The organism is Deinococcus metalli, from assembly GCF_014201805.1.
In the GTDB taxonomy this organism is placed as follows: domain Bacteria; phylum Deinococcota; class Deinococci; order Deinococcales; family Deinococcaceae; genus Deinococcus; species Deinococcus metalli.
This window is the reverse complement of sequence record NZ_JACHFK010000005.1, coordinates 277110-331823: the sequence shown is the minus strand read 5'-3', so window position 1 is coordinate 331823 and position 54714 is coordinate 277110. Positions and strand designations below refer to the sequence as shown.

Annotated in this window: 56 protein-coding genes and 1 tRNA gene (1 of these 57 cut by a window edge); 38 read left to right on the top strand and 19 right to left on the bottom strand. The window is 70.7% G+C overall.

Translation table 11 applies throughout. From position 1 onward, the window contains the following. The 3 genes from HNQ07_RS24385 to HNQ07_RS12280 form a co-directional block, all read left to right on the top strand. On the top strand, nucleotides 1-492 hold the 3' portion of the coding sequence (locus HNQ07_RS24385) for a sensor histidine kinase (RefSeq protein WP_184112141.1). 843 nt of this gene lie to the left of the window's left edge; only the last 492 of its 1335 coding nucleotides appear in the window; its start codon lies beyond the left edge, outside the window; its stop codon occupies nucleotides 490-492. Nucleotides 493-601: 109 nt separating this feature from the next. Continuing rightward, nucleotides 602-1075 (top strand): cupredoxin domain-containing protein, encoded by a 474-nt coding sequence (locus HNQ07_RS12285; protein WP_184112140.1) that lies wholly within the window; start codon nucleotides 602-604, stop codon nucleotides 1073-1075. Nucleotides 1076-1241: 166 nt separating this feature from the next. Further along, nucleotides 1242-2231 (top strand): PIG-L deacetylase family protein, encoded by a 990-nt coding sequence (locus HNQ07_RS12280; RefSeq protein WP_184112139.1) that lies wholly within the window; start codon nucleotides 1242-1244, stop codon nucleotides 2229-2231. Here the strand turns inward: HNQ07_RS12280 and HNQ07_RS12275 are convergent. The 4 genes from HNQ07_RS12275 to HNQ07_RS12260 form a co-directional block, all read right to left on the bottom strand. After that, nucleotides 2179-2841, bottom strand: coding sequence for a GNAT family N-acetyltransferase (locus tag HNQ07_RS12275; RefSeq protein WP_184112138.1), 663 nt, complete (start codon nucleotides 2839-2841; stop codon nucleotides 2179-2181). The two genes, HNQ07_RS12280 and HNQ07_RS12275, sit on opposite strands and share 53 nt — an antisense overlap. A 192-nt stretch (nucleotides 2842-3033) precedes the next feature. Further along, nucleotides 3034-3960 (bottom strand): AEC family transporter, encoded by a 927-nt coding sequence (locus tag HNQ07_RS12270; protein WP_184112137.1) that lies wholly within the window; start codon nucleotides 3958-3960, stop codon nucleotides 3034-3036. A 68-nt stretch (nucleotides 3961-4028) separates the two neighbouring features. Beyond that, a complete protein-coding gene (locus tag HNQ07_RS12265) occupies nucleotides 4029-5378 on the bottom strand; it encodes a BCS1 and AAA domain-containing protein (RefSeq protein WP_184112135.1) in 1350 nt (449 codons plus the stop codon). Nucleotides 5379-5564: 186 nt separating this feature from the next. Continuing rightward, nucleotides 5565-6347 (bottom strand): AIM24 family protein, encoded by a 783-nt coding sequence (locus HNQ07_RS12260; protein ID WP_184112133.1) that lies wholly within the window; start codon nucleotides 6345-6347, stop codon nucleotides 5565-5567. Between the two features lie 84 nt (nucleotides 6348-6431). On the opposite strand from HNQ07_RS12260, the gene HNQ07_RS12255 reads away from it, so the two are divergent. Both HNQ07_RS12255 and HNQ07_RS12250 read left to right on the top strand, forming a co-directional pair. Beyond that, nucleotides 6432-6508: transfer RNA gene (locus tag HNQ07_RS12255), tRNA-Pro, on the top strand. Between the two features lie 173 nt (nucleotides 6509-6681). Beyond that, nucleotides 6682-7824, top strand: coding sequence for a sensor histidine kinase (locus HNQ07_RS12250; RefSeq protein ID WP_184112131.1), 1143 nt, complete (start codon nucleotides 6682-6684; stop codon nucleotides 7822-7824). A gap of 6 nt (nucleotides 7825-7830) precedes the next feature. Here HNQ07_RS12250 and HNQ07_RS12245 read toward each other — a convergent pair whose 3' ends face one another. Next, nucleotides 7831-11568 (bottom strand): GAF domain-containing protein, encoded by a 3738-nt coding sequence (locus HNQ07_RS12245; protein WP_184112129.1) that lies wholly within the window; start codon nucleotides 11566-11568, stop codon nucleotides 7831-7833. Nucleotides 11569-11943: 375 nt separating this feature from the next. Here HNQ07_RS12245 and HNQ07_RS12240 point away from each other — a divergent pair, with 375 nt between their 5' ends. Beyond that, nucleotides 11944-13380, top strand: coding sequence for a hypothetical protein (locus HNQ07_RS12240; RefSeq protein ID WP_184112127.1), 1437 nt, complete (start codon nucleotides 11944-11946; stop codon nucleotides 13378-13380). Nucleotides 13381-13475: 95 nt separating this feature from the next. Here HNQ07_RS12240 and HNQ07_RS12235 read toward each other — a convergent pair whose 3' ends face one another. Further along, on the bottom strand, nucleotides 13476-14162 hold the full coding sequence (locus tag HNQ07_RS12235) for a winged helix-turn-helix transcriptional regulator (RefSeq protein ID WP_184112125.1): 687 nt from the start codon (nucleotides 14160-14162) through the stop codon (nucleotides 13476-13478). Nucleotides 14163-14291: 129 nt separating this feature from the next. On the opposite strand from HNQ07_RS12235, the gene HNQ07_RS12230 reads away from it, so the two are divergent. The 19 genes from HNQ07_RS12230 (at nucleotide 14292) to HNQ07_RS12140 (ending at nucleotide 27476) form a co-directional block, all read left to right on the top strand. After that, nucleotides 14292-14867, top strand: coding sequence for a dihydrofolate reductase family protein (locus tag HNQ07_RS12230; RefSeq protein WP_221274960.1), 576 nt, complete (start codon nucleotides 14292-14294; stop codon nucleotides 14865-14867). 1 nt (nucleotide 14868) lies between these two features. Beyond that, the gene (locus tag HNQ07_RS12225) at nucleotides 14869-15411 is read left to right on the top strand and encodes a dihydrofolate reductase family protein (protein ID WP_184112123.1); all 543 of its coding nucleotides are present in this window, start codon (nucleotides 14869-14871) and stop codon (nucleotides 15409-15411) included. A 5-nt stretch (nucleotides 15412-15416) separates the two neighbouring features. Next, nucleotides 15417-15728, top strand: coding sequence for a dihydrofolate reductase family protein (locus tag HNQ07_RS12220; RefSeq protein WP_184112121.1), 312 nt, complete (start codon nucleotides 15417-15419; stop codon nucleotides 15726-15728). Further along, nucleotides 15728-15925, top strand: a complete 198-nt coding sequence (locus HNQ07_RS12215; RefSeq protein WP_184112119.1) for a dihydrofolate reductase family protein — start codon at nucleotides 15728-15730, stop codon at nucleotides 15923-15925. Before HNQ07_RS12220 ends, HNQ07_RS12215 begins: the two co-directional genes overlap by 1 nt. Nucleotides 15926-15929: 4 nt before the next feature. Further along, entirely contained in the window at nucleotides 15930-16478 is a 549-nt protein-coding gene (locus tag HNQ07_RS12210) for a DUF4287 domain-containing protein (protein WP_184112117.1), read from the top strand. Next, nucleotides 16475-17044: a dihydrofolate reductase family protein gene (locus HNQ07_RS12205; protein WP_184112115.1), complete on the top strand. Its 570-nt coding sequence runs from the start codon at nucleotides 16475-16477 to the stop codon at nucleotides 17042-17044. Before HNQ07_RS12210 ends, HNQ07_RS12205 begins: the two co-directional genes overlap by 4 nt. A gap of 18 nt (nucleotides 17045-17062) precedes the next feature. Beyond that, nucleotides 17063-17461 (top strand): VOC family protein, encoded by a 399-nt coding sequence (locus tag HNQ07_RS12200; protein WP_184112114.1) that lies wholly within the window; start codon nucleotides 17063-17065, stop codon nucleotides 17459-17461. Next, nucleotides 17458-18930, top strand: coding sequence for a DHA2 family efflux MFS transporter permease subunit (locus HNQ07_RS12195; RefSeq protein WP_184112113.1), 1473 nt, complete (start codon nucleotides 17458-17460; stop codon nucleotides 18928-18930). The genes HNQ07_RS12200 and HNQ07_RS12195 overlap by 4 nt, the downstream gene beginning before the upstream one ends. A gap of 2 nt (nucleotides 18931-18932) precedes the next feature. Next, nucleotides 18933-19478 (top strand): dihydrofolate reductase family protein, encoded by a 546-nt coding sequence (locus HNQ07_RS12190; RefSeq protein ID WP_184112112.1) that lies wholly within the window; start codon nucleotides 18933-18935, stop codon nucleotides 19476-19478. Then, a complete protein-coding gene (locus HNQ07_RS12185) occupies nucleotides 19475-20308 on the top strand; it encodes an alpha/beta fold hydrolase (RefSeq protein WP_221274958.1) in 834 nt (277 codons plus the stop codon). The genes HNQ07_RS12190 and HNQ07_RS12185 overlap by 4 nt, the downstream gene beginning before the upstream one ends. Further along, nucleotides 20305-21057 (top strand): DUF899 domain-containing protein, encoded by a 753-nt coding sequence (locus HNQ07_RS12180; protein WP_221274955.1) that lies wholly within the window; start codon nucleotides 20305-20307, stop codon nucleotides 21055-21057. Before HNQ07_RS12185 ends, HNQ07_RS12180 begins: the two co-directional genes overlap by 4 nt. 10 nt (nucleotides 21058-21067) lie before the next feature. Then, a complete protein-coding gene (locus tag HNQ07_RS12175) occupies nucleotides 21068-21514 on the top strand; it encodes a YdeI/OmpD-associated family protein (RefSeq protein ID WP_184112111.1) in 447 nt (148 codons plus the stop codon). Beyond that, nucleotides 21511-21912: a VOC family protein gene (locus HNQ07_RS12170; RefSeq protein ID WP_184112110.1), complete on the top strand. Its 402-nt coding sequence runs from the start codon at nucleotides 21511-21513 to the stop codon at nucleotides 21910-21912. The genes HNQ07_RS12175 and HNQ07_RS12170 overlap by 4 nt, the downstream gene beginning before the upstream one ends. A 13-nt stretch (nucleotides 21913-21925) precedes the next feature. After that, nucleotides 21926-22345: a VOC family protein gene (locus tag HNQ07_RS12165; RefSeq protein ID WP_184112109.1), complete on the top strand. Its 420-nt coding sequence runs from the start codon at nucleotides 21926-21928 to the stop codon at nucleotides 22343-22345. Next, nucleotides 22342-22968, top strand: coding sequence for a dihydrofolate reductase family protein (locus HNQ07_RS12160; protein WP_184112108.1), 627 nt, complete (start codon nucleotides 22342-22344; stop codon nucleotides 22966-22968). Before HNQ07_RS12165 ends, HNQ07_RS12160 begins: the two co-directional genes overlap by 4 nt. 123 nt (nucleotides 22969-23091) lie before the next feature. Continuing rightward, the gene (locus HNQ07_RS12155) at nucleotides 23092-24201 is read left to right on the top strand and encodes an oxidoreductase (RefSeq protein WP_184112106.1); all 1110 of its coding nucleotides are present in this window, start codon (nucleotides 23092-23094) and stop codon (nucleotides 24199-24201) included. Between the two features lie 79 nt (nucleotides 24202-24280). Then, the gene (locus HNQ07_RS12150) at nucleotides 24281-26314 is read left to right on the top strand and encodes a molybdopterin oxidoreductase family protein (protein ID WP_184112104.1); all 2034 of its coding nucleotides are present in this window, start codon (nucleotides 24281-24283) and stop codon (nucleotides 26312-26314) included. Beyond that, the gene (locus tag HNQ07_RS12145; RefSeq protein ID WP_184112102.1) at nucleotides 26307-26726 is read left to right on the top strand and encodes a hypothetical protein; all 420 of its coding nucleotides are present in this window, start codon (nucleotides 26307-26309) and stop codon (nucleotides 26724-26726) included. The genes HNQ07_RS12150 and HNQ07_RS12145 overlap by 8 nt, the downstream gene beginning before the upstream one ends. A gap of 3 nt (nucleotides 26727-26729) precedes the next feature. After that, a complete protein-coding gene (locus HNQ07_RS12140; protein ID WP_184112100.1) occupies nucleotides 26730-27476 on the top strand; it encodes an SDR family oxidoreductase in 747 nt (248 codons plus the stop codon). 8 nt (nucleotides 27477-27484) lie between these two features. Here the strand turns inward: HNQ07_RS12140 and HNQ07_RS12135 are convergent, their stop codons facing one another. Then, nucleotides 27485-27895 carry a DUF1801 domain-containing protein gene (locus tag HNQ07_RS12135; RefSeq protein WP_184112098.1) on the bottom strand — a complete coding sequence of 137 codons (411 nt, stop codon included), beginning with the start codon at nucleotides 27893-27895 and terminating at the stop codon, nucleotides 27485-27487. A 114-nt stretch (nucleotides 27896-28009) separates the two neighbouring features. Between HNQ07_RS12135 and HNQ07_RS12130 the strand changes: the two genes are divergently transcribed. Together HNQ07_RS12130 and HNQ07_RS12125 are read left to right on the top strand one after the other, a co-directional pair. Then, nucleotides 28010-29110 carry an acyltransferase family protein gene (locus HNQ07_RS12130; RefSeq protein WP_184112096.1) on the top strand — a complete coding sequence of 367 codons (1101 nt, stop codon included), beginning with the start codon at nucleotides 28010-28012 and terminating at the stop codon, nucleotides 29108-29110. Between the two features lie 35 nt (nucleotides 29111-29145). Then, nucleotides 29146-30030 carry an alpha/beta hydrolase family protein gene (locus HNQ07_RS12125; RefSeq protein WP_184112094.1) on the top strand — a complete coding sequence of 295 codons (885 nt, stop codon included), beginning with the start codon at nucleotides 29146-29148 and terminating at the stop codon, nucleotides 30028-30030. Nucleotides 30031-30033: 3 nt separating this feature from the next. On the opposite strand, the gene HNQ07_RS12120 is transcribed toward HNQ07_RS12125, so the two are convergent. Further along, nucleotides 30034-30393, bottom strand: coding sequence for an ArsC/Spx/MgsR family protein (locus HNQ07_RS12120; protein ID WP_184112092.1), 360 nt, complete (start codon nucleotides 30391-30393; stop codon nucleotides 30034-30036). Nucleotides 30394-30615: 222 nt separating this feature from the next. On the opposite strand from HNQ07_RS12120, the gene ada reads away from it, so the two are divergent. Next, nucleotides 30616-31650 carry a bifunctional DNA-binding transcriptional regulator/O6-methylguanine-DNA methyltransferase Ada gene (ada, locus tag HNQ07_RS12115; protein ID WP_184112090.1) on the top strand — a complete coding sequence of 345 codons (1035 nt, stop codon included), beginning with the start codon at nucleotides 30616-30618 and terminating at the stop codon, nucleotides 31648-31650. Nucleotides 31651-31716: 66 nt separating this feature from the next. Here ada and ruvB read toward each other — a convergent pair whose 3' ends face one another. Continuing rightward, nucleotides 31717-32721, bottom strand: a complete 1005-nt coding sequence (ruvB, locus tag HNQ07_RS12110) for a Holliday junction branch migration DNA helicase RuvB (RefSeq protein ID WP_184112088.1) — start codon at nucleotides 32719-32721, stop codon at nucleotides 31717-31719. A gap of 205 nt (nucleotides 32722-32926) precedes the next feature. Between ruvB and HNQ07_RS12105 the strand changes: the two genes are divergently transcribed. Next, nucleotides 32927-33697 carry a VOC family protein gene (locus HNQ07_RS12105; RefSeq protein WP_184112086.1) on the top strand — a complete coding sequence of 257 codons (771 nt, stop codon included), beginning with the start codon at nucleotides 32927-32929 and terminating at the stop codon, nucleotides 33695-33697. A gap of 62 nt (nucleotides 33698-33759) precedes the next feature. Here HNQ07_RS12105 and HNQ07_RS12100 read toward each other — a convergent pair whose 3' ends face one another. The 5 genes from HNQ07_RS12100 to HNQ07_RS12080 form a co-directional block, all read right to left on the bottom strand. Further along, entirely contained in the window at nucleotides 33760-34410 is a 651-nt protein-coding gene (locus HNQ07_RS12100) for an SCO family protein (protein ID WP_184112084.1), read from the bottom strand. Between the two features lie 159 nt (nucleotides 34411-34569). Continuing rightward, a complete protein-coding gene (locus HNQ07_RS12095; RefSeq protein ID WP_184112082.1) occupies nucleotides 34570-37032 on the bottom strand; it encodes a cbb3-type cytochrome c oxidase subunit I in 2463 nt (820 codons plus the stop codon). Beyond that, the gene (coxB, locus tag HNQ07_RS12090; protein ID WP_260322889.1) at nucleotides 37029-38255 is read right to left on the bottom strand and encodes a cytochrome c oxidase subunit II; all 1227 of its coding nucleotides are present in this window, start codon (nucleotides 38253-38255) and stop codon (nucleotides 37029-37031) included. Before coxB ends, HNQ07_RS12095 begins: the two co-directional genes overlap by 4 nt. 175 nt (nucleotides 38256-38430) lie before the next feature. Further along, nucleotides 38431-39342 carry a heme o synthase gene (locus HNQ07_RS12085; RefSeq protein ID WP_184112196.1) on the bottom strand — a complete coding sequence of 304 codons (912 nt, stop codon included), beginning with the start codon at nucleotides 39340-39342 and terminating at the stop codon, nucleotides 38431-38433. A gap of 41 nt (nucleotides 39343-39383) precedes the next feature. Then, a complete protein-coding gene (locus tag HNQ07_RS12080) occupies nucleotides 39384-40373 on the bottom strand; it encodes a COX15/CtaA family protein (protein ID WP_184112080.1) in 990 nt (329 codons plus the stop codon). Between the two features lie 136 nt (nucleotides 40374-40509). Between HNQ07_RS12080 and HNQ07_RS12075 the strand changes: the two genes are divergently transcribed. From HNQ07_RS12075 to panB, 3 genes are read left to right on the top strand one after another with little or no spacing between them, the layout of a single operon-like run. Further along, nucleotides 40510-40986 (top strand): DUF420 domain-containing protein, encoded by a 477-nt coding sequence (locus HNQ07_RS12075; RefSeq protein WP_184112078.1) that lies wholly within the window; start codon nucleotides 40510-40512, stop codon nucleotides 40984-40986. A gap of 37 nt (nucleotides 40987-41023) precedes the next feature. Beyond that, the gene (locus HNQ07_RS12070; RefSeq protein ID WP_229831960.1) at nucleotides 41024-42283 is read left to right on the top strand and encodes an MFS transporter; all 1260 of its coding nucleotides are present in this window, start codon (nucleotides 41024-41026) and stop codon (nucleotides 42281-42283) included. Between the two features lie 48 nt (nucleotides 42284-42331). Then, complete coding sequence (panB, locus tag HNQ07_RS12065) at nucleotides 42332-43153, top strand: 3-methyl-2-oxobutanoate hydroxymethyltransferase (protein ID WP_184112076.1); 822 nt, start codon at nucleotides 42332-42334, stop codon at nucleotides 43151-43153. Nucleotides 43154-43236: 83 nt separating this feature from the next. Here the strand turns inward: panB and HNQ07_RS12060 are convergent, their stop codons facing one another. The 4 genes from HNQ07_RS12060 to HNQ07_RS12045 form a co-directional block, all read right to left on the bottom strand. Further along, nucleotides 43237-43731 carry an RICIN domain-containing protein gene (locus tag HNQ07_RS12060; protein ID WP_184112074.1) on the bottom strand — a complete coding sequence of 165 codons (495 nt, stop codon included), beginning with the start codon at nucleotides 43729-43731 and terminating at the stop codon, nucleotides 43237-43239. Nucleotides 43732-44039: 308 nt separating this feature from the next. Beyond that, nucleotides 44040-45362 (bottom strand): Glu/Leu/Phe/Val family dehydrogenase, encoded by a 1323-nt coding sequence (locus tag HNQ07_RS12055; RefSeq protein WP_184112072.1) that lies wholly within the window; start codon nucleotides 45360-45362, stop codon nucleotides 44040-44042. Between the two features lie 109 nt (nucleotides 45363-45471). Continuing rightward, the gene (locus tag HNQ07_RS12050; RefSeq protein ID WP_184112070.1) at nucleotides 45472-46716 is read right to left on the bottom strand and encodes a Glu/Leu/Phe/Val family dehydrogenase; all 1245 of its coding nucleotides are present in this window, start codon (nucleotides 46714-46716) and stop codon (nucleotides 45472-45474) included. Between the two features lie 319 nt (nucleotides 46717-47035). Beyond that, nucleotides 47036-48010: a polyprenyl synthetase family protein gene (locus HNQ07_RS12045; RefSeq protein WP_184112068.1), complete on the bottom strand. Its 975-nt coding sequence runs from the start codon at nucleotides 48008-48010 to the stop codon at nucleotides 47036-47038. Nucleotides 48011-48140: 130 nt separating this feature from the next. On the opposite strand from HNQ07_RS12045, the gene HNQ07_RS12040 reads away from it, so the two are divergent. The 4 genes from HNQ07_RS12040 to galE all read left to right on the top strand — a co-directional run bounded on the left by HNQ07_RS12040 (nucleotide 48141) and on the right by galE (nucleotide 51500). Continuing rightward, on the top strand, nucleotides 48141-48731 hold the full coding sequence (locus HNQ07_RS12040) for a general stress protein (protein WP_184112066.1): 591 nt from the start codon (nucleotides 48141-48143) through the stop codon (nucleotides 48729-48731). Nucleotides 48732-48848: 117 nt separating this feature from the next. Continuing rightward, nucleotides 48849-49304 carry an RrF2 family transcriptional regulator gene (locus tag HNQ07_RS12035; RefSeq protein WP_184112064.1) on the top strand — a complete coding sequence of 152 codons (456 nt, stop codon included), beginning with the start codon at nucleotides 48849-48851 and terminating at the stop codon, nucleotides 49302-49304. 35 nt (nucleotides 49305-49339) lie between these two features. Further along, the gene (locus HNQ07_RS12030) at nucleotides 49340-50425 is read left to right on the top strand and encodes a quinone-dependent dihydroorotate dehydrogenase (RefSeq protein WP_184112062.1); all 1086 of its coding nucleotides are present in this window, start codon (nucleotides 49340-49342) and stop codon (nucleotides 50423-50425) included. An 82-nt stretch (nucleotides 50426-50507) separates the two neighbouring features. After that, nucleotides 50508-51500, top strand: a complete 993-nt coding sequence (gene galE / locus HNQ07_RS12025) for a UDP-glucose 4-epimerase GalE (RefSeq protein WP_184112060.1) — start codon at nucleotides 50508-50510, stop codon at nucleotides 51498-51500. Here the strand turns inward: galE and HNQ07_RS12020 are convergent. Continuing rightward, nucleotides 51490-51945, bottom strand: coding sequence for a hypothetical protein (locus HNQ07_RS12020; protein WP_184112058.1), 456 nt, complete (start codon nucleotides 51943-51945; stop codon nucleotides 51490-51492). The two genes, galE and HNQ07_RS12020, sit on opposite strands and share 11 nt — an antisense overlap. 115 nt (nucleotides 51946-52060) lie before the next feature. Here HNQ07_RS12020 and HNQ07_RS12015 point away from each other — a divergent pair, with 115 nt between their 5' ends. Both HNQ07_RS12015 and HNQ07_RS12010 read left to right on the top strand, forming a co-directional pair. Next, nucleotides 52061-53029 (top strand): magnesium transporter CorA family protein, encoded by a 969-nt coding sequence (locus HNQ07_RS12015; protein WP_184112056.1) that lies wholly within the window; start codon nucleotides 52061-52063, stop codon nucleotides 53027-53029. A gap of 52 nt (nucleotides 53030-53081) precedes the next feature. Continuing rightward, nucleotides 53082-54428, top strand: a complete 1347-nt coding sequence (locus tag HNQ07_RS12010; protein ID WP_184112054.1) for a M20/M25/M40 family metallo-hydrolase — start codon at nucleotides 53082-53084, stop codon at nucleotides 54426-54428. Nucleotides 54429-54714 lie beyond the last annotated feature (286 nt).

Here is a 54714-nt window from a genome sequence, read left to right as displayed (position 1 = left end):
GCGCAGCGCCTGCCCACCCCGCCGCAGGCCCCCCTGCCGACGGTGGACCTGCTGCACCTGGCGGGCGAGGCGGTAGACCTGCTGCAACCCCTGGCGACGCGCCGCGACCTCGACCTGTGGCTGGACGGCGCGCCGGTGCGGGTCCAGGGCGACAGCGCCCTGCTGGGCGGGGTGCTGGAGAATCTGGTGGGCAACGCGATCAAGTTCACGCCGCCGGGCGGTCAGGTGCGCGTGACCGTGCAGCCGGACGGCGCGCACGCGCACCTGACCGTCGAGGACACCGGACCGGGCCTGCCGACCGGCGCCCTGACGGAGGCCTTCGTGCGCGGCCACACCGACGTGGAGGGCTTCGGCCTGGGGCTGGCCGTGGTGCGGCAGGTCGTGGACGCCCACGGCGGCACCCTGCGCTTCGGACAGGCGAGTGGGGGCGGGGCGCGCGTCACGGTGGCGCTGCCGCTGGAGGACGCCGCGCCGGTCGCGGCCGAGCAGTGAGGTCGGCGCCCAGCCGTCACCGGGCCGAGCGTTTCATATCGGTCTGACCTCACGCGCCTATCCCTGGAGGAAGCGGGCGTTCTCCAGCCCTGGCCCGCCAGGAGTTTCCATGACCCGAGTCCACCGCGTGTTCCTGCTGACCCTCAGCGCCCTCGCCGCCAGCACTGGCAGCGCCGCCGTGAAGGCTGCCGCCGTGCAGACCGTGAATGTCCAGATGTCCGAGATGAAGTTCACGCCCATGGGCCTGACCCTGAAAGCCGGGCAGAAGGTGGTCATGCACATCTCGAACGCCGGCATGGCGCCCCACGAACTCCAGCTCTACAGCGCCCCGAAGGTCGCGCCCAAGGGCGAGGCCGCGTGGGACGCCTACATGGAGAAGCACACGCTGTGGCTGGGCAGCAAGGATGTCACGCTCACCGTCGGCGGGAAGGCAGTGAAGGCCGGATTCTTCGAGGTCCCGCTGAAGCCCGGTGAGAAAGCGGTGCTGACCTTCACGCCCACCACATCCGGCACCTTCGAGATGGCGTGCCATTACCCCGGCCACTACGAGGCCGGCATGAAGGCCCGCGTGACCGTGAAGTAAGGCCGACAGCGGTCGTCCGTTGCGGCCTGCTTGCGCCGGATGACGGGAAGGAACACCCTCTCCTGATCCGGTGACCGTTTTTCCTCTCCCCCGGGTGCGGTCGGCGGCGGGCACGTCACCTGATACGCTGCCCAGCACGGCCGGCCAGCGCCGCGTCCCACATCCGATGACCCGCGTTCCCCGACCCCGCAAGGAGCACCTGCTGCCCGCCACGCTGCTGCTGGCGGGCGCGGCGCTGGCTGTGTGGATCAACCTGCCGGTCACGGCCCGGATGTTCGGCGGCAGCGCGCGGCGCGTGCAGGCCCTGCCGGCTCTGGGCGCCTTCCACGCCGGGCAGCGGGTGCTGGTCCTGTCGCCCCACCCGGACGACGAGACGCTGTGCTGTGCCGGCATGATCCAGCGGGCGCGGGCGCAGGGCGCGCAGGTATGGATCACGTGGGTGACCGCCGGCGACGGCTTCGAGTTCGACGCGGCCCTCACCCAGGGCGTGCTGCGGCCCGGCGCGACGAACATGCGCGCGCTGGGCGCCACACGCGCCGCAGAGGCCCGGCGCGCGGCACAGGTGCTGGGCGTACCGGCGGACCACACCTTCGTCCTGGGGTACCCGGACCGGGGGCTGGCGCGGCTGGCCACCAGCTATTACGCGCGGCCGTACACCGCGCCGCGCACCGCCGCGTCGGCGGTGTACGTGGCCGGCGCCCTGACGCCCGGCGCGCCCTACACCGGGGAGGCGCTGGAGGCCGACCTGAACCGCGTGCTCGACCGGGTGCAGCCGGACCTGGTGTTCGCGCCCGCCCCACAGGATTTCCACACGGACCACCGCACCGTGGCGGCCCTGGCGATGCGCCTGATGGCCCAGCGCCGCCAGGAGAACCGGCTGCGCTACTGGGTGGTGCACGGCGGCGTGGAGTGGCCGGTGCCCAAGGGTCTGCACGGCGAACTGCCCCTGACCGTGCCGCCGCGCGCCCGCGCCCTGCCGTGGGAACGCGCCGACCTGAGCGACGCCGAGGTGGACCGCAAGTTGCAGGCGGTGAACACCTACCGCACGCAGACGCGCATCATGGGGCGCTTCATGCGGGCCTTCGTGCGCCGCAACGAACTGCTCAGTCCGGGGACGCCGGACCTCGATCCCGTCCCGGAGAGCGCCGTCCCATGAGCACGTGCGTGGCCGGGTGGCCCAGCCACGGCGTCCACAGCGGCGTGACGCGCGACGCAAGCTCCGTGAAGCCCGCGCGCCGGTAGAGCCTCAGCGCGACGTCGTTCTCGGTGGTGGTGGACAGCTGCACGCCGGGTACTCCCAGGCCGCCCAGGGCCGTCAGGTGCGCGTCCAGCAGGCGCCCGCCCACGCCGGTGCCGCGCGCGGCGGGCAGCAGGTTCAGGTGCAGGTGCGCCGGAAACGCCCGCCAGTCCGCGTGGGGCGACGGATACCGGGCGGCGCGCAGCAGGTAGGGCACGCTGCGCACGGTCGCACGCGTGGGCACGGTGGTGCTCAGGTGGCGGGCCACCACGGCGGTCAGCGCCCGCTGGTACCGCGCGTGGTCCGGCGCGCCCAGGATGTACCCGACCACCTCGCCGTCCCGTTCGGCCACGAAGCAGCCGGCGCCGGCCCCGTGCAGGTATGGCCCCACCCACAGCGCTCCGAACAGCGCCGAGTCCGGAAAGTAGACGGCGGCGCTGCGGCCGAAGAACCCGGTCGAGCACGCGACGCGCGCCACCGCAGGCCCGTCCTCAAAGCAGAGCGGGCGGAGCGTGGCGGGACCGGTCACGCGGGCAGTGTAGCGGCGGAGCGAGTGGCCGGACCAGGGGCATGAAAAATCCGCCCTCTCGGGCGGTTGTGGCTAGAAGATAGCGCGGTATGCATGCCCTGTCAAGATATGCACGCGACTTCTCAGAGGACTGCGGGTCCGCTCACAGCGCCACGCTCAGGGCCGACGTCTCCAGACGTGGCGTGGCACCGCTCAGGGGTGCAGCGGTTGCCCGGTCAGGGCGGGCAGCAGCGTGACCACGCCCGCGATGGTCAGCACGGACAGTAGCGTGCTCAGCGTGGCAACGCCGGCGACCGTCTCGACGTCCGCGTCGTACTCGCGGGCGATCAGCAGGGCGTTCACGGCGGTGGGCATGCTGGCCGACAGCACCAGCACCGCGAGGTTCTGCGCGTCCAGACCCAGCACCCGGCCCACGCCCAGCGCCACGAGCGGCCCGCCGATCAGCCGCGCGCCGCTCGCCAGCCACAGCCGGGCGTCCAGCCGGGGGCGCCCGGCGGCCCCCAGGTGCAGGCCCAGGGCGAGCAGCACCATCGGCAGGGTCGCCTGCGACAGCAGCGCCACGCCGCGCGTGAGGCCCTCGGGCAGCGGAACGTGCAGCAGCCGCAGGGCGACGCCCAGCACGGTCGCCCAGATGGCCGGCAGCCGCAGGACGTCCCTCAGCGCCTCCAGGGGATGCACGCCGCTGCGGCCCACGCTGTAGACCGCCGGCCCCACCGCGTACATGCCCACGAAGGACGCCAGGAACAGCACCGTGGCCCGCTCGAACCCCGCCTGCCCGAAGGCGAACAGTGCGATGGGCAGGCCCATGTTGCCGCTGTTCCAGATGCCCACGCTGGCGCTGTAGCTGCGCTGCGACAGCCCCGCCGTCCCCACGCCGCACAGCCACCCCAGCCCCAGGCACAGCAGCATGGTGATCACGTACGCGGCGCCCAGGTGCAGCGCCTCGCCCACCTGCACCGGCGTCCTGAGCAGCACGTCCAGCACCAGCGCGGGCGACAGCAGGTACAGCGTCACGCGCGACACCGTGGCCTGGTCGATGGGAAAACGCGACGACAGCAGCGCCCCCAGCCCCGCCACGAGGATGACGGGCAACAACACGCTGCTGAGGGCCTGGAGCATTCGCCCGGCATGAAAGCACGCCGGGTCGCCGGGCCGGCCCGCCTGTCCGGATCACCCGGCCGGCTGGCTCACGCCGTCAGGAGTTTCAGCCGGGTGGGGCAGCCGTGGCCGGTCAGGGTGGCCCAGTCGCGGCGCACCGCGGGAGCGTCGGCGCGGCGTTCGAGCAGGTATTCCTGCACACGCGCCATGCTCAGCAGGCCGTCCGCGACCGGGCCGAGCAGCGGGCCGATGTCCGCGTCGGTCCACGCGGGCCAGAAGCGCCGCAGCATCCCGGCGACCTGCGCGCGGGTGGCGTTGCCGATCAGGACGTGGCGGTCCGCGCGGCCGGGGCGGATCAGGGCAGCGTCCAGCCCGGCCAGGTCGTTGGTGGTCATGAAGGTCACGCGGCCCTCGCCGGCTGCCACGCCGTCCAGCGCATTCAGCAGGCCGTTGAAGGACAGCTTCACGGTCGGCGCGCGCGGTTCGCGGCCCAGGAACACCGCGTCGATGTCCTCCAGCAGCAGCAGCGCGCGGCGCGGCAGGTTCGTGAGCAGGGAGGTCAGCCGGTCGTCCGTAAGGTCCGGCGTGGCGAGGTTCAGCACGCACACGTTCAGGCCGAACGCGCCGGCCAGCGCGGCCACCAAGCTGCTCTTGCCGTTGCCGGGCGGGCCGTGCAGCAAGTACCCGCGGCGGTACGGAATGCCCATGCCCGCGTACCACTCGCGGTCCGCGAAGAACGCCGTCAGATCGGCGTGCAGGCCGCCCAGCACGTCGCCGTCGTAGATCAGGGTCTCCAGCGGGCGGGCGACGCGGCGCTCGGCCAGGGTCCAGCCCTGGTACTCGGGCACGTGGATCTCGACGCGGCCGTCGGCCTTGCCGGCGGTGAACTCGTACGCGCCACGCAGCAGGTCCGGGATCACGCTCCGCGAGGAGCTGAGCATCTGGATGGTCAGGCTGTGCTCGAAGCCGCTCAGCGGGCGTCCGTTCTGTCCCTGCCGCTGGGTGCGCAGCGGACGGGCCAGCAGCCAGTGGCCGTGCACCCGCACCAGCACCTGCCCGCTGAGCGGCACCAGCCGGACGTTCACCTCGTCGCCGTCGCGGTCGATGCCCAGGGTGAGGTTCTGACCGCCCATCTGCTCGTTGAAGCGCGTCACGACGCCCAGGTGCCGCAGGCGCCGGCCCACCGGCTGCGCGGCGAGCCACGCGGCCAGCCACGGAAACGCGGCGTCGTCGCCCTGTACGTCCAGCGTGACGGTGTAGCGCCCGACCAGCCACTGCCAGATCCGGCCGGGCAACGAGCGCGCGAACACCGCCGCCGCGCTGAGGGCCGCGATCAGCACGCCGCCCTGCGCGAACTGGTTGGTCACCAGGGTATGCGCGACCGCCGCGTGCAGGTCACGCCACACGGTCGCCAGGGTCAGGGGGGTCGGGGTGTCCATGATCGGTCGTCCGGTGGGTCGTGGGGCGGCGGCCTCCCCGGACGTGGGCGGGAGGCACGGGCGGGGCCGCGCAGGAGGAAGTGGCGCCGGTCCGGCAGACAGGCGGGAACATCCTCAGCGTAGGGAGAAACGGAATGGCCCGCCTCGGCCATCCGGCTCAGGCGGGCCTACGCGCGCTGGCGGGGCCTACGCGGTCACGCCGCCCATGTGCAGCGGCAGGGTCGGGGCCAGCCACACCCGGCCCGTGCCGCGGAAGGCCTGCACGAAGCCCTCGCCGGTCTTGCCGCTGCCCAGCAGGCCGCGCGCGCTGCGCTCCACCGAGAAGGTCAGGCCGTCGGTGTACGCCACCACCAGGTTGCCGTCGACCTTCAGCACGTCGCCACTCAGCTCCAGGATCTGGAACTCCTCGGGCGGCACCGGGCTCTGCAGGGCGAACACGCCGCTGCCGGTCAGCTTGGGCTGCACGCGGCCCTCGCCGCTGCCCACCATCTGCGCGAAGCCGTGGTTCACGTGCCGGCTGACCGCGATGTCGCCCGCGCACGCCACGAAGGCGCCGTCATCCACGATCAGCGACTCGCCGCGCAGCTCGCCCAGCAGCAGGTGCAGGCGGGTGGGCTCGGTGTAGATCACACCCGAGCCCTTGAAGGCCGTCTTGTACATGCCCTCGCCCGTCGCGGCGGCCGTGACCGCGCCCCGCAAGAACCCGCCCAGCCCGCCGCCCCCGCCGGCCGCCGACACCGCCTGCATCTCCAGGTCGCCGCGCAGGTACTGGAGCGCCCCGGACTCCAGCGTGGCCGCGGCGCCCGAGACGTGCACCGCCAGTTGCCGCCAGCGGGCCGGGCGGGCCAGCATCTGCGGAAAGCCCTGCAGTGGCCCCTCCATGGGGGTGGCGCTGTACTCCAGCACCTCCAGCTTCGTGGAGCCGGCGCTCAGGGTGCGTTCGGTGCTGCCCGTCCAGGTGAATTCCATGCCCCGCTCTACGGGAGCAGTGGCCCGGCGGTTCCCGCACTTGACCGCGCCCCGCCCGGCGTCTATAGTCCTGTGGCTGGTTGTCGAGGCGTAGCGCAGCCTGGTAGCGCACTACCTTGGGGTGGTAGGGGTCGTGAGTTCAAATCTCGCCGCCTCGACCAGCACTGGGAGCAGAGCAATCTGCTCCCCTTTCTTTTTGGTTCGGCGGTCTGCCAGCCACCCACAGATACCTGCGCGTCAGACTGTGCGCTATGATGCAGTCACCGGGCTGTCTGCTGGCTCTCCTCCATTCCACTGTGCAGTCACGCTCCTCTTCGTGACCTGAGTGACGCCCATGACCGACGATTCCCCCTCCACGCGCGACCTTCCCGTCCTGCATGATGAGGCGCGGGACCGGGGCCTGTTCGACCGCGCGCCGGTGGGGTATGTCCTGCTCGACCAGTCCGGCGTGATCCTGGACGCCAACCAGCGCGCCGAGGCGGATCTGGGATTGCCGCGCGCACGCCTGCAGGGCCGCCGCTTCTGCACCTTCACCCGGCCGCCGCACGACAGTACCTTCCTGCTGTTCCTGCGTCAGGCCTTCAGCCAGCCGGGGCCGCAGCGGGTCGAGCTGCTGCTGGTGCGGCCGGACGGCGCGTCCTTTCACGCGCAGGTGGAGGCCTGGACGGAGGGACCGCTGTGCCGCATGACGCTCACGGACGTGAGCGCGTCGCGGGCCGCCCAGGAGGAACTCCTGCGCGTGAATGCCATGCTGGAGCGGCGGGCGGAGGGCCAGGCGGCGCAGGTGCAGGTGGTCACGCAGGAACTGGAGGCCTTTGTGGCGGCCGTGATGCAGCAGACGACCGGTCCGCTGCGGCACATCCGGGCGTTCACACAGGTGGCGCACGCCGAAGCGGACGGTGACCCCGCGGAGCGGCAGCGGGCGTCGCAGCGGGTGGTGGAGGCCGCCGACGGGCTGGAGGCCAGCCTGCGCGCCCTGGCGGCGTTCTCCAGCGTCAGCCGGCAGCGGCTGAAGTTCATGCCGGTGGACCTGAACGTGGTGCTCGCTCAGGTCATCCGGAAGCTGTCCCCGGAGTGGGCGGGGCGGGGGGTGCAGCTGACCCGCGATCCCCTGCCCGTGATCCGCGGCGACACCGCGACGGTGCAGGTCATCCTGACGCAGCTCCTGAGTAACGCGTTCAAGGCGACCCGGGCGCGCGAGGGCGGACGCATCCACGTGGGCATGCGGGAACTGGAGCGGGAGGTCGCCGTGTACGTGGAGGACAACGGCATCGGCTTCAACTCGCGCTACCGCGACCGGCTGTTCACCATCTTCGGGCACCTGCACCGGCCGGAGGACTTCGCGGGGCCGGGCCTGGGGCTGGCGCTGGTGCAGCGGCTGGCGCTGCGCCACGGCGGGCGGGTGTGGGCCGAGGGTCGGCCCGGTCAGGGCGCGACCTTCTGGGTGGCGTTTCCCCGCGACCCGGCCGGCACCTGAGGCGCCCTATTGCTGGAGCAGATTTTCGATGACGCTCACGGTCTCGTCGCGCGGGAACGCCAGGACGATCCGGCCCCCGTCGAGCCGGGCCTCGGCCCACGCCCACCCGCCGTGCCGGGCCATGACGCGGCGCACGCGCACCAGGCCGCCGCCATCGAGCAGCGGCACGCTCTGCTCGGTGCGTACCGCGAGATCGAACAGCGTCGCGGCCTCCTCGGGTTCCAGGCCGATACCGTCGTCCTGCACCGTCACCCAGACCTCAGCGCCCACCTCCTGACTGCTCACTTCCACCACGCGCGCGCCCCGCGTCTCGCTGAGGGTGAAGGTGAGCAGCACCTCCAGCGCCTGCATCAGCAGTGCCCGGTCGGCCCGCACGATGGGCAGGGCCAGCGTGAGCCACGCCACCCGGCCCGCCGCCGCGCTCTGCGCGCGCACCTGCGCAACGAGTTCCCCCAGCGGCAGCAGTTCGCGGCTGAGCGTCTGGTTTTCCAGCTGCGCGAGCTGCCTGAGGTCCTGGGCCACGCCCCGCAGCCGGGACAGCTCGTCGTGCAGCGCCGAGGGCACGCTCAGCGGAAGTGCGGCGGGCAGGTCGTTCAGACGGCTGGGCGAGAGGAACTGGTTCAGGTATCCGACCGGCAGTTCGAGGTTCCGGGCGGTGCGGGTGATCAGGGTGCCGAGTTCGGCGTTCAGGTCGGCCAGGCGTTCGCGGTGCCGTTCGACCTGCTGCAACTGGGCGGTGCGTTCCACCGCGAGGCGGAAACTGTCGCCCACCGCGCGGAACACCGCCTTTTCCCGCTCGGTCCACGCGGCGCGGTCCGTGACCGCCATGCTCAGCATGCCCGCGGGGTGGTGCGGCGGAAACAGGGGATACGCCGCCACGGCCTGGAAGGTCACCGGTGGCGGTGGGTCCTCAGTGGTTACGTGCTCGAAGAACACGGGTTCGCGGCGCTCGGCGGGAACGGCGAAACCGGGCAGGCCGGCGGGCACGCCGCGCCGCAGGGCGGTGTCCAGCTCCGGTTCCAGCGTGGTGGACGCGTGCCGCAGCCGCCACAGCTCGCCGTCCTGCTCGAAGTACACAGCGCTGTGGACGTCCAGCACCTGGCCGAGCACCGCCGTCGCCTGCCGGGCGAGTGCCTCCACGTCGCGCGTGCCGGCACTCAGTTCGGTGAAGTGCGCGAAGGTCGCCAGCGCCTCGCGTTCCTCCGCCAGCGCCCGCACGGCCTGCGCGCGTTCCAGCGCCAGGCTGAGGCTGTGCACGACCGTCTCCAGTACGGCGCGGTCGCTGCCGGTCCACTGCCGGCCGCTGAAGAGCGCCACCGCGAAGACGCCCTGCCGACGCCCGCCCACCACGAGCGGGAGCGTGGCCAGCGCCGTGACCTCGTGGCCCAGCGCGCCGAGCCCGTCGGCGTCGCGGTCGTAGGACGACTGGAAGACCGGCGCCCCGGTCTCCCACGGCCGGTCCAGGCTGGGGGTGTGCCCGGCCGGCACGCCCGCGTCGGCCGCGGCCTGGAGCGCCGGAGCGCGCATGTCGCCCTCCTGCACACGCAGGCGCCACAGCGTGCCGTGGAGCTCGTAGTACGTCGCGAAGCCCTGCGGCAGCAGCGACAGCGCCACCCGCTGCCCCTGCCGCACCAGGGCGTACGGATCGACCTCCACGCCGAGGTCCTGCGTCAGCTCCGCGAAGGCCTCCAGCGCCCGCGTGCGGACCTGGAGTTCGCTGTTCATCTCGGCCAGGCGGTGGGTGCGTTCCTGCACGCGCGCTTCCAGGGTGGCGTTCAGCGCCCGCACGGCCGCCTCGGCCCGGGCGCGCTCCAGCCGCGTCCAGATGCGCGCCGTCAGCTCGCGCGCCAGTTCCACGTCGTCGTCAGGCCACCCGTGCGCCTCGGAGCGGTACAGGCCCAGCCACGCCAGCCAGCGGCCGTCGCGCACCAGCGGCACGGCGACGAAGGAACCGATGCCCAGCGCCGCGAAACGCCCGCCGTCGGTGAGGGGATCGTTCCACACGTCGCGCACGATCACGGTGGTGCCGGCCCGCATCTTTTCCTTGAATTCGGGCGCCAGGTAGTCGCTCATGCGGTGTGGCCCGGTGATCGTCGGCACGTCGGGGCGCCGCCAGCCGTGGAAGACCACGGCCACCTCGCCCGCCGGGTCCAGCTCCACGAAGCGGCAGTGCGCGAGCCCGAAGTGCGCGCCGATCTTCTCACCGAGCAGTTCCATCGTCTCCTCGACGTTCGTGAGCTGCTCCAGGGCGCTGCCCACGGCGTTCAGGAACGAGAGGTTGGCCTCACGGCGCTTGCGTTCCGTCACGTCACTGAACACCACGGCGACCTGATGCCCGTCGCGCTCACCCACGCGCGACGCGTAGACGGCGTACCAGTGCTGCGTGAAGGCGTCGTAGTCCTCGAAGCGCAGCGCTACGCCACTCTGGATCACGCGGTCGTACGCCTCCAGCCAGGAGCGTTCGGTTCCCGGCGCCACGTGGCTGCCCAGCTGGCCGACGGCGCCGCGAAGCCCCGTCTGCCCCTCGAACGCCGGGTTGGCTTCCACAAAGCGGTAGTCCACCGGCCGCCCGGAGGGATCGTAGAGCAGCTCGATGATGTGAAAGCCCTCGTCGATCGAATTGAACAGCGTGCGGTACTTTTCCTCGCGCGCGCGCAGCGCTTCCTCGGCGCGGGCGCGCTCGACGGCCGACCAGATCCGCTCGCCCACGTCGCGCAGCAACTTGACCTCGCGCGCCGTCCACGCCCGCGGCACCAGGGTGGTGACGCACAGCGCCCCGACCAGCCGGCCATCCTTGATCAGGGGCGCGCCCATGCAGCCGATGATGCCCAGCGCCGCCGACGCTGGGCGGTCCTCCGGCGGCACGACCGGCGAGAACTGCGTATCGGGAATCACGTGGCACTCGCCGCGGCGCAGGATCGCCACGGACCACCCGAAATCCGCCACCCGGTGTTCCCCCGCCAGCGACACCCCGCCTTGCACCCAGTCACGCGCTACCCGCGCGACGCCAGCCGCCTCATCCACCTCGACGTAGTACGTGCGGTCCACCGCCAGATGCTCGCCCAGCATCCGGCACGCCACACCCATCACGGCGACCGGGTCGGCCAGCGGCCGCAGCGCGTCGCTGAGTTGCAGCAGGAAGGCCGGCTGCTGCTCGGCGGTGTCCGCGCGGGACGTGCCCGGCGGTCCCCCTGTCAGCAGGGCGGCGACGGTCCGGCCGAGATCCTGCGGCGCGGTGACCACGTCCGCCGCGTCGGCCTCCACCACCGCGCTCGGCACCCCGTCGCCGCCACCCTCCGGCAGGAGCACCAGCACGGTTCCGCCCGCTCCGCGCAGGGCCTGCGCTCCGGCCACACCGTCCCGACCTGACCCGCCGCACACCACCGCCAGCGTCCGCGCGCCGCAGGTGATCGCCAGCGACGCCAGCAGCCGGTCCAGCGGCCGCTCTGGGGCTCCGTCCGGCGCCGACGTGACGGCGCAGCGACGGTCCGTCCGCACCTCCACGACGGTCCCCGGCGGCGTGACATACAGCCGGCCCGGCTCCAGCGGCAGGCCGTGCTCCGCCCACTGCACCGGCAGCGGAGCAAGCGCTTCCAGCGTCAGGTCATCTCCCGGCGCGATCAGGACCGCAGCGCCCAGCCCGGCGGGCAGGTTCGACAGCACGGCCCCCAGGTCGCCCGGCGGAGAGCCAAGAACCACCAGGACATCGAACGGCCCGGAAATCGGATGGACGTGCACGGCCATGGACAGTCCGCAGTCTAGGCCCCCACCGCCGGGTCACGTGCACCGAACGTCGCCCCAAGGCCGTCCAGTCAGCATGCCGACGTGCCAGACGGTCGTCAACGTCTCGGGCAAAGACCAGAGGCGGTCCGCCGCTGCGGTCCACTCCTGTTCCGGTCAGGGCATCCCGTCCGCAACCACGTGGGGGTGGAGTGCCCCCATTACGCTGGCCGGCTGTGAGAAGCGTGTCAGACGGCCAAACAAATACTCGACGGGTGAACTGAAGCGTTTGCCTGCCCTGACCACACAGCGCGCCCTGACCGTCGCGGACCCCGCGTCCCGATCCCGGCGCGGGTCAGGACCAGTATCAGCCGTCAAATACGGCTGAGAGGAGCCGTCATGTCGAAACACGTCCAGGGTCTTGCCGCCGCCACCATCCTCACCATGCTCCTGGCCGCGTGCCAGCAGACGACTGCCCCGCGCACCCAGGCGGAACTGGTCAAAGTGCAACTCGGCGCCGCCGGCATCATCCACGCCCAGGGCTTCACGGGCGACGTCCCCGACGCCCACTACGACATCACGGTGCGCGACTCAGCCGGCAAGGTCGTGGCCTTCAACGGCACCACCTTCGACCCCAGCGGCGCAGGCAGCACCACCCTGACCCTCTCGCACTCGAATGAATTCGCCCAGACCCTGCTGCTCCCCAAGGGCGCGTACTCCTTTGAGAGCCGCGTCAAGGACGACGCAAGCAGCGCTGTTCTGCTCGGCTACGGCCCGGGCAGCGAGAACACCGCCACCGTGGACGCCAGCAGCAGCGTGGTGCGCCTCAAGACGCACGCCGTGTTCGACCCCGCCTCCAGCCGCCTCGCGCCGGCCATGCCGCTCAGCGAGCTGTACACCGACAGCACCTTCAACCTGGGGCTGTACCCCAAGACCGCGCCCGTGTCCGGCCAGAGCGCCACTGTCCCTACCAGCGACATCGGCCCCGTAACCTACATGCTGGGAAACAGCACCGATGGCGTGCTGAACGGCGCCGGCAGCAAGATTGGCACGAACGTGACCGCGCGCGGCACCGCCGCCGACAGTGAGCTGAACGTCGCGGCGAGCTTCAACGCGTGGGTGTACAACAGCGGCACCGACACCGCCAGCTACCAGCCCGTCACGCTGAACTTCGCCAAGAGCATCCAGACGAACGTCCTGACGGCCGACATGGTCATGCCCAGCCTGACGGTCGCCCCGGTCGCCCCGGTCGCCACGGCATACCAGGATCAGGTCACGACCCTGAGCGGCAGCGTGAGCGACGACGTGCAGGTACAGGCGCTTCGCGTGTACGTGGATAGCAACCTGGTGGCCAGCACCGACGCGGCCGATCAGGCGGGCGGCGCCGCGACCGTCTTGACCGACGGCGCGGGTGGCTGGAGCGCCCCGTGGAAACCCAGTGCGCTCGGCACGGCGGACGTCACGGTGATTGCCGAGGACAGCAGTGGCAACGAAACGCGCAACGAGCAGAGCGTCACGGTCAAGAAGCAGGACGCCATCATCTTCGTTGTACCCCATTACTACTCTGTTGGCGACGTCGTCATTGGCGATAACTGGGCAGCCGGGCAGACCAAAACGTACAAACTCATCTCTGACGGCTCTGGTGAGCTGCACTTCCGACTCAATCAGGGCAGCACTCACCTCACTGCAATTAGTCCGACGGGTAACGTCATTTTTGACGGCGACGCGACTGGATACTGGGATTTTTACGCTTATGATGCAGGCGATTACACCGTCACCATTACTTCGCTGCAAGACCAGTACATTGAACTGGAGCCACACCTTCACTCATACTGAGGTGATGGAGACGGCCGTCTAGCTTAAATCGAGCCTCATCCCCATACATATGGGGATGAGGCTCTGACATCATGTCTTCTCTGCTTGTCGAGGACTCAGCCCTTCCGCACCGCAGCCACAGTGGGCGGCAGCGGAAACAGCGTCGCGTAGCGCGCGGCGAGGACGCGGTCGCCGGTCACGCCGAGCACGCCGTCCGCCTCGGCCACGTCCAGCGGGAGGCCGCCAAACAGGACGGCGCCCAGGCCAGCCACGTCGCCGCTGAGGGTGGCGTCCGGGGTGCCCTGGGCTCCTGGCGTGAGCTGGAAGGTACCGCCCTGCACACGGGCAGTAAAGATGTCGCGGCCGGGGCGCAGGTGGACGTTGGCGTCCACGCCAGCGGCGGCCACGGCGCTGAACATGGTGCGCTGTGCGGTGATCAGCGTGGCGACGCTGATCGGAGCGGGCGCGCGATGCGGCGAGCGGGCGCCCCAGCGGCCGAGCTGCATCAAGACGGGTTCAAGGTCCTGGCCCCACGGAGTCAGGGCGTAGGTCCACGACGCGGCGGGCGGCGGCAGCTGTTCACGGACGACCACCCCCACGTCCTCCAAGTCGCTCAGGCGCTGCGTGAGCACGGTGGCGCTGATGCCCGGGAGGGCAGTTTTCAGGTCGGTGAAGCGGCGGGGGCCCAGCAACAGTTCGCGCACGACCAGCAGCGCCCAGCGTTCCCCGATCAGGTCGAGGGCGTGCGCGGCGGCGCAACCGTCTCCGTAGGAGCGGCGTTCCGGAGCGCGCGCGGACGTCATGTCACTTCAGTGTACTCAGTTCAGTCCGGAAGACTGAGCGGGCAGTTGCAATTCCGTACTATTCTGTTTTAAGCTAAACATGTCGAAGACGTTCCAGTCCCAGCCCATCATCCACCCCGGAGGCCCCATGTGCCCACACCCCACCGGAACCCGCCTGTGAGCCGCGTGTTCCTCGACCTCGCCGTGTCCCTCGACGGCTTCATCGCCGGCCCAAACGGAGAGGACGGCGGCCTGCACGACTGGTACTTCGCGCCCGGTGCGGCCGAGGACCTCAAAGCCGAACTGCTGGGCAGTATCGGCGCGATCATCCTGGGCGCCCGCGCCTTCGGCACCGCTCCGGACGGCTTCGACACGCCGTATCACGTCCCGCACTTCATCCTGACGCACCACGCCCGACCCAGCGTGACCCGCGGCGGCGCGGCCTTCCACTTCGTGACCGGCGGCATCGAGAGCGCGGTGGACCAGGCCCGCGCGGCGGCCGGCGACCGGGACGTGTGCGTGGCCGGCGGCGCAGACGTGGCCCGGCAATTCCTGCACGCGGGTCTGCTCGACGAGATCCAGCTGCACCTCGTTCCCGTGCTGCTGGGCGGGGGCCTGCCCCTGTTCCGGGACGCCGACCCTGGGCGGCTGACGCACGTCCGTACCGTCCAGTCCGCACACGCCACGCACCTCACGTACCGGCTTTCCACCCGCAAGGAGACCTGACATGGCCAAGCTCGTGATTTCCGAATTCCTCTCCCTGGACGGCGTGATGGACGAGCCCTCGTGGACGGCCCCGTACTGGAACGACGACATCGCCGCGTTCAAGGCGGCCGAAATGCAGGCGGCGCGGGCGCTCCTCCAGGGCCGCGTGACCTACGAGGGCATGGCTGCCGCGTGGCCCGCCCGAGCCGGCGATCCCGGCGCGGACCTGATGAACAGCCTGCCCAAGTACGTCGTCTCCACGACACTCACGGACGCGACCTGGAACAACTCGACCATCATTCGGGACAACGTGGTCGAGGAGATCCGGGCGGTGAAGGAGCGCTACGACGGCGACGTGCTGGTGTATGGCAGCGGCGGTCTGGCCCAGACGCTGCTGGACGCCGGACTGGTCGATGGCCTGAACCTGCTGGTGTACCCCCTGACGCTCGGAAGCGGCAAGCGCTTCTTCCGCGACGGCCTGGGCAGCGTAAAGCTGGCGCTGCGCGAGGCCCGGCCCATCGGCCGCGGTGTCGTGCTGCTGCAGTACGGGCCGGCGGACGCCTGACGGCCGTGGGAAAGGTGCTGATCGACATCACCATGTCCGTGGACGGCTTCGTGACCGGCCCGAACGACGGCCCCGGCAACGGCCTGGGCGACGGCGGGAGGGCCCTGCACGAGTGGGTGTTCCACCCCACACCGGACGACCTGACGGTGCTCGTCGACGAGCCGCAGCAGCGCCTGGGCTCATGCGTACTGGGCCGGCGCACCTTCGACATCGCGCAGGAGGCGTGGGGCGAGCAGCCGCCCTTCGGCGCGAGCACCGTGTTCGTCCTGACGCACCGCCCGCACGACACGCGGCGGCCGGCAAGGACGTGGTGCTGATGGGCGCAGACGTCAGCCGGCAGGCGCTGCGGGCCGGCCGGGTGGACGAACTCCAGCTGCACGTCGCGAACCTGCTGCTCGGCGCGGGCCGCCCGCTGTTCACTCACCTCGGCGGGCCGGTCGCGCTGGAACGCCTGCGCGCGTTGCCCACGCCGGCTGCCACGCACCTCCACTACCGCGTTCTCAAAGAAGGGTGATTCCATGTCATTTCAGGCGTACCTCGACACCGTCCACGCGAAAACTGGCAAGACCGTCGCGGACTTCCGCACCGAGAGCGGCGAGAAGGGTCTCACGAAGCACGGCGAGATCGTGGCGTGGCTCAAGCAGGACTACGGCCTGGGCCACGGCCACGCGAACGCCATCGCCGCCGCGCTGCTGAAGGCCGACCACTTCGCGGCGCCCAAAGACGACCGGTCAGACGCCGTGTTCAGCGGGAAGAAGGCCGTGTGGAAACCCGCCTTCGACTCGCTGCGGGCGGCCGTGAGCGCCTTTGGGGACGACGTGGACACCGCGCCCACCGACACCTACGTGAGTTTCACGCGCAGCGGAAAGAAGTTCGCCATCGTGCAGCCGACGACCGGACGCCTGGACATCGGGCTCAAACGCCGCGACGCGGCCGTCACCGAGCGCTTCGAGGCCGCCGGATCGTGGAACACGATGGTCACCCACCGCGTGAGGATCGACGACGCCGCGCACCTCGACGCGGACGTCCTGGCGTGGCTGCGCGCCGCGTACGAGGGAGCGAAATGACCCGCAAGCTGATCTCCTTCACGCACATGACGCTGGACGGCTACGTCAACGGGCCGCAGGGCGAGCTGGGCTGGGCCAACGTCGAGCCGGAGATCGCCGCCGACGTGGACGCGCGCCTTGGCCGCGTGGGCGCCGCCGTGTACGGCCGGGTGGTGTACGGCATGATGGCCGGCTACTGGCCCACCGTGAAGGACGACCCGGACAGCACCGACCACGACCGCGCGCACATGGCATGGGTGGAGGCCATTCCCAAGGTCGTGATCTCGCGCTCGCTGGAACGGGCCGAGTGGAACAACACCACGCTGATCCGGGGGGACGTGGCCGGGCACGTCGCTGCGCTCAAGGCCCAGCCGGGCGGCGACCTGATGGTCTTCGGCAGTCCGCGGCTGGTGCACGTGCTGGCCGCCCTGGATCTGATCGACGAGTACCTGATCTACGTCAATCCCGTCACGCTCGGCGGCGGCACGCCCCTGTTCGAGCCGGGCCGGCCCGCCGCGACCCTCACGCGGCTGGAAACGAAAGCCTTCGATGCGGGCGTGACCGTGCTGCGCTACGCCACGCGCTGAGCATCACTAGGGAGCCCCATGTTGCAGACCTCCCCCGCCTTCAGCGGCTTCTCCGTCCCCGACATTTCCGCAGCCCGCGCCTTCTACGGGGGCGTGCTGGGCCTGGACGTGACCGAGGAGCACGGCATGCTCCGCCTGCACGTCACCGGTGGCCGGCCGGTACTGGTGTATCCCAAAACGGACCACACGCCCGCGGCCTACACGGTGCTGAACTTCCCGGTGCCGGACGTGGACGCCGCCGTGGACGCCCTGCACGCGGCCGGCATCGAGACCCTGCGCTACGAGGGTATGAACCTCGACGGCAGGGGCATCATGCGCGGCCAGGGACCGACCATCGCGTGGTTTGCCGATCCCGCCGGCAACGTCCTGTCCGTCCTTCACAACGATGAACCCGTGATCCCGGAGGTCCGTCCATGAGTGCTGCGCCCAAGACCCTCGCTGCCCGCGACCGCGCGGTGGTCATGATCCTGCTGATCGCGACCTTCGTGGTCATCCTGAACGAGACGATCATGAACGTCGCCATCCCGGTGCTGATGAAGGACCTGCGCGTCGGCGCAGGCAGCGCGCAGTGGCTCTCCACGGCGTTCATGCTGACCATGGCGGTGGTGATCCCAGTCACGGGCTTCCTGCTCCAGCGCCTCGCCACCCGCACGGTGTTCCTGCTGGCGATGGGCCTGTTCAGTGCGGGCACGCTGCTGGCCGCGCTGGCGCCCGGCTTCGTGCCGCTGTTGCTGGCGCGTGTGGTGCAGGCATCGGGCACCGCGATCATGCTGCCGCTGCTGATGACGACCGTGCTGACGGTGGTGCCGGAACGCAGCCGCGGCGCCGTGATGGGCAACATCAGCATCGTGATCTCGGTCGCGCCGGCCATCGGGCCGACCATCTCGGGCGTGATCCTGCAGGTCCTGTCGTGGCGCTTCATGTTCCTGTTCGTCCTGCCCATCGCCCTGGCCGCCCTGGCGTACGGGGCGCGGATGCTGGGCAACGTGGGCGAGCGCAGGAACTCGCCGCTGGACCTCATCTCCATTCCGCTGTCCGCGCTGGGCTTCGGCGGCTTCGTGTACGCGCTGAATCAGGCGAGCGGCCCCGGCGGCTTCGGCAGCTCCGGCGTGCTGTGGCCGCTGGGCGTGGCGGTCGTGGCGCTGGCCGCGTTCGTGTGGCGCCAGCGGGTCCTGATCCGGCGGGACGCGCCGCTGCTCGACCTGCGCGCCTTCGCGTTCCCACAGTTCACCCTCGGCGTGGGCCTGATGGTGATCGCCATGATGGCGCTGTTCGGCGGCGCGATCCTGCTGCCGCTGTACCTGCAGGGCGTGCGCGGCCTGAGCACCCTCCAGACCGGCCTGCTGCTGCTGCCCGGCGGCCTGGTGATGGGCCTGCTCGCGCCCACCGTCGGCCGCTGGTACGACCGCATCGGGCCGCGCCCGCTGACGCTGCCGGGCACGGTGCTGATGGCGGGCGTGCTGTGGGGCCTGGGGCACCTGACCGCCGCCACGCCAGTGTGGGCGCTGATCGCGCTGCACGTGGTCCTGAGCGTGGGCCTGGCCCTGCTGTTCACGCCGGTGTTCACCAGCAGCCTGGGGCCGCTGCCGCCGCAGCTGTACTCGCACGGCAGCGCCATCCTGAGCACCCTGCAGCAGGTGGCGGGCGCGGCGGGCACGGCGCTGCTGGTCACGCTGTACGCCGCGCGCAGCGCCGCGCTGGCGGGTGGCGGAGCGGCGCCGCTGCTGGCGCAGCAGAGCGGCATCCAGCTCGCGTTCACGGTGTCCGCGTGGATCGCCGCGCTGGCCGTGCCGCTCGCGCTGGGCCTGAAGAAAACGCCCCAGGCCGGGCCGGGGCACGCCGGGCCGCCCGCCCCGGAGACCACTGCGCCGCAGCCGGGCGACTGAGCATGCGCCGCGTGATCGCCAACCTCGACTCGACCGTGGACGGCGTGACGGAGCAGCCGGCGGCGTGGATGCGTCCCCGCCAGGCCGACGCGGACGCCCGCGTGCAGGCCATGATGCGCGGCACGGACGCCCTGCTGCTGGGCCGCGTGACCTACGACCACCTCGCCGCGTACTGGCCCGCACAGCCGCGCGGCGCGTCATGGATCGCGGACTTCGTGAACGGCACGCCGCGCGCCGTGGTCTCCCGCACGCTGCGCGACCCGGCATGGCCGGGCACCACGGTCCTGCCGGACCTGGACGGCGTGGCGGACCTCCGGGCGCAGGGGCAGGGCCACCTCGTCGTCCTGGGGAGCATGACGCTGCTGGACGCACTGGCGCGAGCGCACCTGATCGACGAGTACCACCTGTGGCTGCACCCGGTTCTGCTCGGCGGGGCGCGGCCCGTCTTCCCACCCGGCCTGAACCAGTCCCTGACCCTGCTGGAAGCGCAGCCCTTCACCGGCGGCCTGCTGCTGCTCCGGTACGCTCCACACGGAGGAACCGCATGACCACGATCCACCCCACCCCCGGCACCTACGCGGACCTGAACGGCCTGCACATGTACTACGAGCGCTCGGGCACACCCCGCCCGGACGGCGTCCCGCTGATCCTGCTGCACGGCGGCTTCGGCGCGACCGGCATGTTTGGCGGCGGCCTGACCCCGGCGCTCAATGCGGGCCGCGAGGTGATCGCCGTGGACGTGCAGGGCCACGGGCGCACTGCCGACATCGACCGTCCGCTGTCCTACGAGTCGATGGCCGACGACCTTGCAGCCCTGATCCGTCACCTGGGGCTGGAGCGCGCCGACGTGATGGGCTACTCGCTGGGCGGCGGCGTGGCCCTACAGACCGCCATTCGCCACCCGGACGCCGTGCGGGCGATGGTGGCGGTGTCCACGCCCTTGCGACGAGAAGCGTGGTACATCAGCTCGCGTGACAGCATGGAACAGATGGGCGAGCACACCGCCCAGCACATGCTCCGCACGCCCATCTACGAGCTGTACGCCGCCGTCGCCCCCCGCCCGGACGACTGGGCGCGGCTGTGGGGCAAGATGGGCGACCTGATGCGCCGCGACTACGACTGGACACCCCAGGTCGCGGCGCTGACCACGCCGACCCTGCTGGTGGCCGGCAACGCGGACTCCTTCGCGCCCGCGCACGCCACCGAGTTCTTCGCGCTGCTGGGCGGCGGCCAGCGCGACGGCGGCTGGGACGGCAGCGGCATGACGCCGCACCGGCTGGCGATCCTGCCCGGCGTCACGCACTACGACATCTTCACGTCGCCGCTGCTGCCCGCCGTGGTGCAGCCCTTCCTGGACGCCCAGGACGCCCGGTCATGAGCGACACGGCCCTGGTCGACACCGCACCCATCGACACCGCGCTCATCGACACCATGGCCGCGCACCCGCCCATCGTGGACCGCGGGGCGTGGACGGCCGCCCGCGACGCCCTGTTGCCGCTGGAAAAGGCCGAGACGCGCCTGCGGGACGCCATCGCCGCGCAGCGCCGCCGCCTGCCCATGACGCCCGTGGAGGACTACACCTTCACGGGCGAGCACGGCCCGGTCACGCTGTCGGGGCTGTTTGCAGGGCGCTCGCAGCTGATCGTCCACCACTTCATGTTCGAGCCGCACTGGACGCAGGGCTGCGTGTCGTGCTCGGACGACGCCGACAACGCCATTCCGCACCCCTCGCACCTCGCGCCGTACGACATCACGCTGGTGCGCATCTCGCGCGCGCCCATCGGGGCGCTGCTGGCGTACTCGGCGCGCATGGGCTGGAGCGTGCCGTGGGTGTCCGTGCAGGACACCACCTTCAACGAGGACTGGGGCTGGACGAAGCCCGGCGGCGGCGAGGTGCCCGGCTTCAGCGTGTACCTGCGGCACGGGGGCCGGCCCTACCTGACCTACCGCACGGTGGGCCGCGGCGCGGAACTCCTCTCCAGCATCGCGGGTCACCTCGACATCACGCCGTACGGCCGCCAGGAGGCGTGGGAGGACTCGCCGCCCGGCTGGCCGCGGGACGATACCTTCAGCAAGATCCGCCGCCACGACGAGTACCCACCGCTGCCCCAGACCACGCAGCCCTGAAAGGAGAGCCATGCCCACGTTCACCACGACCCTGAAGCAGGAAGGCAAGACCGCGACCGGCATCGAGGTGCCGCCGGAGATCATCGCAGCGCTCGGCGGCGGCAAGAAACCCGCCGTGCACGTCACCGTGAACGGGTACGCGTACCGCAGCACGGTCGGCGTGATGGGCGGGCACGCCATGATCCCCGTGAGCGCCGAGCACCGGAGGGGCGCGGGCCTGAGCGCCGGCGACACCGTGACCGTCACGCTGGAGCCCGACACCGCCCCGCGCGAGGTCGTGGTCCCGGACGACCTCCAGGCCGCGCTGGACGCCAACCCGGCCGCCCTGGCCGCCTTCGGGAAGCTGTCCTACAGCGGCAAGCGCCAGCACACCCTGAGCGTGGAGGGCACCACCAACCCCGACACGCGGGCGCGGCGCGTGGCCAAGGCCATCGAGACGCTGGCCGGCGGCGCGTGAACTGGACGCTCGAGGTGGTCGTGGTGCCCGTGTCGGACATCGACCGGGCGAAGGCCTTCTACGAGGGTGGCCTGGGCTTCCACGTGGACCATGACGTCGTCACGGGCAGCGGGCGGCTGGTGCAGCTCACGCCGCCGGGCTCCGGGTGCTCCATCGTGCTCGGGCCGCGCAGCATGCCGCCCGGCTCGCTCCAGGGCGTGCAACTGGTCGTGAACGACCTGCGCGCCGCCCACGCGGACCTCGTGTCGCGCGGGGTGGACGTCGGGGAGATCCGGGTGCTCGGCGGCCCACCGCGCCCCGCCACGCCGGACGATCCGCTCGACAACGTCGGCTTCGTGTTCTTCCGCGATCCGGACGGCAACGGCTGGGCCGTGCAGCAGATCGGTTCGCGCCCATGAAGGAGACCCACCCATGCCCCAGACCGTGACGCCCTTCCTGATGTTCCAGGGCGCCGCCGCCGACGCCCTGGCCCTGTACACCCGCGTGTTCCCGGATGCGCGCGTGGCGCACCTCGACCCCTACGGCCCGGAGGACGGCGCGGCAGCCGGCCTGATCCGCGGCGCGACCCTGCACCTCGCGGGCGGCCTGACTGTGCGCGTGTCGGACAGCCCGGTTCCGCACGCGTTCACGTTCACGCCGTCCTCGTCGCTGTTTGTGGACTGCACCGACGGAGCCGAGTTCGAGGCGCTGTACGCCGGCCTCTCGGAGGGCGGCGGCGTGCTGATGCCGCCGGCCGACTACGGCTTCTCCGCGCGCTTCGCGTGGGTGAACGACCCGTACGGCGTGTCGTGGCAGCTCAACGTGCCCCACCCGCCGGAGCCGGGTGCATGAGACCCCTGATCGTCAGCAACTTCGTGACCCTGGACGGCTGCTACGAGGACGCCGGCCGGACACTGGTGCCCCTCTTCACGTACCAGCACCCCGACTACCACGGCGACGACCAGTTCGACCACTACAACCTGGCGCTGCTGGAGGCGGCCGGAACGCTGCTGCTCGCCGGACACGTCTCGGCGCTGAACAACCTGCGCTACTGGCAGGGCGTGCGGGACGATCCGGGCGCGACCGACGTGCGCCGGGCCTTTGCGCGCCGCCTCGCGCAGATCGAGACGGTGATCGTGTCGGATCACCTCACGCCCGACGACCTGACGCCCTTCCCGACCGCCCGCGCCGTGCGGATCGCGGACGCCGAGGCCACGGTGCGCGCCCTGAAGGCCGGAGAGGGACCGCCCCTGCTGATCCTGCTCAGCCGCCTGCTGTGGAACGACCTGCTGGCGCGCGGCCTGGTGGACGAGCTGCACCTCACCACGTTCCCGCTGCTGGCCGGGCCGGACGGCACGCCGCTGTTCACGGGCCGCCCCCCGGCGCAGTTCCGCCTGCTGCGGACACAGAGTTTCCCCGGCTCCGGCAACGTGCTCAGCGTGTACGACGTGTCCCGCCTCGCGGCTACGCCGTGAGTGACCTGCCGCGCGTGTCCGACCCGGGCGGTGCAGTGGCCCTCCGCGAGGACTGTGGACCGTGAGGAAAACCTGACCGGTCCAGGGCCCAGCGCGACCACAGGCCCTGAGAGGATGGGGCGCATGCAGATCAAGCGCTGGACAGACCTGACCCCCGCCCAGAAGACCGCGCTCGTCGTCGCCGGAGCCGCGCAGCTCGGCGTGTTCGCCGCCGCGTGGGCCGATCTGAGCGGCCGCCGCCCCGAGAACGTGAACGGCCAGAAAGCCGCGTGGCGCGCGGCGCTGTTCGTGAACACGCTGGGGCCGCTCGCGTACTTCCTGCGGGGCCGCCGGCACAGCACGTGGACGGAGGCCAGCGTGCCCGACCAGACGGGCCGGGTCGTCATCGTGACCGGCGCGAACAGCGGCCTGGGGCTGGAGACGGCCCGTGTCCTCGCCCAGCACGGCGCGACCGTGGTGATGGCGTGCCGCAACGCGCAGCGCGCCCAGAGTGCCGCGGAGCAGATCCGTGCGCTGCGCCCCAGGGGCGAGGTGGTGCCGATGGCGCTCGACCTGGGCGACCTGACGTCCGTGGCCTCGTTCGCAGAGGCCTTCACTCAAAGGTTCGGCCGGCTGGACGTCTTGGTGAACAACGCGGGCATCATGGTGCCGCCGCTGGGCCGCACCGCCCAGGGCTTCGAGACGCAGTTCGGCGTGAACCATCTGGGCCACTTCGCCCTGACCGCCCGGCTGCTGCCGCTGCTGGAGCGCACGCCCGGCGCGCGCGTCGTGACCGTGAGCAGCATCGCGCACCGCTTCGGGCACGTGGACTTCACCGATCCGAACTGGCACTCGCGGCCCTACGCGCCCATGCCCGCGTACGGGCAGAGCAAACTGGCGAACCTGCTGTTCACAGCCGAACTCCAGCGCCGCCTGACCGCTGCCGGACAGGACGTGCTGGCCGTCGCCGCGCACCCCGGCTGGGCGTCGACCGGCCTCCAGGGCGACAGTAGCGGCGCGACCCTCCTGAACCGCTGGTTCGCCCAGCCGGCCGCACAGGGCGCCCTGCCCACCCTGTACGCCGCGACCTCGCCGGACGCGGTGGGCGGCGGGTACTACGGCCCGTCCGGCGTGCTGGAACTCGGCGGGACTCCGCAGCGCGTGTCAGAGGCGGACGCCGCGCAGGACCGTCACGCCGCCCGGCGCCTGTGGGCGCTGTCTGAGGAACTGAGCGGGGTCGAGTTCACGGTCTGACCGCACTCCCGCACCAGCACGTGTGACCTGGGTGCAAGTGGCCCTCCCCCGCTCCCGGCGGGCCGCGTAGACTCCGCGCATGACCGCCGTGACGCGTGACGTGCTGCTGACCTGCCCGCTCGACTGCCCGGACGCGTGCCGCCTGAAGGTCACGGTGGGCGCTCCGGACGGCGGGCCGCAGCGCATGCTGAAGGTCACGGGCGACCCGGCGCACCCGGTCACCAAGGGCTTCGCGTGCGTCAAGACCGTGCACTACCCCGCCCGCGCGAACCACCCCGAGCGGCCCCTGTACCCCCTGCGCCGCGTGAACGCCAAGACGGCCGCCCGGCCCGTGTGGGAGCGCGTGACGTGGGACGACGCCCTGGACGACATCGCCGCGCGCATGCGCGCCCTGCTCGACACGCGTGGCCCCAGCTCGATCCTGCGGTACACCTACGCCGGCACCATGGGCCTGATGGAAGGGCACCACGCGCACGCCCTGTTCCGGGTGCTGGGTGCCCCGGAACTCGACGAGACGATCTGCGCGTCGGCCGGCACCGCCGCGTGGACGCTGGGCTACGGCACCCGCTACGGCGTCGATCCGGCGGACGTGGCGCACGCGCGGCTGATCGTGCTGTGGGGCATCAACTCGCTGAGCACCAACAGCCACCTCACGCCGCACCTGACGGCCGCCCGCAAGGCCGGCGCGCGGATCGTGTGCGTCGATCCGTACCGCAACCGCACCGCCGCCTTCGCGGACGAGCACCTGAAGCTCATCCCCGGCACCGACGCGGCCCTCGCGCTGGGCGTGATGCACGAACTGTTCGCCCACGGCTGGACGGACGACGCCTACCTGGCGCACGCCACGCTGGGCGCGGACGAGCTGCGCGCCGCCGCCGCCGAGTGGACACCCGAGCGCACCGCCGAGGTCACCGGGCTGGACGCCGACACCGTGCGCGCCTTCGCCCGCGCCATCGGCACCACGCGGCCCACGTACATCCGCGTCGGGTACGGCATGACCCGCCACGAGACGGGCGGCACGAACCTGCGCGCCGTCACCCTGATCCCCGCGCTGACCGGCGACTGGCGCCATCGGGGCGGCGGCTGCACCCTGAGCACCAGCGGCGCCTTCAAACTCAACCGCACGCGCCTGGGCGCGCAGCACCGGCGGCCGGCGGACGTGCCGCACGTGAACATGAACGAGCTGGCCACGGCCCTGCGCCCCGAGGGCGGCTTCGGCGCGGCGTTCATCTACAACTGCAACCCCGCCGTGGTCGCCCCGGACAGCGCCCGCGTGCGCGCCGGCCTCCAGCGGGACGACCTGCTCGTGGTCGTGCTGGAACAGGCCCTGACCGAGACCGCCCGGCTGGCCGACTACGTGCTGCCCGCCACCACCTTCGCGGAACACCCAGATCTGTACACCAGCTACGGGCACCATTACCTGGGATACAACGCGCAGGCCATCGACGCTCCCGGCGAGGCCCGCCCGAATTCCTGGGTCTTCCAGCAGCTCGCCCGCCGCCTGGGCGTGACCGAACCCAGCGTGTACTGGTCGCTGGACGAGCTGATGGCCGAGCTCTTGACCACCGACCACGCGCACCTGAGCGGCATCACCCCCGAGCGGCTGAAGGCCGAGGGCAGCGTGAAGCTGAGCCTCCCGGACGGGTTCCTGCCCTACGCCCACGGCGCGGAGACGCCCAGCGGCAAGGTGCAGCTCTCGCCAGCGCCGCAGTACCGCGCCCCGGACGCCGTGCTGAACGCGGACTACCCGCTGCGGCTCCTCACGCCGCCCGCGCACCATTTCCTGAACTCCACCTACGGCAACCTGCCCAACCTGACCCGCGCCGAGGGCAGTGAACCGCACGTCATGATCCACCCCGCCGACGCCGAAGCCTACGGCCTGGAGGACGGCGCTCCCGCCACCCTGAGCAGTGAGGTCGGGCAGGCCTGCCGCCGGGTGAAGGTCACCGACGCCGTGCAGCCCGGCGTGGCGGTGCTGGAGGGAACGTGGTGGGGCCTGAACGCGCCGGACGGCGAGAGCATCAATGCCATCACCACCCAGACGCTGACCGACCTGGGCGGCGGCAGCACGTTCCACAACACACGGGTGAGGGTGGAGCGGACAGGTGGATGACGCGCTGAGGAAGACGCTGAGCATCCTCAACGACAATTGGTTCAGGTACGAGTCGCTGTGTCCACGCGCCATGTGGCTCGTCGAACTTCACCATGGCGTGGTGGAGAGCGGCGAGGATGCATATTCCTGGCCACTCCGCGCTTTCTTCGTCGACCATTGTGGACACACTGATAGAAGCGTGTTCGAGTGGAGGCGTTTCTACGTGAGCCAATGGCAGCCGATCTGGCACGTCGGGCAAGACCCGCCGCGCCGTGCAGGGCACCGCCCAGATGTGTATGAGATCGGTCTTGCATCGTTCACCCGTACCCTCGACACTGGCGTACTCACGGTGGAAATGATGTTCGGGCCTCTGTACGGAAGAGGTTGCGAACTGTCAGCCACCGGAGAATGCACCACGGTCTGGGTATCCTGACCCATGACCCCTTCCCTCCTCATCACCGGCGGCGGCCGGGGCATCGGCGCGGCGACGGCGCGGCTGGCAGCGCAGGCGGGGTACGCGGTGGGCCTCAGCTACCGGCATGACGCCCAGGCCGCAGCCGAGGTCGTGCGCGGCATCGAGGCGGCGGGTGGCCGGGCGCTGGCCGTGCGGGCCGACGTGGGCGTGGACTCGGACGTGGAGCGCCTGTTCGACGCGGTGCAGGCCGAGTTCGGGCCGCTGCGCGGGCTGGTGAACAACGCGGGCACCCTGGAGCGGCAGGCCCGCGTGGACGAGATGGACGCGGCCCGCCTGCACCGCGTCCTGACCACGAACGTGATCGGCGCGTTCCTGTGCGCGGGCGCGGCGGTGCGGCGCCTGTCCACCCGGCATGGCGGGGCGGGCGGCGTGATCGTGAACGTGTCGTCGCGGGCGGCCGTGCTGGGCTCCGGCGGCGAGTACGTGGACTACGCGGCGTCGAAGGGCGCGGTGGACACCCTGACGGTGGGACTGGCGCGCGAGGTCGCGCAGGAGAGCATCCGGGTGTGTGGTGTGCGGCCGGGCCTGATCGAGACGGACATCCACGCGCTGGGCGGCGAGCCGGGGCGGGTGGCGCGCCTGGCGTCCGGGGTGCCGCTGGGCCGGGGCGGCACCGCCGAGGAGGTGGCGCGGGCGATTCTGTGGCTGCTGTCGGACAATGCGTCGTACGTGACCGGCACGCTGCTGGACGTGAGTGGCGGTCGCTGAGGGCCGGGTTACGTCTTCTTCGCGGCGGCGTTGGCGGCCACGGCGGCACGAATCAGGTCGCGGAACGCGGCGGCGTCGAGCGTCTCTCCCTGTTTCAGGTCGATGGCCCGGCGGGCCGCGCCGCTCAGGCTGGCATTGAACAGCCCCGCCGGATCGGGCAGCGCCGCGCCACGAAAGAACGTGAGTTTCACGGCGTACTGATAGACCTCACCGGTGCACAGGACGCCGCCGTGCGACCACACCGGCACGCCGGGCGAGGTCGCCTTGGCCCACTTCCACTCCTCCTGCACGTCGGGCACGGCGTCGTGGATCAGCTGCCGGACGTGGGCGAGGGTCTGGCCGCGCCACCCACCCAGTTCGGCAATACGGGCGGTGATCCTGGCCGGCGCGTCTTCCGGCGGCGGGGCGGTGTTGGTCATGAGACTCCTCCGTGGGCTCATGGTGCCACGCTGGGCGTGGCCGGTGAGCACGGTTAACGGGCCTTGACTCTGGACACGCCCGCCCCGCCCCGGCCATGCCTACTGTGAGCGGTCATGACCGTGAGCGCCGACTACCGTCCCGCGCCGGCGCCGGCGAGTGTGCCGGTGCCAGCCGGGCGCGTGGTGGCGCTGGACGTGTTCCGGGGCGTGGCGATCATGGCGGTGGTGGCCCTCCACACCTCGGGCATGGGGCTGCGGTACGCGCCCGAGGGCAGCGCGCTGGGCACGGCACTGGCGGTCCTGAACCGGTCGCTGCTGTTCGTGGTGCCGGCCTTCGTGTTCATGACCGCGCTGGTGCTGACCCGCTCGGCCCTGCGGCACTTCGACCTGCGGCGGTACTACGCGTCGCGGGCGCGCACGGCCCTGCTGCCATACCTGCTGTGGACGCTGCTGTACGTGCTGTTCCGCTTCGCCACCGGCCAGGAGGACGCCGCGCAGGTGCGGGAGCCGGGGCGCTGGGCGGTGTGGCTGCTGTACGGCAAGGGCTACTACCACCTGTATTTCCTGCTGGTGGTGTTGCAGTTCTACGCGGTGCTGCCGCTGCTGCTGCCGCTGTGGCGTCGGCGCTGGCCGCTGTGGGGCGTGCTGCTGGCGGCGGCCGTGGCGCAGCTCGCGGTGTACGGCCTGAACCGGGTGGACGTGCTGGAGTTCGCGTACCCGGCGACCATGGCGGTGTGGTATCTCCCGACCCTGGCGCTGGGCATGTACTTCGGCGCGAACGAGGGCGCCTTCGAGGCGCTGTGGGCGCGCGGGCGCGTGTGGATCGTGGGCGTGACCGCGCTGACCCTGGCGTGGTTCCTGCCCCTGTCGCTGTCGGCGTTGCAGGAGGAGCCGGTGAGCACGCTGGCCTTCAGCGCGGCGAACTGGGCGTACACGGCGGCGGCGGTGCTGGTGCTGTTCGGCGCGTCGCTGGCGCTGGCGGCCACACGGGGCCGCTGGGTGCGGGCGCTGACGGTGCTGGGCACCCTCAGCCTGCAGGTGTACCTGCTGCACCCGGCGCTGCTGTACGTCATGGAACGCTGGGGCTTTCCGGCGCACCCGCTGGGATTCGCCGCCACGCTGCTGGGATACGGGCTGGCCGCGCTTCTGGTGCCGCTGCTGATCGCGCGCGCGCTGACGGGCACGGCTGCGTCCCGGTGGCTGTTCGGCCGTTAGGGTCGTGACAGGGTCGCCCTGCTACCCTCGGCGGGATGAAGCGTGTGGTATTTCCGCTGCTGCTGGGCGCCGTGCTGGTGTCGCCGGCCGCCCTGACCGCCCTGCCCCCCACCCAGACCGCGCCGAGTGTGCCCGTGCGTGACACGCCCCCAGCTGACCCGCACGCGGCCCCGCTGCGGTTGCCGCACCCACTGGGCGACGCCTTCCTGTACGTGCCCGGTGCGTGTACGCCCGCATGCCCGCTGGTGGTCGTGTCGCACTCGCGCGGCATGACGGCCGACCTGAGCCTGACCCGCCCGCACCTGACGGCGCTGTACGCCCGGCTGCGCGACGCCGGGTATGCCGTGCTGGTCAGCAACGACGCCGGGCCGACCACGTGGGGCGCGCCGCAGGCCATCACCTATCTGGCCGACATGCACGCCCGCGCCGTCCGGCTGTTTCCCTTCGACGGCCACATCTTCAACTTCGGGTACTCGATGGGCGGCCTGCCGGCGCTGCTCACGGCGTACGCGGGCGTCTACCCGGTCTCGGGCGTGATGCTGCTGGACGCCCAGGTGAGCCTGGAGGACGCGTGGCGCGGCGGCAACCCGACCTTCATGGCCGACATCGCCGCCGCGCACGGCCTGAAACCGGGCGAGGCGCTGCCGCCCGGCCGCGACCCGGGGCGCGACTACCCAGGGGCCGGCGCGGCGCTGCCGGTGCTGGTGGCGGGCAGCGCCGCCGACTCGGCGGTGTCGTTCGCGCGCAACGGCGAGGTGCTGTACGCCGCGAACACCTCGCCCGCGAGCCGCCTGCTGCACCTGGACGGGCCGCACCTGGGCGGCACTCACTTCGGGCCGGCGTTCGCGGACGAGCTGATGGCGTTCCTGGCCCGCGTACGGCAGGCCCAGCCCGACCCGCTGGGCCACGCCGACCCGTAACGCTCAGGGCCCCGCGACCATCGCCTTCCAGCCGTCCATGTCCTCGCCCACGGTGAGCACCTTGCCGCCGCGCACCAGCGGCAGTTTCAGCAGCTCCGGCGTCTCGATCACCTTCGCGATGATGCCCTCCTCGGTGGTGCGGAGATACGCGAGGTTGCTGCGCTCGTAGGCCTTGCCCTCCAGGTCGAGCAGGGCATTCACGCCGAATTTCTGCACGAAACGCGCGAGTTCGCCGCGCGCGATGGGCCGCTCGTTCAGGTCAACGAAGTGGATCTTGATCTTGCGTTCCTTGAAGAAGCGCTCGGCGGCGCGCGTTTCCTTGCTCCTGCGCGTGCCGAAGACCTGCACCTGAAGGTCGGACATGAAGCCTCCGATGGGAAGGGTGCACAGCACCCTGGACATCCGAACGGACGTGAGGAGGAGAGAGGATGGGCGGCGCGGAGTGGAGCCGCAGCCGGCGCGGTTCCGGGTGTGGCGGAATGGAGCAGAGTCCATCCCATGGGGGAAGTGTACCGGCCGCGGGCAGAGGAATTTGACCGCAAGAATCCGGTCACGGGGGGCGCACGGGGCGCGTAGCCTGCGGGCATGACCACCGAATCTTCCGACGACGCGGCGCGCTGGGCGGCCGTCCTGGCGCACGACGGCGCCGCCGACGGCACGTTCTGGTACGGCGTGAGCACCACCGGCATCTACTGCCGCCCCGGCTGCCCGTCGCGCCGCCCCCGCCGCGAGCACGTGTCGTTCCACGACTCGCCCGGCGCGGCGGAGGCGGCCGGGTTCCGGCCCTGCAAACGCTGCACGCCGGAGCGGATCGGCGCCGGGGCCAGGGCCGTGGCCCACGCGCAGGCACTGATCGAGGCGGCGCCGACTCCGCCCGCCCTGGCCGATCTCGCCGCGGCGGTGGGGGTCAGCCCCTTTCACCTGCAACGTGTGTTCAAGGCGCGCCTGGGCGTGAGCCCCAAGCAGTACGCGCTCGGCCGCCGCACCCAGAAGCTCAAGGAGGAACTGAAGATGACCCCCAACGTCACGGCCGCCCTGTACGGCGCCGGCCACGACTCGCCCGCCACCTTGTACGCCCCCGCGACCGACCAGCTCGGCATGACGCCCGGTGCGTACGCGCGCGGCGGCGCCGGCGAGCGCATTCACTACGCGGTCACAGACAGCGTCCTGGGGCCGATGCTGGTCGCGGCGACCGCGCGGGGTCTGTGTGCCGTGCGCTTCGGCGAGCCGGACGCCCTGGGTGCCGAACTGCGCGCCGAGTACCCACGTGCGGAACTGGTGGAGGACGCGGCCCTCCTCAGGACGTATGTCGAGGGCGTGCAGGCACACCTGGCCGGCCGCACCCTTCCGTTGACGACAGACGTGCCCGGCACGGACTTCCAGCGGCGCGTGTGGGCGGCCCTGCGCGAGATTCCGCGCGGCGAGACGCGCACCTACGCCCAGCTCGCAGGGATGATCGGGCAGCCGGCGGCGGTGCGGGCCGTTGCCCGGGCGTGCGCCACCAATCCCGTCGCGGTGGTCGTGCCATGCCACCGCATCGTGCCGAAGGCGGGCGGGCACGGGGGCTACCGCTGGGGAGCGGAACGCAAGGCGCGGCTGCTGGAGCTGGAGCGCGCCTGAGCGGGAATCAGAAAGACACGGGTGGGGCCGGTCGTCGCCGCCGGCCCCACCCGCATCCCTCGCTCGTCAGTTCACGAACATGCCGAGGTCGCTGTCCGCACCGCCGACCGGCAGGCCCAGGTGGTCGTAGGCGTGCGCGGTGGCGACCCGGCCACGCGGCGTGCGCTTGATGAAGCCGAGCTGGATCAGGTACGGCTCGTACACGTCCTCCAGGGTCAGGGCGTCCTCGCTGATCGCGGTGGCGAGGGTGTCCACGCCGACCGGGCCGCCGGCGAAGCGGTGGATCAGGGTCTCCAGGTACTTCTTGTCGCGGTCGTCGAGGCCCGCCGAGTCCAGGCCGAGCTTGTCCAGAGCGCTGTGCGAGCGCTCCAGGCTGATGGTGCTCTCACCGGCCACCTCGGCGTAGTCGCGCACGCGGCGCAGCAGGCGCTTGGCGATGCGCATGGTGCCGCGCGAGCGGGCGCCGACTTCCAGCGCGGCCGTCTCGTCCAGACCAAACCCGAGCAGCCGCGCGTCGCGCAGCAGGTTGATGGCGATCTCCTCGGGCGTGTAGTACTCGAGGTGCTCGATGATCCCGAAGCGGCTGCGCATGGGCGCGGTGATCAGACCCGGGCGGGTGGTCGCGCCGACCAGCGTGAAGCGCGGCAGCGGCAGCTCGATGGTCCGCGCGGCCGGCCCCTGCCCCAGCACGATGTCGAGCTTGAAGTCCTCCATGGCCGGGTACAGGTGCTCTTCCGCCACGCGGCCCAGCCGGTGGATCTCGTCGATGAACAGCACGTCGCCTTCTTCCAGGCTGTTCGTGAGGATGGCGGCGAGGTCGCCGGGCTTCTCGATGGCCGGCCCGGACGTCACGCGGATGTTCACGCCGAGTTCGGCCGCGATGATGTGCGCCAGCGTGGTCTTGCCCAGGCCGGGCGGGCCGAACAGCAGCGTGTGGTCGAGCGCCTCGCGGCGGCCCTTGGCGGCCTGGAGGTACACGCCCATCTTGTCCTTGAGCTTCTCCTGCCCCACGTACTCGGCCAGGGTCTTGGGCCGCAGGGCGGCGTCGAGTCCGGAGGCAGCATCGGTCATGGGGGAAGTGTAGCGCAATTTAGCTGTGAGCGGAACTGGCCCGGAAGAATTTGACAGGACACGCGACCCGGCGTACACTGAAGTGTAAGAAAGATGACGCTCTGGCTGCGGCTGGAGCACCCCGCCCGCGCTCCTCTCCACCGTGGTCCGGCCAGACGTCGGCCCACGGCGGAGCGGCTCGCACTGTCCTTCCCGGAGGTTCCCCATGACTGCACTGACGCACCCCGCCGGCACCCCCACGTGGTTCGACCTGAGCACCGGCAAGCCCGAGGAGACCAAGGCCTTCTACAGCGCTCTGTTCGGCTGGACCTTCGAGGACCAGGGCGCGGACTACGGCCACTACCACCGCGTCCGGAAGGGCGGCGAGGAGATCGCGGGCTTCATGGCGAAATCCCCGGACATGGCCGGCATGCCCAGCATGTGGACCGTGTACTTCAGCAGCGACGACGCGCAGGCCGACGCCGACCGCATCCGCGAGCTGGGCGGGAATGTGATGGTCGAGCCCATGCAGGTGCACCGCATGGGCCACATGCTGGTGGCAACCGACCCGACCGGCGCGGCCTTCGGTCTGTGGCAGCCGCTGGACTTCCACGGCTACACCGTGGCCGGCGCGCATGGCGCGCCCGCGTGGCAGGAGGTGCTGACCCGCGACAGCTCCGGCGCCCGCGCGTTCTACACCACCCTGTTCGGCGCCGACTCCGATCAGATGCCCGGCGGCATGACGTACTACACGCTGAAGAAGGACGACGTCGAGACCGCCGGCATCATGCAGATGGACGACGGTCACTGGCCCGCCAGCGTGCCCCCGCACTGGATGACGTACTTCGCCGTGGACGACATTCAGCAGGCCGTGAAGACCGCCGAGGCGAGCGGCGGCACCGTGACGGTCACGCCCTTCGACTCGCCGTTCGGCACGATTGCCGTCCTGGCTGATCCGGACGGCGCCACGTTCAGCGTGATCCAGCTGAAGCGCTGAGCACCAGCAGGCACGGCCGGCCAGGGAGAGCAAGGTGCTCCCTGGCCGGCCGTCGTCGTGGCTTACGACCCGTACTGCTTGATCAGGCCCGGCAGGTCGCGTTCCAGCGTGCCGTCGATCACCGCGCCGTTGCCGTACACCCGCACGAACCGGCCCCCAGTGTCCACGACGCTGACCTGATCGCCGTGCAGCAGTTCGGCCGGCGCGGCGCTCACCGTGGCCGCGTCGTGCGCGCCGCCGTCATGCGCGCCGTGCTCCGCGAGCGGCGTGACCAGCCCCACGAACATCGCCTTCGCCGCCGCGTTCACCGCCTCTGAGGTACCGGTCAGGCCGGTGAACGTCCCGTCGAACTTGTCGAGGTACGCGCGCACCACGTCCGGGCGGTCATGCGCCGGATCGACGCTGATGAACTGCACCTGCACCTTCCCGCGCTGCGCGGCGTCCAGCCGGCCCCAGGTGTTCTTCAGGCTCGCCAGCGTGGCCGGGCACACGTCCGGGCAGCGCACGTACCCGTAGAACACCAGCCGCATCCGACCATCCGAATGCGCGAGCGTGGTCGACTGGCCCCGGTCATCCAGCAGCGCGACCGCGGGCAGCGGCGTGGGCGTGTCCAGCGCGTCGCCGCCGCTCACGCCGGGGTTCGCCTGCCGGTACAGCAGCAGGCTCGCCAGGATCGCGGCCACGGCCAGCAGCGCGGCGGTCAGGATCTTCATTCGGGCAGGCTAGGGCAGCCGGCGGGGCGGGGTGTCCCAGCACCAACGGACGAGAGGACCGACCGCAGTCAGTCCCCTCATTCAGGCGTTTGAAGTTGTGGACTTCGCCCGCCGGCCCGGCGGTTGACGCCGAATCGATCTCAGCGCCTCACACCCGGTTTACCACGCGTAGAAGATCGCCACGATGAACAGCCACACCACGTCCACTAGGTGCCAGTACAGGCTGGCGGGCGTGATCGAACCGTGGTTGTGCTTGTCGATCTTGCCGGTCATCGCCTGGAAGTACGGCAGGGCCACGCCGGTGCCGCCGATCAGGATGTGCAGACCGTGCAGGCCGACGATGGTGAAGAAGCACGACTGCCACAGGTTCTGACGCCAGTCGCTTTCATGGCCGAAGAGGCTGAACTCGTACACCTGGAACAGCATGAACAGCGCGCCCAGCAGCAGCGTGACGAACAGGCCGATGCGGAAGCGGGTGACCTTGCCGTGGTGGTTGTCCTGCTCGGCGCGGTGGATCACGAACGAGCTGCTCACCAGGATCAGGGTGTTCAGGGCGGCCAGCCAGATGTTCGGGCGCAGCGCGGGCGGCTCGGCGTGACCGCTGATGCGCAGGTACACGTACCCGGCGATCAGCACGCCGAACAGGCCGACTTCCGAGATGATGAACCACGCCATGCCCAGGAAGCCGTTGTCATACTTCGTGAGGAAGTGGTGCTCGGTGGGTTCCTTGTACTCCGGTGTGCCGGCCCACTTGAACAGGCCGTACAGGAACAGCGGAATGCTGAGGTACAGCACGATGCTGGCGAACACGTGCCCCGGCGCCGCGCTGAAGAAGGGCCGCAGGCCATCGGCCGGCGTGTAGTTTGTGAACCACCCGAAGCTCAGTCCGTAGCCCATCAGCAGCATGCCCACGGCCGTGATGAAGGGGCCCCACGAGTCCTGCGGCAGGTGGATGGTCTTGGGATCGACCGGGGTCAGGGTGTCGCCGTTCTTCTCCCAGTCGTACAGCGGACGCTCGGTGGGGAAGGTGCGCGGGAAGTCGTGCGCGAAGTTGTACGCGGCGGGCGGGCTGGCGGCCGTCCACTCCAGCGTGAAGCCGCCCCAGGGGTTCGGCGACGCGGTCGCGGGCACGCGTACGCTCTGCCACATGTTCCACACCCACACGATGCCGCCGGCCAGCAGCGTCAGCGCGCCCAGGGTGGAGATGAAGTTCAGTTCGGTCCACGCGAAGTTGCCGTCGGGGTACGTGTAGTAGCGACGCGGCATGCCGAGCAGGCCCAGGATGTACTGCGGCAGGAAGGTCATCCACGAGCCGACCATGAACAGCCAGAAGTGCGCCAGGCCCAGCTTCTCGTTCAGGAAGCGCCCGGTCATCTTCGGCCACCAGTAGTAGATGCCGCCCATGGCGAGGAACGCCGTGCCGAACATCATCACGTTGTGGAAGTGCGCGACCACGAAGTACGACATGGTCACCTGGTAGTCGAAGGGAATCATGCCCAGCGCCACGCCGGTGATCCCGCCGATCAGGAAGTTGAAGATGAAGCCCACCAGCCAGTATGTGGGGGTGCGCATCATGATCCGCCCGCCCCACAGCGTGCCGATCAGGTTGAAGATCTTCACGCCGGTCGGCACGGCCACGATCAGCGTGGCGATCATGAACGCGATCTGCCAGCTCTCGGGCAGGCCCACGGCAAACATGTGGTGCACCCACACCAGCAGCGACACCAGCACGATCCCCAGGATCGAGTACACCATCACGCGGTAGCCGAACAGCGGCTTACGCGCCATGGTCGAGGCGATCTCCGCACCGATGCCCAGGTACGGCAGCAGCATCACGTACACGGCGGGGTGCGAGTAGAACCAGAAGAACTGCTGGAACATCACGGGCACGCCGCCCATGCCGGGGTTGAACATGCTCAGGCCCAGCTTGATTTCCAGGAAGGTCACGAGCGCCGCGGCGGTCAGGCCGCCCAGCGAGATCAGCTGCAGGATGGAGGTGGCGAAGATGCTCCACGCGAAGATCGGCATCTTCCACAGGCTCATGCCCGGCGCGCGCATGTTCACGACCGTGGCGGCGAAGTTGGCCGAGCCCAGCAGCGACGCGATGCCGTTCAGGGTCAGCGCGACCATCAGTACCGACACGCCCGTCTGGTTGGCGTCCACCGACAGCGGGTAATAGAAGGTCCAGCCCACGCTGGGCGCGCCGCCGTTGGCGAGGCCCAGCACCACCAGGATCAGCGAGAAGATGAACAGCCACACCGCGAAGGTGTTCACGCGCGGCAGCGCCACGTCGCGCACCCCGAGTTGCAGCGGCAGGATCCAGTTCCCGAAGCCGAACAGCCCGATGGGAATCAGGAAGAAGAAGATCATCAGGGCGGCGTGCAGGGTCAGCACCTGGTTGTAGCCGGTGCCGACCAGGAAGGTGTTGTTCGGCAGCGCGAGCTGCAGGCGGATCGCCACGGCGAGCAGGCCGGCGATGGCAAAGCCCAGGATGGACGTGCCGATGTAGAGCGTCCCGATCTTCTTGTGATCGGTGGTCATCATGTAGTCCTTGATGACCTCCCATACAGAGTGGCGGGGCGCGGTGACCGGCTGGGACGGTGGGGCATGCTGAATGGTCACGGCGTTCCTCCTGCGGTGGGCGCTCCCATCACGGGCGTGCCCTTCCAGTAGTCCGCTTCCGCCGGCAGCTGCAGGCTGCGCAGGTACGCGGCGATGTCGTCGATCTCGGTGTCGGTCAGCGTGCCGCCCTTGACGCTCTTGCCCTGCACCAGGTACTCACCGCCGTCGTAGCGGGGCATCAGGCTGCCGGGCTTGACGACGGGGCTGTGTTTGAGCCAGGCATGCAGCTCGGCGGCGGCCTTCTCGTCGGTCCAGTGCGCCTCGGTCATGGCCTCCCAGATGCCGGCGCCCAGCGTGCGGCGGGTGCCGAAGAAGCTCAGGTCCGGCCCGGCGGCGCCGGCGGCGGTGGTGCCCTGAACGCGGTGGCACGACGCGCACGCGACCGCGCCCGTGGAGGGCTTGCCCTGCATGAACAGCGCGTAGCCGCGGGCCTCGGCGCTGCCGGGCGCGGGTTCCGGCGCGCGGTAGGCCTGCATGGCATTCAGCGTGGCGGTGTAGCGCGCCTGCTCCAGCACCACGACCTTGTAGCGCATGTTGGCGTGGCTGGCCCCGCACAGCTGCGAGCAGTTGCCCTGGTACGCGCCGGGACGGTCCGAGTCGATCATCCAGGTCTTCTTCACGGCGGGCATGGCGGCGCGCTGACCGCCGACGTTCGGCGCCCAGAAGCCGTGGATGACGTCGCCGCTGGTCACGGTGACGGCGACCGGCTGCGCGGCGGGCATGATCATCTCGTTGCCGTTGGTGACCACACCGCCCGCGGCGGCCGTGGCGGCCGGATACCCGAAGTTCCACCAGAACTGCCGCCCCAGCACGTCGATCTTCGGGGCCTCGGCGTTCACGTTGTTCACGACCGCGAGGCTCTTGACGGCCAGCACGCTCAGGCCGAACACGATGATCACGGGCACGACGACCAGCGCGACCTCCAGGCGGTTGTTGCCGTGGAACTGCGCGGGCTCTGCGCCGTGCCGGTCGTCACGGAACTTGCTGACCGTGTAGAACAGCGCGTACGACACGCCGACGAAGATGATGATCGACAGCGCGATGGCCCACAGGCTCATCCACCAGATCTCACGGTTGTAGGCGGACGACATGTCGCCGATCGAGATGCTCTGCCGAACCTGCTGGCAACCGCTGAGCAGCGCCATGCCCAGTGCGGCGGCCAGGGCGCCCGTCCGGCCGACGTGCCTCCGGGTGCCGCGGTGGCGGTCTTGGGTGGTGTTCAAGATCACTCCTTTCCTCTGCCCTGCAGTTTAGTGCGTCCGGACGCCGGGGGTGCGGCGTTCACCCGGTCCGGCCGCGCGTTCCAGCGCTCCGTCTCGACCGTTCGGTCAGGCATACCCGCCATGGAACACCATGAGTCCCGGGTAAAGTGTCCTGCCCGCGGCCCATCCGCCCGGTTCAGCCGAGGTGCGCGAACAGGGTGCGGTCGGCGGCGCCGGCCACGAACAGCAGCGCCAGATACAGCATCGAATACAGGTACAGCGGCACCGCCACGCGGCGCTCGACCACCTGGCCCGACGCGACGTGCCGGTACAGCCGCCACGACAGCACCAGCAGCCACGCTCCCAGCGCGGTGGCCAGCACGAAGTACAGCGCGCCCACCTCGTGGAAGAACACCGGCATCACTGAGAGCACCACCGTGTAGATGGCGTACAGCCCGATCTGCGCGACCGTCAGCTTCTCGCCGTGCACGACTGGCAGCATGGGAATGCCGACCTCGCGGTACTCCTCCTTGATCATCAGGGCCAGCGCCCAGAAGTGCACCGGTGTCCAGAAGAAGATCACCGCGAACAGGAACCACGCGAACAGGTTCAGGTCGCCGGTCACGGCCGCCCAGCCGACCAGCGGCGGGAAGCACCCGGCCGCGCCGCCCAGCACGATGTTGTGCCACGTGCGGCGCTTGAGCAGGGCGGTGTACAGCCCCACGTAGGTCACGAACCCCGCCAGGCTCATCCATGCGGCCAGCGGCGTGGCCCACACCCACAGCGCCACGAAGGACAGCACCTGCAGCGCCGCGCCGAACACGGCCGCGTCGCGGGTGGAGATCAGCCCGCTGGAGGTGGGCCGCTTGGCGGTACGCGCCATCTTCAGGTCGATGTCGCGGTCGATGATCATGTTGAACACGCCCGCCGACCCGGCCGACATGTATCCGGCCACGCTGACCACGACCAGCAGCCACAGGCCCGGCCAGCCGCGCGCGGCCATCACCATGGCGGTGACGGTCGTCCACAGCAGCAGGCTGATCACCTTGGGCTTGGTGAGCGCCAAGTAGTCCCGCCAGGTGGCGCGGACGGGCGTGGCGGACGACATGCCCGTCACCGTATCAGAGCGCGTGACGTGGTCGGAGGCGGTCATGCGCCCACCCGGCCGGCGACGGTGCGCGGCGCGCCCTGCACGGTCAGCGCCGTGAGCGCGAAGTACACCAGGGTCAGCGTGGCCAGCCACAGCGCGCACGCCAGCGCGAGGTGCGAGAGCTGCAGCCACGCCGGAGCGCGCAGCGCCACGTTCAGGAAGCCCAGCACGAGCTGCGCGGCGATCAGTCCCCACACGGCCACGCTCCAGCGCTCCACGCCCGGCGAGGGGCGCTCGCGCCGGAACCAGGCAGCCAGCCACACCAGAAACGCGCTCACCACGATCGCCAGCATGGGGTGGATCACGCGCAGGTTCTGGAGCACGTTCGCCGTGGCCGCGTAGTCATGCTTCACGGTGTCGATGGGCGTGCCGTCGGCGGGCAGGAACAGCAGGTCGCCCAGCGCGGTCACGGCGCCCGCCATGCCCAGCAGCAGCAGCAGCGCCAGGGCCACGTAGCCCAGCGTGCCCGCCCGGCCCTGCCTGCGCAGCCGTACGGCCGGCGCCCCCGACGCCCACAGCGCCGTGAGCAGCAGCGCGCCCAGCAGCGCGAAGGTGTTCGCCAGGTGTACCCCCTGCACGAAGCCGCGCGCCGGGTCGGTGGAGGTCGCGGTCAGGCCCAGCAGCACCTGCACGCCGCCCACCAGCCCCTCCAGCACGATCAGGCCCAGGCTCAGGGCCGCGCCCAGCCGCGCCGGGTGGCCCTTCGGGGTCACGCGGAAGGCCAGCACGACCAGGGCAATGGCCAGCAGCCCGCTCGCGCCACTGGTCAGCCGGTGACTGAACTCGATGACCGTGTGCAGGGTCGGACTGGGGGGCAGCACCACTCCGTTGCACAGCGGCCAGTGCGCGCCACAGCCGGCGCCCGAGGTGGTCAGGCGCACCACGGCCCCCCACAGGATCACCAGCACGTTGTAGGCCAGCGCCGCCCACGCCAGCCGGGGCAGCCACACGCCCGCACCCGCGCGGGCAGCCGTCAGCGTTCCACTCACTCCTCCACCGCCTTTTGCCTTCGCCGGCCACGAGCGGCGAAGTCCACGGGCATTGTATGCACGCCACCCGCCGGAGAATTGTCCCCACAGCGCCCGGACACCTGACCCGACGCGCACCCCCTAGACTGCGCGGGTCATGGCGGAAACGATCAACCAGTGGTCAGTCATCACCATCGTCCTGAGCGGGGTGGCCCTGCTCGTCGGGGTGTACTTCATCCGCCACCGCAACCGCGAGGCGCACATGCGGGCGATGATCGTCGCGTCCAGCCTCGCCACGCTGTTCCTGGTGCTGTACCTGACGCGCCTGGGCCTGGGCTACGAGAAGAAGTACGTCGGGCCCAACCACGGCGCATATATCGCGCTGCTGATCAGCCACATCATCCTGGCCGCCGCGAACCTGCCGCTCGCGCTGGGCGCTCTGTTTAACGCGTACCGGGGGCTGAAGGCGGCGGGGAACCTCGGCAACATCGACGCGCCGGGCGCGCGCGTGTACTTCAACCGGCACCGCGCGTGGGTGCGCTGGACCGTGCCGGTGTGGCTGTACGTCGCCGTGACCGGCTGGATTATCTACCTGCTGCTGGGCCGCTGGGGCGAGGTCATCAAGGGCGCCTGAAGACGCTCCGCGGCGCGGCCGGGTCTAGACTGCGCCGGTGAGTGCGCCGCCCGAATCCGCCGCCCTGCCGGCGACCAGCACGTCCGTTCTCCAGCTCCCGGAATTCCGCGCCATGCTGCTGGCCGCCGTGACCAGCACCCTGGCGGGCCGCGCCGTCGCCCTGACGGTCGCGTACCAGCTGTACCAGATCACCAAAAATCCCCTTACCCTCGGCATCCTGGGGCTGGTCGAGGCGATTCCTGCGCTGAGCCTCGCGCTGCTGGGCGGCGTGGTCGCGGACCGCAACGACCGGCGCCGCATCCTGCTGGCGACCATCACCGTGGAGGTCGTGTGCGCCGGGTGCTTCGCGCTGTACGCCCCGCACGCTCTGGTGGGCGGTACGCTGCCGATCCTGGCCCTGATCTTCACGCTGGGCGTGGCGCGCGGCTTTTCCGACCCGGCGCTGCCCGCGTTTCAGGCACAGGTCGTGCCGCGCGACCTGCTGCTGCGCGCCAGCGCGTGGCGGTCGAGCGCGTGGCAGGCTGCCGGGATCGCCGGGCCGGCGGTGGGCGGCGTGCTGTACGCGTCGGTCGGCCCGGCCGGTGCGTACGCCTTCGCGTTCGTGCTGTTCGTCGTGTCGCTGGGCTGCGTGCTGTACGTCAAACCCAAGCCCCGCCCCGCGTTCACACCCGGCGAACCCATCTGGGACAGTGTCAAGGCCGGGCTGGCCTTCGTCATGCAGCGGCAGGTGCTGGTCGGCAGCATGGCGCTCGACCTGTTCTCCGTGCTGTTCGGCGGCGCGGTCGCCCTGCTGCCCATCTTCGCGTCAGACATCCTGGCGGTCGGCCCGAAGGGGCTGGGCGTGCTGGTCGCCGCGCCCAGCATCGGCGCGCTGCTGGTGATGCTCTACGCCACCCGGCACCCGCCCGGCAAGGGAGCGGGCCGCATCCTCCTAAGCGTCGTCGCGGGCTTCGGCGTGTGCATGATCGTGTTCGGCCTGTCGAGGAACTTCTACCTCAGCGTGGCCGCCCTGATCTTCGCGGGCGTGTTCGACGGCATCAGCATGGTCATCCGCAGCGCCACCCTGCAACTCAAGGCGCCCGACCACATGCGCGGGCGCGTGAACGCCGTGAGCGGCATGTTCATCGGCGCCAGCAACGAACTCGGCGCCTTCGAGAGCGGCGTCGCCGCGAAGCTGCTGGGCACCACCCGCAGCGTGTGGCTGGGCGGCATCGTGACGTTGATCGTGGTGGGCGTGACCGCCGCCCTCGCCCCGGAACTGCGCGCGATGGACCTCACGGACGTGGCGGAGGACTGAACCGGTAGTGCGCCGGGGTCTCCCCTGCCCCTCTGCTACCCTCCCTGCATGAAACGCAGCATCCCGGAGTTGCAGGGCTCCGAACAGCCGCTGGTGATGGTCACTGCCTACGACTACCCTGGCGGGAAGCACGCGCAGGCGGCGGACGTCGACGTGATCCTGGTGGGCGACTCGCTGGGGAACGTGGTGCTGGGCTACGACAGCACCGCCCCGGTCACGCTGGGCGACATGATCCACCACGCGCGGGCGGTGCGGCGGGGAGCGCCGGACACCTTCATGGTGGTGGACCTGCCATTCGGGACGTACCACACGGGCACACAGGACGCCATGCGCAACGCCGTGAAGGTGATTCAGGAAACCGGCGCGGACGCCGTGAAGATGGAGGGCGCGACCACCGAGATCCTGCAGGTCGTGGACACCCTGACCCGCAACGGCATTCCCGTGATGGGTCACGTGGGCCTGATGCCGCAGACCGCGACGGCCCAGGGCGGCCTGCGCGTGCAGGGCAAGGACGACGACACGGCCCGCCGGACGCTGGAGGGCGCCGTGGCGCTGGAACGCGCGGGAGCCTTCGCGGTGGTGCTGGAGGCGATTCCCGCGCGGCTGGCGCGGCTGATCTCGGAGCGGCTGGCCGTTCCGACCATCGGCATCGGGGCGGGCGTAAACTGCGACGGACAGGTGCTGGTCACGCACGACCTGCTCGGCATGTACGAGGGCGAGGACAAGAAGATCGCCAAGCGCTACGCCGAGATCGGGAAGCTGTCGCGCGAGGCCATCGCCGCCTACGCCGCCGAGGTGCGCGCCCGGCAGTTCCCCGCCAAGGAGAACTCCTTCGTGATGAAGGACGACGTGCTGGACAAGCTGTACTGACAGCGGTCACTCTCTCTGCTCGCCCCACAAGAGTTAAAGGGCATGCCCTGTCAACTCTTGTGGTTCCCGCTGTGAGGTGTCGCTCAGCCTGGGGACACCGGCACCAGTTTCCAGAGCTGACACGCGCCGTTCAGATACGCCGAGGCGGTGTCCAGGCCGATCGGCCCGGCGCACTGGGCCGCATCGAGATACTGCCCGGTGGATTTGAGCTGAAGGCGTGACCAGCCGTCCGTGTCGGGCACCAGCCGCCATTCCTGACACGCGCCGTCCTGGACCGTGGACCTGGCACCCACGACCACGGGGCTCGCGCAACCCGGCGCGTCGAGGTACTCGCCGCTGCTCTTGAGCTGCACGCGGGCGTACCCGCCTCCCACGTCCACGAGGGTCCACAGCTGACAGGCGCCGTCGGCGTATGTCGAGCCGGGATTGAGGGCCAGGGTCGTGGTGCAGTGGTCAGCGTCGAGGTACTTCAGGTTGCCCTTCAGCTGAAGGCGGTAGTACGTGGCCTCCACGGGCGGGGTCGAGGTGCAGGCGGCCAGGAGCAGGCTGAGTCCGGCAAGAACAGCGGTTCTGGACATGGGCAATCCTTTCCCTGAGGAGGTCAGCCGGCGGCCAGGGAAGGCCGGGGCGGCGAGATCTGCTGTCGACTGTCACGCCGCGCGCACTGCGGTTGCTCTGCCACCTCCCCCTTCTGACCGACACAATGCAGCCCGGCCGGTGATATCCGGATCAGGAATGGAGGCCCCGGCGCCGGTCGCTGGCCACAACGCCGGGGGCGGAGAGCCTGAATCCTCTGCTCCCCGCCCCCGGCGTTGTGGTGCGGGCGTTCCTCGGCAGCGCGCCCTGCCCAGTGCGGCCAGGTCCCGGTCACGCCGCCCGACTCGGGTTAGGGGTACAGGCCGCGCAGCGCCCGCGCCTCCAGCACCCGCGTGCACGCGACGATGTACACGGCGGTGCGGAGGGTCACGCCGTGGCGTTCCTTGACGTCCCACAGGCTCTGGAATGCGTCGCGCATGATGCGGTCGAGGCGCTGGTTGATCTCGTCTTCCGTCCAGAAGAACGAGCTGAAGTCCTGTACCCACTCGAAGTAGCTGACGGTCACGCCGCCCGCGTTGGCGAGGACGTCCGGCACCACGGTGATGCCCTTGTCGGCCAGCAGGTCGTCGGCGGCGGGAATGGTGGGGCCGTTGGCGCCCTCGACGATCAGCCGGGCCCTGATCCGGTCCGCGTTCTGGAGGGTGATCTGTTTTTCCAGCGCGGCGGGGATCAGGACGTCGCAGTCCACGCCCCAGAAGTCGGCGGCGGCGATCTCCTCGCTGCCGGGCAGACCCACAATCCGGCCGGTGGCGCGCAGGTGCGCCAGGGCGGCGGCGGGGTCGATGCCGGCCTCGCTGTGGATGGTGCCGGTGACGTCCTGGATGGCGACGATCCGCGCGCCGTGTTCATGGAAGATGCGGGCGGCGGCCTCACCGACGTTCCCGAAGCCCTGCACGGCGATGCGCGCGCCCTGCATGGGCAGGCCGAGTTTCTGCATGGCCTGCGCGCCCGTCACGAACACGCCGCGCCCGGTGGCGTCCGAACGGCCCAGCGAGCCGCCCAGGCTGACGGGTTTGCCGGTCACGACGCCCGTGGCGGTGCGGCCCACGTTCATGGAGTACGTGTCCATCATCCACGCCATGGTCTGCGGGCCGGTGTTCACGTCGGGAGCAGGAATATCCTTGTCCGGCCCGATGATCAGGCCGATCTCGCTGGTGTAGCGCCGCGTGATGCGTTCGAGTTCCCCGGTGGAGTACTGCCGCGGGTCGAGGCGGATGCCGCCCTTGCCGCCGCCGTACGGCAGGTTCACGGCGGCGTTCTTGATGGTCATCCACGCCGAGAGGGCCATGACCTCCGACAGCGTCACGTCCTGGTGGAAGCGCACGCCGCCCTTGGCGGGGCCGCGCGACGTGTTGTGCTGCACGCGGTAGCCCTCGAAGTGCGCCACCGAGCCGTCGTCGAGGTGCACCGGGATATCCACGACCAGAATGCGCTTGGGCCTCTTGAGGGTCTCGACCCAGAAGGCCAGCTTGCCCAGGTACGGCGTGACGCGCTCGACCTGCTCGAGGAAGATCTCATACGGCCCGATGTTGTTCGGGTCGAGGTAGCTGGGAATGGCGTGCGCGCGCGCCGGAGCGGGCGCCGGGGAGGACGGGTCGTGCGTGGCGGTCATCGGGAAACTCCTTGGATGGGAGAGGGAATCGGGTCGAGGTGCAGGACTTCGCCGGTCTGGCGGCCCGCGCGTTGGCGCTTGTTGTCCCTACGCGCCGGGAACCTGGTGGTCACGGATACACCCCACGCATCACGGTCGCGTTGTTCAGCCGGTTGAGCGCCACGGCGTAGGACGCGGTGCGCAGGTCGACCCGGCGGGTATCCGCGAAGGCCATGACCTCGTCCACGGCGGCGTTCACGCGCTGGTCGATGGCGCGCTCGATCTCGTCCTCGGTCCAGAAGAAGTTGCTGGCGTCCTGCACCCATTCGAGGTAGTTCACGACCACGCCGCCCAGGCTGGCGACGAGGTCCGGAATCACGGTGACGCCCTGGGCGCGCAGGAAGCGTTCGGCCTCGGGCAGCACGGCGCGGTTGGTGGCCTCGACCACGTAGTCGGCGCGTACGGCGTGGGCGTTCCCGGCATGCACGGCGCCGTAGTCGTAGGCGAGCAGCAGGACGTCCACGTCCAGTTCCGCCAGCTCGTCGGCGCTGATGTCGGTGCCGAAGCCCTGCACCGAGCCGGTCTGCGCGCGGTGCGCGGTCAGGGCGTCCAGGTCCAGGCCGCCGCTGGCGAAGGTGCCACCGCCCTGGTCGCTGACGGCCACGACCAGCGCGCCCTGGTCCGCGAGGGTCTGGGCAGCGGTGCGGCCGACGGCGCCGTAGCCGTACACGGCGGCGCGGGCGCGGTTCAGGCTGCGGCCGTCTCGTTCCAGGATGCGGCCGGTGACCAGCGCGGCGCTGCGGCCACGGGCGTCCTTGCTACCGTAACTGCCGCCCAGCGGCAGGGGCTTGCCGACCACCACGCCGCTGATGGTCTCGCCCGTGTTCTCGGCGTAGGCGTCGAGAATCCACGCCATGACCTGCTCGTCGCTGCCGATATCGGGCGCCAGGATGTCGGTGCCGGGGCCGACGAATTCCACGAGTTCGCTGGCGTAGCGCCGCACCAGACCCTGAAGTTCGTGGGCGCTGATGCTGCCGGGGTCGACGTCGATGCCGCCCTTGGCGCCGCCCAGCGGCAGATCGGCCACGGCGGCCTTGAGGGTCATGATCGCGGCGAGCACCTCGCACTCATGCGCGCCGATGCCCGAGCGCAGCCGCACGCCGCCCATGCTGGGGCCGCGCGAGGTGTTGTGCACGCTGCGGTACGCGCGGAACATCCGCACGTTGCCGTCGTCCATGCGCACCGGCAGGTTCAGGCTGACGGTGCGCCTGGGGTACTTGAAGTACGCGAGCGACTGGTCGGTCACGTCGCAATGGGGCAGGGCCATCTGGAGCTGTTCCATGAGGCCCTGCCAGTTGAGTCCTGATGCCCGCATTCGCTGGTCTCCTTCGCGGGCCGCGCCACCGGGGCGCGGCGGGGTGGAATGTCCTGTCTTCCGGAGCATACACGCATAGACAACTTCATCGGGACGTGCCGGCCCCTTCGGATGGGTGGTGTGCTCCTACACCGGGTGGGACGTGGGGCCGCCCACATCCTCACCGCGCGGACAGGTGGCGTCAACCCCACGAAATGCCGTTGAACACGCGAAAAATTGGGAAGCGGTTCCAGCAGGATTCCGGTTTGCCGGCTGGCCGTTCACCTGGCGAATGAAAAGAGCCGTCCGGTTCCCCTGGACGGCCTGGATACTGGAACGGTCAGCGGGCGCGTTCGATCTCTCGGACGGCCAGGCGCTCCAGCTCGTCACGCGCCTCGGAGGGCGGGAAGACCGCCAGGGCGTCCACGGCCAGTGCGGCGCGGCGGCGGATCTCATCACGGGTCCGCAGCACCACGCCCTCCTGCGCGGCCAGTGCCCGTACCCGCTCGACATCGCCGTCCTGCGCGGCGCGGCGTTCCAGCACGGTCCGCACCTCGGCGCCGTGCGGGCCGTCCAGCAGGTACAGCAGTGGCAGGGTGGCTTTGCCCTCGCGCAGGTCGCCGCCCACCGGCTTGCCGATCACCGCTTCCTCGCCCGCGAGGTCGAGCAGATCGTCCTGCATCTGGAAGGCCATGCCGTACTCGCGCCCGAAGATCGCCAGGGCCCGCTCCTGCTCCGGCGAAGCGCCCAGCAGCAGGGCCGGCCCACGCGCCGCCAGCTGCGCCAGGGCTGCGGTCTTGCCGTGGATGACGTTGAGATAGTGCTCCAGCGTGTAGTCCTGGTACGCCGCCACCTGGAACTGCAGCACCTCGCCCTCGCAGATCACGCTGGCCGTCTCGCCGAAGATCCGCGTGAGGCTCGCGCCGCCCGGCATGTCCGCAAGCAGCATCAGCAGCCGCGAGAGCATGAAGTCCCCGCTCATCACGCTCACCACGTTCCCGAAGCGTCGGAACGCCGCCTGGTGACCGCGGCGGGTATCGGCGTCGTCGATCAGGTCATCGTGCAGCAGCGACGCCGAGTGCAGCAGTTCCACGCACACGCCCAGGTCCACCACGTGTGCCCACGCCGGACCGTGCGGCGCGGCGCCCAGCACCTGCGCGGACAGGTACGTGATCAGGGGCCGGGTGCGCTTGCCGCCGGCTGCGACCAGATCCTCGCCGATCAGCTCGATGAACTCCACCCTCGAGCGCAGCACGTCCCGCAGCCGCGTTTCGAACGCGGCATCCGGCACGCCCAGCGCTGCCCCGATGGTCATGCTGGCAGTATAGGAAACGGCCTCAAGGCAAACGTACCGGCCCTGACCGTCTTGACGCGCTGCGCGCGGGCGGCGCCGGCGGGACGTTCTCCCTCCAACACGGGCGCGCGCCGTGCTACAACGTCAGGATATGGAAAGCGTCGTTGCCCTCTTCCGTGAACCCGGTCAGGCCCAGCAGGCGCTGGAGGCCCTGAAGACGCGCGGCTTCCAGCGTGATCACCTGGGCTTTGCCCTGTCCGACGTGGTCGCCGAGGACACCATCGCGCAGGCGACCGGCGTGAGCCCCGAGGCGGGCGCGCCCGGCGGCACCGGCAGCGTGATCCGGGGCGCGGTCATCGGCGTGGTGGGCGGTCTGGTCATGACCGTGCCGATCTGGCTGCTGCTGGTGATCATTCCGGCCACGCGCGTGTACTCGCACGGCGGCGTGCTGGGCATGCTGTTCGGCGTGATCGGCGGCGCGGCGCTGGGTGGGCTGTTCGGCGCGCTGGCCGGCAGCGACCACGGCGATTACGTGAAGCTGCTGCGCACCATGGGCGTGCCGGCCGCGCAGGCCGAGCGCTTCCAGGCGGCGCTGCGCAGCGGACACACCATGGTGATCGCCCGCGATCCCGGCGGCGCCCGCACCGACGAGGCCCTGAGCCTGATGCGCCGCCACGGCGCCGTGCGCCTGGAAGATGCCGTGGGCCGCGGCCAGCTCCAGAGCGAACGCACCGGTCACTGACAGCGCATGCAGGAGCGGCGGACGATCTCGTGTCCGCCGCTTTCGCGTCTCCCGCCTTCACGGGCCGCCGGGGAAATCCTTACACTTCGCCCGGATTTCCGCGCTAGACTGCCGGGCATGTGGGTGTCCACCAAAGCACAGTACGGCCTGCGCGCCCTGGTCGAGATCGGCCGGCACGGTGGACAGCCCGTACCGCTCAAGGACGTCTCGGAGCGCCAGGGCATCAGCCAGCACTACCTGGAACAGATCGCCAGCAACCTGCGCCGCGCCGGGTTCATCCGCAGCACGCGCGGCGCACACGGCGGCTACCGCCTGTCCCGGCCCGCCGCCGAGATCAACGCCTACGACGTGGTCACGGCCATGGAGGGCTCCATCGCCCCGGTGTCGTGCGTGGAGGACGACCACACCTGCAACAGCCAGAACGTGTGCGGCACGCAGGGCCTGTGGCAGCGGGTGGACACCGCCCTGCGCGACGTGCTGGGCGGCACTACCCTGGCCGACCTGATCGTGGAGAGCGAGACGCAGCAGCACGCGCGTCTGGTGCAGATCGAACCCGCGTTCACGCGTCTGTGAGCCGGCGCACGACCCCCGCACTATCCTGACGGGCGATGTACGCCTCGCTCGCCAAGCCGCTGCTGTTCCGCCTGGACGCGGAACGCGCCCACCACCTCACCCTGGACCTGCTGGAGCAGGCCTCGCGGGTGCCCGGCTGGCCCGCCCTGGCACGCGCCGTGACCGCCCCAGCCGACGCGCGGCTGGCCCAGACCGTGTGGGGGCAGTCCTACGCGTCGCCGGTGGGCCTCGCGGCGGGTCTGGACAAGAACGGCGTGGCGGTGCCGGCCTTCGGGGCGCTGGGCTTCGGCTTCCTGGAGGTGGGCACCGTGACCCCGCTGGCGCAGCCCGGCAACGACCGCCCGCGCCTGTTCCGCCTGCCGCCGGACGACGCGCTGATCAACCGCATGGGCTTCAACAACGACGGTGCCGGGGCGCTGCACGGCCGGCTGGCCGCCCTGGGCACGCGCCCGGTGCCGATCTGGGTGAACATCGGGAAGAACAAGGTCACGCCCAACGAGGACGCCACATCCGACTACCTGACGTGCGTGCGGACCCTTCAGGAGGTCGCGGACGCCTTCGTGGTGAACGTCAGCAGCCCGAACACGCCGGGGCTGCGGGCCCTCCAGGCGGCAGACGACCTCGCGCTGCTGCTGCGCGCCGTCGTGGCCGAGGTCGACGCCGGGCGCGTCCGGACGCTGCGGCGCCCGCCGGTGCTGGTCAAGCTCGCGCCGGACCTGCACCCCGACGACTTCGGGGCGAGCGTGCAGGCCGCGCTGGACGCGGGCGCACAGGGCGTGATCGTCAGCAACACGACCCTGAGCCGCGACGGCCTCACGCACCCCCACCGCGCGGAGGCGGGCGGTCTGAGCGGCCGACCCCTCACGCGGCGCTCGACCGACCTCGTGCGCGGCGCGTACCGGATCACGCGCGGGCGCATCCCGCTGGTGGGTGTGGGCGGCATCTTCAGCGCCCAGGACGCCTACGACAAGCTGCGGGCCGGCGCCGCCCTGGTCGAGGTGTACTCCGCGCTGATCTACCGCGGTCCGGGCCTGGTGCGCGACCTGAACCGGGGCCTGGCGCGTCTGCTGGAGCGCGACGGCATGAGTAGCGTGACGGACGTCATCGGCGTGGATGCGTAAACGGCATCCAGCCGGGCCTCAGAACTGACGCCCGCTGGTCAGCCTGCGTAGCCTCCCTCCGTCCGCCTGCTAGCCTGGATTTATGAAGATCCTGGTGGTAGGCGGAGCAGGGTACATCGGGTCGCACACGGTGCGGCAACTGCGGCGTGCCGGACACGAGGTCGTGGTACTGGACAACCTTTCCAGCGGGCACCCGGAGGCGCTCCCGGCCGACGTGGAACTCGTCCGCGCCGACCTGCTGGACGCCGGCGCCGTCAAGGACACCCTGATCCGCACCCAGCCGGACGCGGTCGTCCATTTCGCCGCCCTGATCGAGGTGGGCGAGAGTATGCGCGCGCCCGGCCGCTACTACCGCAACAACGTGGTCGGCAGCCTGAATCTGCTTCAGGGCATCGTGGAGACCCGCAAAATTCCGCTGGTGTTCAGTTCCACGGCGGCCGTGTACGGCACCACCGACGCCGTGCCGATCCCCGAGAACGCCGCCATGCAGCCCGAGAGCGTGTACGGCGAGTCCAAACTGATGACCGAGCGCATGATCCACGCCTTCGGGGCGGCACACGGCCTGCCGTACACCATCCTGCGGTACTTCAACGTCTGCGGGGCGTCTCCCGCCGGGGACATCGGGGAGGCGCACGCCAACCAGACGCACCTGATCGAACTGGCGTGCCTGACGGCGCTGGGGCAGCGCGAGAAGATGATGATCTTCGGCGAGGACTACCCCACGCCGGACGGCACGTGCATCCGGGATTACGTCCACGTGCAGGACCTGGCGGACGCGCACGTGCTGGCCGTGGAGGCGCTGGGAGCAGGCACGCAGGAGGCCGCCACGTACAACGTCGGTCTGGGCCACGGCTTCTCGGTGAAGCAGGTGCTGGACGCCGTGGACGCGGTGACGGGGACGCCGCTGAAGCGCGAGATCGCGCCGCGCCGGGCGGGCGATCCGCCGCGGCTGGTGGCGGACGCCACGAAGATCGTGCGTGACCTGGGCTTCACCCCGCAGTTCACGGACCTGCAGGAGATCGTGCAGACCGCGTGGAACTGGCACAAGTCCCATCCGCACGGCTTCAAACAGTAGGGCCGAGACGGTCGTCGGCGGGTGGCGTCAGGATGAGCTGCACCTCGACAGGCAGTTCCTTGTCCTCCTGGGTGACGCGGAGGGCGACGCTGAGTTGCGGCAGGTCCCAGCGCACCGTATCTCTGTCAGCCGACAGGAGGGGGGAGCCGAGGGCTGGGCTCGCCTCCTGCGCCCACGCATGCATGAGTGTTCGGGCTTCCTCGGACCGCCTCTCCATCACCGCGTAGTGGTCGTCCAGATCCTCCGGCGAGTAGTCGCCCTCGCCCGACAACAGGTCGAAGAACAGTTCCGAAGCGTACAGGGTCGTCATGGCGACCTCCAGCCGTGGACCCAGGGCAGCGTCATCCTCGCCGCCCAGGAGGGCCAGGGGCAGGTCGTCCGCGATGTAGAGTTGGCACTCTGGACCGATCGCCTCCTTCCAGGGGAGGTTGAGGGTGGCGATCACGAGCCACCCTGCCGGCGCGATGTGGCAGGGCGGGATTTCGGGATCGGGGGCCACACCGAAGCGTACCCCCATCCTGGGTTCACCCGTCCGCGGCGGACATGCCTACAGTAGGGCCATGCCAGTCACAGCCCTGCTGTTCGACGCCGAGGGACAGGACTCCAGCATCGATCTGAACCGCGGCCTGCCGCAGGTGCAGCCGCACCAGCTGCTGTGGGTGGACGTCCAGGCGGAGGGAGACGGGGCTCTGCCGAGGCTGCTGGAGCGGCTGCCGCTCGACGAACCCACGCGCGCGTGGCTGCTGGACACCAGCGACACCCCGGCCCTGCACCGCCTGGACCACGCGGTCCAGCTGCGCGTCAGTGCCCTGGAGAAGGCCGAGCACCACTACCGCACCGTGCCCGTGCGCTTCGTGGCGGGGCAGAACATCGTGTTCACCGCGCACGAGGGCCGCGTGTCCTTCCTGGAGGCGTTCCGCGCGCTGCTGGAGGCCGACACGCAGCTCGGGCAGCTGGACGCCGCCGCCTTCCTGGCAGTCGTGCTCACGCACCACGTAGAGGGCTACTACCGTCAGCTCTCCCCCATCGAGGACAACGTGGACCGGCTGGACGAGCACATCCTGGCCGAATCGCGGCAGGGCCGGCGGCACCTGGCGATCCTGGTGGGCCTGCGCCGCCGCGTGAGCGAGTTGCGCCGCCTGCTCTCCACGCACCGTCTGGTGTACCTGGCACTGGCCAGCCCCGATTTCGCGGTGTACCGGGACGACGAACCCGAGGAACGCCTGGCCCGGCTGTTCCAGCACTTCGAGCGCACGCAGGAGGCGATCGGGCACACGCGCGAGACGGTGCTGGGTTCCTTCGACCTGCTGATGAGCAGCACCGGACAGCGCACGAACGAGGTGATGCGCGTCCTGACCGTCGTGACGGTCACGCTGGGCATCGTGGCGGCGGTGGCGGGCCTGATGGGCATGAACTTCCAGGCGGACGTCTTCAAGGCCGGCAACAGCGGCTTCCGGGACGTGCTGATCGGCAGTCTGGCGCTGATCGCGGCCGTGATCGGCGTGGGCCGCTGGGCCGGCTGGTTATGACCAGCGGGACGTGCGCCCGCACCCCGGCCGCGGCGTCCTCTACCCTGAGTCCATGACTGTCTCCGCCACCACCGACCTGAGCGCCCACATCCTGCGCGGCCTGCGCGACCTCGCGGACCTGGTGGCGCTGGAGAGCGTGTCTGCGCAGGGCCGCATGCTGAACGAGACCGCCGACGCCGTGCAGGCCCTGCTGGAGGCCGAGGGCTTCACGGTCGCCATGTTTCCCGGCCAGGTCGCCCCGGTGCTCGTCGCCGAGGCAGGCGAGGGTCCCTTCACACTGCTGATCTACAACCACTACGACGTGCAGCCCGAGGACCCCGCCGGGCTGTGGGAGAGCCCGCCGTTCACCCTCACGGAGCGCGACGGCCGCCTGTACGGCCGCGGCGCGAGCGATGACAAGGGAGAATTCGTCTCCCGTCTCGCGGGCCTGCGCGCCCTGCGCGACCGCCACGGCGGCCAGCTTCCCCTGAAGGTCAAGTGGCTGCTGGAGGGCGAGGAGGAGGTCGGCAGTCCCAGTCTGGCGTCCTTCGTGGCCGCGCACGCCGCCGAGTTGCGCGCGGACGGCGTGTGGTGGGAATTCGGCTCGATCACGCCGGAGGGCCGGCCGGTGCTGTACGCAGGCCTCAAGGGCATCATCTGCGTGGAACTGCGCTGCCGGGTGGCGGCCAGCGACCTGCACTCCTTGAACGGCCCAGTCGTGGACAACCCGCTGTACCGCCTGAGCCGCGCCGTCGCCTCGCTGCGAGACGACGACGGCACCGTGACCATCCCCGGCTTCCACGACGACATCCGGCCCGAGACTCAGGCCGACCTCGACGCCGTCGCCGCGCTGCCTGGCCACGGCGAGGCCCTGATGGACGGCTACAGCGTCACCCGCCGCCTGGGCGAGCCGCAGGACTTCCACCGCCGCCTGAACCTGAAGCCCGTCGTGAATGTGAACGGCTTCCACGGCGGTTACGGCGGCCCCGGCAGCAAGACCGTGCTGCCTGCCGAGGGCACCGTCAAGCTCGACTTCCGCCTCGTGCCGGACCAGGACCCTGCGAGGGTCGTCACGCTGCTGCGTACCCACCTGGACGCCCAGGGCCTGCACGACATCGAGATTGTCGAACTGGAGAGTCACGAACACCCGTCCCGCAGCGACCTGACCAGCCCCTTCGTGCAGATCGCCGCCCGCGTGGCCGAGCATGTGCACGGCCACCCGCCGCTCCTGCACCCCAGCTCCGGCGGCAGCGGCCCCATGTACCCCTTCATGCAGCACGTCGGCGCGCCCGTCGTTGCCATGGGCATCGGCAACCCCACCGGCCGCGTCCACGCCCCGAACGAGAACATCCTGCGCCGCGACTTCGAGAAAGGCGTGGAATTCGCCCTGGAATTTATGGACGCCCTGTCGAAGGGCTGAAAGAGGTCACCCCCTCCTAGCCTCGGCAAACAGCTTGCTAGCCCCTCAAAACGGGGAGCTGGACACCACGGCGTCCCACCCTGCGACTGACCGAACGCCGTCGCACGTGGCCCCATACGCTCGGGGGCGGCCCCTTGCTCCTCGTGCTCAGTTGACGTCGGCTCACTCGCTCATGGGCGCGCAGCGCCCGGGCGGTGACGGTGACGCCGCCCGTGGCAAGGACGCAGTCCCACGCCAACGAGCCCCCGTGTCAGGCCAGCCTGAATGACGTGGCGACCACATGCCC

Bases quoted from the DNA above. Each gene is read 5' to 3' on its own strand.
- HNQ07_RS12035 (WP_184112064.1), top strand. From the start codon at position 48,849: ATGTGGGTGTCCACCAAAGCACAGTACGGCCTGCGCGCCCTGGTCGAG.
- HNQ07_RS12075 (WP_184112078.1), top strand. From the start codon at position 40,510: ATGGCGGAAACGATCAACCAGTGGTCAGTCATCACCATCGTCCTGAGC.
- HNQ07_RS12200 (WP_184112114.1), top strand. From the start codon at position 17,063: ATGTTGCAGACCTCCCCCGCCTTCAGCGGCTTCTCCGTCCCCGACATT.
- HNQ07_RS12010 (WP_184112054.1), top strand. From the start codon at position 53,082: ATGACTGTCTCCGCCACCACCGACCTGAGCGCCCACATCCTGCGCGGC.
- HNQ07_RS12165 (WP_184112109.1), top strand. From the start codon at position 21,926: ATGCCCCAGACCGTGACGCCCTTCCTGATGTTCCAGGGCGCCGCCGCC.
- HNQ07_RS12105 (WP_184112086.1), top strand. From the start codon at position 32,927: ATGACTGCACTGACGCACCCCGCCGGCACCCCCACGTGGTTCGACCTG.
- HNQ07_RS12225 (WP_184112123.1), top strand. From the start codon at position 14,869: ATGGCCAAGCTCGTGATTTCCGAATTCCTCTCCCTGGACGGCGTGATG.
- HNQ07_RS12250 (WP_184112131.1), top strand. From the start codon at position 6,682: ATGACCGACGATTCCCCCTCCACGCGCGACCTTCCCGTCCTGCATGAT.
- HNQ07_RS12185 (WP_221274958.1), top strand. From the start codon at position 19,475: ATGACCACGATCCACCCCACCCCCGGCACCTACGCGGACCTGAACGGC.
- HNQ07_RS12210 (WP_184112117.1), top strand. From the start codon at position 15,930: ATGTCATTTCAGGCGTACCTCGACACCGTCCACGCGAAAACTGGCAAG.
- HNQ07_RS12125 (WP_184112094.1), top strand. From the start codon at position 29,146: ATGAAGCGTGTGGTATTTCCGCTGCTGCTGGGCGCCGTGCTGGTGTCG.
- HNQ07_RS12100 (WP_184112084.1), bottom strand. From the start codon at position 34,410: ATGAAGATCCTGACCGCCGCGCTGCTGGCCGTGGCCGCGATCCTGGCG.
- panB (WP_184112076.1), top strand. From the start codon at position 42,332: ATGAAACGCAGCATCCCGGAGTTGCAGGGCTCCGAACAGCCGCTGGTG.
- galE (WP_184112060.1), top strand. From the start codon at position 50,508: ATGAAGATCCTGGTGGTAGGCGGAGCAGGGTACATCGGGTCGCACACG.
- HNQ07_RS12260 (WP_184112133.1), bottom strand. From the start codon at position 6,347: ATGGAATTCACCTGGACGGGCAGCACCGAACGCACCCTGAGCGCCGGC.
- HNQ07_RS12135 (WP_184112098.1), bottom strand. From the start codon at position 27,895: ATGACCAACACCGCCCCGCCGCCGGAAGACGCGCCGGCCAGGATCACC.
- HNQ07_RS12055 (WP_184112072.1), bottom strand. From the start codon at position 45,362: ATGACCGCCACGCACGACCCGTCCTCCCCGGCGCCCGCTCCGGCGCGC.
- HNQ07_RS12120 (WP_184112092.1), bottom strand. From the start codon at position 30,393: ATGTCCGACCTTCAGGTGCAGGTCTTCGGCACGCGCAGGAGCAAGGAA.
- HNQ07_RS12215 (WP_184112119.1), top strand. From the start codon at position 15,728: ATGGGCGCAGACGTCAGCCGGCAGGCGCTGCGGGCCGGCCGGGTGGAC.
- HNQ07_RS12155 (WP_184112106.1), top strand. From the start codon at position 23,092: ATGCAGATCAAGCGCTGGACAGACCTGACCCCCGCCCAGAAGACCGCG.
- HNQ07_RS12175 (WP_184112111.1), top strand. From the start codon at position 21,068: ATGCCCACGTTCACCACGACCCTGAAGCAGGAAGGCAAGACCGCGACC.
- HNQ07_RS12085 (WP_184112196.1), bottom strand. From the start codon at position 39,342: ATGTCGTCCGCCACGCCCGTCCGCGCCACCTGGCGGGACTACTTGGCG.
- HNQ07_RS12160 (WP_184112108.1), top strand. From the start codon at position 22,342: ATGAGACCCCTGATCGTCAGCAACTTCGTGACCCTGGACGGCTGCTAC.
- HNQ07_RS12050 (WP_184112070.1), bottom strand. From the start codon at position 46,716: ATGCGGGCATCAGGACTCAACTGGCAGGGCCTCATGGAACAGCTCCAG.
- HNQ07_RS12240 (WP_184112127.1), top strand. From the start codon at position 11,944: ATGTCGAAACACGTCCAGGGTCTTGCCGCCGCCACCATCCTCACCATG.
- HNQ07_RS12060 (WP_184112074.1), bottom strand. From the start codon at position 43,731: ATGTCCAGAACCGCTGTTCTTGCCGGACTCAGCCTGCTCCTGGCCGCC.
- ada (WP_184112090.1), top strand. From the start codon at position 30,616: ATGACCACCGAATCTTCCGACGACGCGGCGCGCTGGGCGGCCGTCCTG.
- HNQ07_RS12235 (WP_184112125.1), bottom strand. From the start codon at position 14,162: ATGACGTCCGCGCGCGCTCCGGAACGCCGCTCCTACGGAGACGGTTGC.
- HNQ07_RS12130 (WP_184112096.1), top strand. From the start codon at position 28,010: ATGACCGTGAGCGCCGACTACCGTCCCGCGCCGGCGCCGGCGAGTGTG.
- HNQ07_RS12195 (WP_184112113.1), top strand. From the start codon at position 17,458: ATGAGTGCTGCGCCCAAGACCCTCGCTGCCCGCGACCGCGCGGTGGTC.
- HNQ07_RS12245 (WP_184112129.1), bottom strand. From the start codon at position 11,568: ATGGCCGTGCACGTCCATCCGATTTCCGGGCCGTTCGATGTCCTGGTG.
- HNQ07_RS12285 (WP_184112140.1), top strand. From the start codon at position 602: ATGACCCGAGTCCACCGCGTGTTCCTGCTGACCCTCAGCGCCCTCGCC.
- HNQ07_RS12265 (WP_184112135.1), bottom strand. From the start codon at position 5,378: ATGGACACCCCGACCCCCCTGACCCTGGCGACCGTGTGGCGTGACCTG.
- HNQ07_RS12150 (WP_184112104.1), top strand. From the start codon at position 24,281: ATGACCGCCGTGACGCGTGACGTGCTGCTGACCTGCCCGCTCGACTGC.
- HNQ07_RS12280 (WP_184112139.1), top strand. From the start codon at position 1,242: ATGACCCGCGTTCCCCGACCCCGCAAGGAGCACCTGCTGCCCGCCACG.
- HNQ07_RS12190 (WP_184112112.1), top strand. From the start codon at position 18,933: ATGCGCCGCGTGATCGCCAACCTCGACTCGACCGTGGACGGCGTGACG.
- HNQ07_RS12045 (WP_184112068.1), bottom strand. From the start codon at position 48,010: ATGACCATCGGGGCAGCGCTGGGCGTGCCGGATGCCGCGTTCGAAACG.
- HNQ07_RS12030 (WP_184112062.1), top strand. From the start codon at position 49,340: ATGTACGCCTCGCTCGCCAAGCCGCTGCTGTTCCGCCTGGACGCGGAA.
- HNQ07_RS12015 (WP_184112056.1), top strand. From the start codon at position 52,061: ATGCCAGTCACAGCCCTGCTGTTCGACGCCGAGGGACAGGACTCCAGC.
- ruvB (WP_184112088.1), bottom strand. From the start codon at position 32,721: ATGACCGATGCTGCCTCCGGACTCGACGCCGCCCTGCGGCCCAAGACC.
- HNQ07_RS12180 (WP_221274955.1), top strand. From the start codon at position 20,305: ATGAGCGACACGGCCCTGGTCGACACCGCACCCATCGACACCGCGCTC.
- HNQ07_RS12040 (WP_184112066.1), top strand. From the start codon at position 48,141: ATGGAAAGCGTCGTTGCCCTCTTCCGTGAACCCGGTCAGGCCCAGCAG.
- HNQ07_RS12140 (WP_184112100.1), top strand. From the start codon at position 26,730: ATGACCCCTTCCCTCCTCATCACCGGCGGCGGCCGGGGCATCGGCGCG.
- HNQ07_RS12205 (WP_184112115.1), top strand. From the start codon at position 16,475: ATGACCCGCAAGCTGATCTCCTTCACGCACATGACGCTGGACGGCTAC.
- HNQ07_RS12270 (WP_184112137.1), bottom strand. From the start codon at position 3,960: ATGCTCCAGGCCCTCAGCAGCGTGTTGTTGCCCGTCATCCTCGTGGCG.